The sequence below is a fragment of the Ancylobacter moscoviensis genome (assembly GCF_007559435.1).
GTDB lineage: Bacteria > Pseudomonadota > Alphaproteobacteria > Rhizobiales > Xanthobacteraceae > Ancylobacter > Ancylobacter moscoviensis.
On record NZ_VMBP01000002.1, the window covers coordinates 784,789 to 838,966 of the forward strand.

The following is a 54,178-nucleotide window of genomic DNA, read 5'->3' on the forward strand; positions in this document are numbered from 1 at the left end:
CAAGATCATCGCAGTCGGACCGATCGAAACCATGCTGGCGTCGAAGCATCCCTGGGTTTCCGCCTATTTCCACGGCAAGCGGGCGCGCGCCGCCGGCTTCGGGCAAGAGGAGGCGCGCTGAGGCCGACATGGAGACACGCGCCAACTACATCATTATCGGCCTGTTCACGCTTCTGGTCGTCGCGGCGGGATTCCTGTTCGTCTGGTGGTTCACCGGATCGAACAGCCGCGGGCCGCGCGTTTCCTACGACGTCGTGTTCAGCGGGGTCGTCAGCGGGCTGCAGACCGGCTCGGCGGTGACCTTCAACGGCATTCCGGTCGGCGAGGTGACGGGGCTGCGCATCGATCCGCAGGACCCGCGCAAGGTGATCGCCACCATCGCCGTACAGCCCAGCACGCCGGTCAAGTCGGATACTCGCGCCAATCTCGATTCGCAGCTGCTCACCGGCCTCGCCTCGGTCGGGCTGGTCGGCGGGTCGACGCAGGCCCAGCCGCTGCCGACGCCGCCCGAGGGCGGACTGCCGACCATCGACGCCAACACCTCGGCGGTGCAGGACCTCATGCGCTCGGCCCGCGAGGTGCTGGGCCGGATCGACGACATCGCCACGCGGGTGGACGACCTGATCAAGGCCAACGACTCCAAGATCGCCTCGGTGATCGACAATGTCGACAAGTTCAGCAAGGCGCTGGGCGACAATGCCGGCAGCGTCGACAGCTTCCTCAAGCAGGTGGGCGGCGCGGCCGAGCAGATCAGCCGGCTATCGGACAATCTCGACAAGGTCGTCACCTCCTTCGATCCGAAGAAGGTGGGCAACACGGTGGACGACATCAGTCGCTTCACCGCCCAGCTCGACAAGATGGCGGCGAAGTTCGACACGATCCTCGACAACGTGAACGCGATGACCACGAGCGAGGAAGGCAAGGGCATGTTCAGCGAGATCACCAGCGCCGCCGCCGAGGTGCGCAAGCTGGCCGCGAATCTCGACACGCGCACCGCCGAGCTTTCCGTCAACCTCAACAAGTTCACGGGGCCGGGCCTGCGCCAGTACGAGGCGCTGGCGGTGGACGGACGGCGCACCCTGTCCGAGATCGAGCGGGTTTTCCGCAACTTCGAACGCAACCCGCGCCAGTTCATCTTTGGCGGGACAAACGTCCCCAGCTACAGTGGGCGCTAGTCGATGGGGCTCTGGGGAACTCACGGGGGCAGGGGAGCAAACGTGACCTTTGACGAGACCGGTCGCAGCAAGCCGGAACACAGGCTTGCCGCGTGCGCCAGCGTGCTGGCTGTTGCCCTGACGCTGGGTGGATGCGGCGCGCTGCTCGCCGGCGGCGACAAATCGGTGCCGACCTTCGACCTGACGGCTCCCGGAGACTTCAGCGCGCCACGCCGCGGTACGGGACTGCTGGTGATCGGCCCGCCGAGCGCGCTGCAGGTGCTGGATACCGAGCGGATCGTCGTCGAGCCGGCGCCGGGCCAGATCACCTATCTCGACCGTGCCCAGTGGAGCGACCGCCTGCCGGCGCTGTTCCAGGCGCGGCTGATCGAGTCCTTCGAGAACGGCAATCGCGGCCGCTCGGTCGGGCGTGCGGGCGACGGGCTCAGCGCCGACTACACGCTCCTGTCGGACCTCCGTGCCTTCGGGCTGCGCACCTCGGACGGGAGTGCCGAGGCCGTGGTCGAGGTGTCGGTGAAGATCGTCGCCAGCAGCACGGGCCGGATCGCTGCGGCCGAGGTGTTCAGGGCCACGGCGCCGGCCGCCTCCACGAGCGGGCCCGATGCGACGCGGGCCATCGACGCGGCCTCGGACGAGGTGTTCGTCGAGATCGTGCGCTGGGCATCGAGTCGTTTCTGAGGGTTACGGCCGATTCTTGAAGTGGAGGACGAGCCCGGCTTCGGCCGGGCTTTTTGTTATCGGTACGGGTGCCCAGATCCTCTCGATCTGTGTGTGTGCGGATCTTTCGACGGAAACAAAAAAGGCGCGGCTCGCGCCGCGCCTTTCTGCATTCGAAGGCAATTCGACTTCGATCAGAAGTCCATTCCGCCCATGCCGCCGCCCGCTGAAGTCGGCTGATGCCGACTTCAGGTTTCTGGCGTTTCGCCGGGCGGCTTCGGTGGGCGTCCTCAGAAGTCCATGCCGCCCATGCCGCCGCCCGGCATGGCCGGGGCGGGAGCGGCCTTCTTCGGCAGCTCGGCGATCATCGCCTCGGTGGTGATGAGCAGCGAGGCGACCGAGGCCGCGTTCTGCAGAGAGGAGCGCAGGACCTTGGCCGGATCGATGACGCCCGCCTTGAACATGTCCACATACTCGCCCGACTGCGCGTTGAAGCCGTAGGCGTAGGTGTCCTTCTCAAGGATCTTGCCGACGATCAGGGAGCCGTCCTCGCCAGCATTGCTGGCGATCTGACGGGCGGGGGCCTGAATGGCGCGGCGCACGATGTCGACGCCGGTCTTCTGGTCGGGATTGGCGGTCTTGATACCGTCCAGCGCCTTGGTGGCACGCAGCAGGGCGACACCGCCGCCCGGCAGGATGCCTTCCTCGACGGCCGCGCGGGTGGCGTGCAGCGCGTCGTCCACGCGGTCCTTCTTCTCCTTGACCTCGACCTCGGTGGCACCGCCGACGCGGATCACCGCGACGCCGCCCGCGAGCTTGGCCAGACGCTCCTGGAGCTTCTCACGGTCGTAGTCCGAGGTGGTCTCCTCGATCTGCGCCTTGATCTGCGCGACGCGGCCCTCGATGTCCTTCTTGGCACCGGCGCCGTCGACGATGGTGGTGTTCTCCTTCTCGATCACCACCTTCTTGGCGCGGCCGAGCATGGCGAGGGTCACCGTGTCGAGCTTGATGCCGAGATCGTCGGAGATCGCGGTGCCGCCGGTCAGGATGGCGATGTCCTGCAGCATGGCCTTGCGGCGGTCGCCGAAGCCCGGCGCCTTCACGGCCGCGACCTTCAGGCCGCCGCGCAGCTTGTTGACGACGAGCGTGGCCAGGGCCTCGCCCTCGACGTCCTCGGCGATGATCAGCAGCGGCTTGGAGGTCTGCACGACGGACTCGAGGACCGGCAGCAGTTCCTGAAGGCCGGAGAGCTTCTTCTCGTGGATGAGGATGTAGGGATCCTCGAACTCCACGCGCATCTTCTCGGCGTTGGTGATGAAGTACGGCGAGAGGTAGCCGCGGTCGAACTGCATGCCCTCGACCACGTCGAGCTCGGTGTCGGCGGTCTTGGCTTCCTCGACGGTGATGACGCCCTCGTTGCCGACCTTCTGCATCGCCTCGGCGAGGAACTTGCCGACATCGGCGTCGCCATTGGCGGAGATGGTGCCGACCTGGGCGATCTCGGCGTTGGAGGTGACCTTGCGGGCGTTCTTCTTCAGGTCCGCGACGATCGCCTCGACGGCGAGGTCGACGCCGCGCTTGAGGTCCATCGGGTTCATGCCGGCGGCGACCGACTTGGCGCCTTCCTTCACGATGGCCTGGGCCAGCACGGTGGCGGTGGTGGTGCCGTCGCCGGCGAGGTCATTGGTCTTCGAGGCCACTTCGCGCACCATCTGGGCGCCCATGTTCTCGAACTTGTCCTCGAGCTCGATCTCCTTGGCGACGGTGACGCCGTCCTTGGTGATGCGCGGGGCGCCGAAGCTCTTCTCGATGACGACGTTGCGGCCCTTCGGGCCGAGCGTGACCTTCACCGCGTTGGCGAGAATGTCGACGCCGCGCAGCATCTTCTCGCGCGCGTCGCCAGCGAACTTAACTTCCTTGGCAGACATGTTTCTTTCTCCGGTGAAGCGTTGCGAGCAGCGTCAGGGCTGCCTCACGCGGCCTTCTTGGCCGCGGTGGTGCCTTCCAGCACGCCGAGAATGTCGGCTTCCTTCATGATGAGGTAATCGACGCCGTCGATCTTGACCTCGGTGCCCGACCACTTGCCGAACAGCACGCGGTCGCCGGCCTTGAGGTCGGGCGGCACGAGCTTGCCGGCCTCGTCGCGGCCGCCGGGGCCGACGGCGACGACCTCGCCCTGCGAGGGCTTTTCCTTGGCGGTGTCGGGAATGATGATGCCGCCCGCGGTCTTCTCTTCCGCATCGATGCGCTTGACCACGACCCGGTCATGCAGGGGACGGAACTTCATCGGTTCTCTCCAAATCCTGAACGATCGCTTGATCCGGTAAGGCGCGGCTGGCGAGGACATGCGCCCCACGTTCCCGGCGGCTTACCGTGGGGACATCTAGGCGGCGGGAAAATGCCGCGCAAGGTGCGCCCGGGAAAAAATTAGCAGTCATCAGCGGTGAGTGCCAACGGTTAATCCGCCGCTTTGTCAGCACTCCGTCGTCTATGCTGCCAAGGCATTGATATCGAAGGTTAATTTAGAAATTAACCTTGCCGAAGGACGGGGCCGGCCGCACGAATCGGATTCGTTCGCGAAAGGAGGTTCCGCATGGCAGGACATGGGGCATCGCCGCATGGCGTGGCGTCGCAGGGAGCGGTATCGGAGGATTTCCGCAGGCAGCTCGCAGGCTACGGGCTGACCACCGCGCAGATCCTCTACCGCATGCCGGATCATCCGGCGATCCTGCAAACCTATCTCTGGCAGCACTACGATCTGTGCCCGCATTTTCCCGAGCTGAACCGTTTCCTGGAGTTCTGGAAGCGGGAGCTGGAGGGGCCGCTGCACTCGGTGACCATCGCCCATGCACGGCTCGTCAAGCCGGCGGAATTGCGCAGCGTGGACGGCGTGTTCCGCCTGAACTGAGCCGATATCACCAACGGGCCTTTTGACCGGGCTGCCCTCTTCTTGTCGCTTCCGACGTGCTATGAGGGCGGCGAAATGGGTGCCGCCCCCGGCGTCCGTACCGGAAGCAGGCACCTGGTCAGGCCCTTGGATCATCGCTCACCGCGCACGTCGGAGCTGCTCTCCGCGATCGTCACCGCCCATTCGGCGGAACGCATCGGCGTGGGCGAGATCGTGCACGCCCTGCGCAACCGCGCCTTCGGCCTGTCGATCCTGCTGCTCGGCCTGCCCAACTGCCTGCCGATGCCGCCGGGCCTGCCGGTTATCTGCGGCGTGCTGCTGTGCCTCGTCGGCGTGCAGATGGTGATGGGGCGCGATGAGCTCTGGCTGCCGCGCTGGCTGGCGAACCGGACGATCTCGCGCGCGCTGCTGGAGAAGATCGTCAACGGCTCGCTGAAATGGATCCGCCGCTTCGAGGGCTATTCGCGCCCGCGGCTGCCCTATTTCTCCTCGCCGTCGGCGCGCTTCGTGCTGGGCGGCATGGTGGTGCTGCTCGGCCTGCTGCTGCTGCTGCCGATCCCGATCTTCGGCAATCTGCCGCCGGGCATCGCCGTCGTCATCCTCGGCCTCGGGCTGGTGGAGCGCGACGGCGTGTTCATCGCCGCCGGCGTCGTCGCCACGCTGATCAGCCTCGGCGTCATGGGCCTGTTGAGCTGGCTGCTGTTCCAGGGCGCGCTGGCTGTCATCTGACGTCCCGCCCGCCGGTTGGCGTCTCACCCCCGCCCGACGAAGGGAGCGCTGGTCGCCATGATGGTCATGGTCAGCACGTTGGCGTCGAGCGGCAAGCTCGCCATGTAGGCGACGGCGCGGCCGGCGTGGACGGGATCGAAGGTCGGCTCGACCATGATCTGGCCGTTGGCCTGGAGGATGCCGGTCTTCATTTTCACCGCCATGTCGGTGTCGGCATTGCCGATATCGATCTGCCCGCAGGCGATGTTATGGGCCCGGCCTTCCAGCGCGACCTGCTTGGTGAGGCCGGTGACGGCGTGCTTGGTTGCCGTGTAGGGGCCGGTCAGCGGGCGCGGGGCGTGGGCGGAGATCGAGCCGTTGTTGATGATGCGGCCGCCCTTGGGGTCCTGCGCCTTCATCAGCCGGATGGCGTGCTGCGTGCACAGGAACACGCCGGTGAGGTTCACATTCACCACGCGCTGCCAGTCTTCCAGCGGAATGTCCTCGATCGGCGTCGCAGCGGACCAGCCGCCGGCATTGTTGAACAGGACGTCCAGCCGGCCGAAGCGCGCGGCGACGGTGTCGAACAGGGCGGAGACGGAGGCGGGGGCGCTGATGTCCGCGGTGACGACGTGCCCCTTGCCGTCGAGGCTCGCCGCCACGGCGTCGAGCGGCTCGGCCCGGCGCCCGGTGAGCACGACGGTGAAGCCGGCCTCGCCAAGGGCGAGCGCGGCGGCCTTGCCGATGCCGGTGCCGGCGCCGGTGACGAGGGCGATGCGATTGGCGTTCATGTGTTTCCTCCCGAGGCGGGCGAAGATGGACGAGGTGCCGGCGGCGGACAAGCCGCATATCCCGCATCGCTCTTCGTCGACGGCGGGAACCTCGAAGAGATGTCCGCGTTAAAGCTGCATAGGACAAGTCATTCTGACGGGAGGTGAACGATCATGCCCGCCATTCTGATGTGGCTCATCGGTATTCCGATTCCGATCATCATTCTTTTGTACCTCATTACCTGACGAATGAGGGACGCCCAAGCAGAAGGGCCGGTCGCAGCGATGCGTCCGGCCCTTTCTTCTGGCGATCAGCGCTGACGCCCGTAGGGCGGGCGCGGAATGGCGGTGTGCGCGGCGCGCAGGGCCGCCGACCAGCGCTCGCGCAGGTCGTGGAAATAGGGCTCACCCGGCTCGATGCGGTAGTTCAGCTCGGAATGGCCGGCATCCCGCCGCGCCACGAGAATGTCGATCGGCATGCCGACGCCGAGATTGGAGCGCATGGTCGAATCCATCGAGATCAGGCCCGACTTCAGCGCGTCGTAGAGGTCCATGTCAAAGCCGATCGAGCGGTCCAGCACCGGCTTGCCGTATTTGTGCTCGCCGATCTGCAGGAAGGGCGTGTCGCTCGTGCACTCGATGAAGTTGCCGGCCGAGTAGATCATGAACAGCCGCATCCGGCCGCCATTCACCTGCCCGCCGAACAGGAAGGAGACGTCGAAGCGGACGTCGGCGTCCTTCAGCGCGTCTCCATAAAGCTCGTAGACGTGACGCACCGCGCGGCCGACGAGCTGCGTTGCCCGGAACATCGACGAGCAGGTGGAGAGCGTCTCCTTCTGCCCGGTTTCCGGATTGTCGAGACCTTCCTGCAGCGTGCTGATCACGGCCTGGGAGATGGAGAGGTTGCCGGCGGTGGAGAGCGCCAGCACATGCCGGCCGGGCTCCTCGAACACGTGGAGCTTGCGGAAGGTCGACACGTTGTCGAGCCCCGCATTGGTCCGGGTGTCGGCGATCATGACGAGGCCGTCACGCACCAGGATACCGCAACAATAGGTCATGAAAGGCGCTTTCCCCTACGCCGCCGGTGCCCCTGGCTGGCGGCCGCTCCCGCGCCCTTATAACGGGGCGCTTTCCTGCCCGGCAACCCGGCTCCGGCCGATCCGGCGGCTCGCCCGATCGGCTAGGGCCGGGTAAAAAATGTTCCTAGCCCTGAATCTGCCGGCTCGACTGGTCGACCTTGAGGGCGACGGTGAGGTTCTCGTCGCCGCCGCCATAGCGGTTGCCTCGTACCGGCGCGGCGCCGAGATAATCGAGGCCGACCGCGACCCTCACATAGGAATCGGTCGGGCACTGGCGGTTGGCGGCATCGAACCCGACCCAGCCGAGCCCTTCCACATAGGCTTCCGCCCAGGCATGGCCCGCCTGATGCCCGGCGCGCTGTTCCGGTTCCGCGCCGTCGCCGACCAGATAGCCGCTGACATAGCGGGCGGGCATGCCGAGATGGCGCGCGCAGGCGGAGAAGATGTGCGCGAAATCCTGGCAGACACCGCGCTTGAGCTGAAAGGCCTCCGCCGCCGCGGTCGAGGCGTGGGTCGGGTCGGGATCGAAGGTCATGGAATCCGCGATCGCGTCCATCAGCCGGTGGAGCCGGGCGATGCGATCGCCCTCGCCGGTGCCGGCAGTCTCGGCGAAGGCGACGAGGTCGGCATCCATGGCGGTGAGGTCGGTGCCGCGCAGGAACAGGGACGGCGGGAAGCGCTCGCTGATGCCGCGTATGACGCCGGCGGTATCCTGCGTCTCGATCTCGCCTTCGACCAGCACCCGCAATTCGCCGATGGGCCCTTCAAGGGCGAAGGTGTGGGTGAGGTTGCCGAAAGCGTCCTCGTGCGACCGCAGCCGGCAGCCTTCCGACACGTCGATGCGCCATAAGACGACATACTGGCCGTCATGGTTGCGGGGCGTCAGGCGCAGGGTCTGGATCGCGCCGTTGGCCGGCGGATCGTAGCTGTAGGTGGTGGCGTGGTTCACATGAATACGCATGACGCGAAACCGGGTCAGAGCAGGTATTGCTCGGTGACGGTGGAGCCGAGGCGGTTGTTCTCGAAGACGAAGGAATCGATGAATTCGTGCAGTCCGGTCTGGAAGATGTCCTCCATCCGGCTGTTGCCGAGCTTGGTGAGCGTCGAGCGGGCGAGGCGCTGCGCGCTGCCCTGCCGGCCGTAATAGGCGGCGATGTCGTCGAGATAGCGCGTGATGTTCTGGTAGCAGCTCGTCAGCGAGCGCGGCATCTGCGCGTTGAGGATGAGCAGATCCGCCACCAGCCACGGCTTCACGCTCTCGCGGTAGACCCAGTGGAAGCTGGTGAGCGCCGAGACCGAGCGCAGGATCGAGGCCCACTGGAAGTAGTCGAGCGGGCCGCCGATGTGCTCGGAATCCGGCAGCAGCACATGGTACTTCACGTCGAGGATGCGCGCGGTGTTGTCCGCGCGCTCGACATACATGCCCACGCGCGAGAACCAGAAGGCGTCGTTGCGCAGCATGGTGCGGTAGGCGGCGCCGTCGAAGCGCAGCGAGGTCTCCTTCACGAAGGAAAGGAAGCGGGCGAGTTCCTCGCGGGTCATGTCCTTGGTGGAGTAGCGCTTCAGCTCCAGCCAGGCGGAATTGATGGTCTCCCACATCTCCATGGTGAGCGCGGTGCGCACCGAGCGGGCATTGGTGCGGGCGATCTCGAAGCAGTTGCGGATGGAGGAGGGGTTTTCCGGCGCGAAGGCGAGGAAATTGACCACGTTCTGCTCGTTGGTCTCCTCGCCATGGACCTGCTTGAACAGGTCGGCACAGCCGGCGGTGAGCAGGGCCGAACGCCACTCATTGGTCGAGCCGCCATAGGCCGCCGGCAGCTGGGCGAGGCGCTGGGTGACGTCCAGAATACGCGCGAGGCAGTCCGCCCGCTCCATGTAGCGGGACAGCCAGTAGAGATTGTCGGCAGTGCGAGAAAGCATGGGAACCGCGTTCTATTTGGCGTGGCGCCAGGCAAGCGTGGTGACGCCCGCCGCGATCAGGAGGGAGCCGCCGACCCGGTTGAAGGTGGCGACGAGGCGCGGGCTGCGCACCGCGCCGCGCAGGCGGCCGGCGAGCAGCGCGTAGCCGAAGGCGTTGGCGGCGGCGAGCGCAAGGAAGGTGGTCTCGAAGACCGCCATCTGCGTGAGGAAGTCGCCGGCGGGATCGAGGAACTGCGGCAGGAAGGCCACGAAGAAGGTGATGCTCTTCGGGTTCAGCGCGGTGACAATCCAGGCGTGCAGCATCATCCGCCATGTCGGGCCGGCCGCGCGGGCCTCGCCGAAGGAGGGGGCGCCGCCCGCCCGCCAGAGCTTGATGCCGAGCCAGATGAGATAGGCCGCGCCGATCCATTTGAGGACGGTGAACAGCGTCGCCGAGGTCGCCAGCAGGGCGCCGAGGCCGAGCATGGAGAGCGTCATCGCGGTGAAGTCGCCGAGCGCCACGCCCAGCGCGACCGGGAACGCTACCCGGCGCCCCTGGCCGAGCGCGTAGGAGACGACGAGCAGGATGGTCGGCCCGGGTATCACCAGCAGGACCGCCGAGGCGGCGACGAAGGCCAGCCATGTCTCTATCGGCATCGGTGCTCCCTCCCGTTCTCGGGACTTCCCTGAATCGCGGCCTCAGCTCTCCTCCAGCACCCAGGTGTCCTTGGTTCCGCCGCCCTGGCTGGAATTGACCACCAGCGAGCCGGCCTCGAGCGCCACCCGGGTGAGGCCGCCGGGCACGATGCGCACCCGGTCGGAACCGGTGAGCACGAAGGGGCGCAGGTCCACGTGGCGCGGCGCGATGCCCTCCTCGACGAAGGTGGGGCAGGTCGACAGCGCGAGCGTGGGCTGGGCGATGAAGTTGGTCGGATCCTGCTTCAGCTTGGCACGGAACAGCTCGATCTGCGCCTTGTCGGCGCGCGGGCCGATGAGCATGCCGTAGCCGCCGGAGCCGTGGACCTCCTTCACGACGAGCTCGTTCAGGTGATCGAGCACATATTTCAGGTGGTCGGCCTCGCGGCAGCGCCAGGTCGGCACGTTCTTCAGCAGCGGCTCCTCGCCGAGATAGAAGCGGATGATGTCCGGCATGTAGCTGTAGACCGCCTTGTCGTCGGCGACGCCGGTGCCGACCGCGTTGGTCAGCGTGACGTTGCCGGCATTGTAGGCGCTCATCAGCCCGGGCACGCCGAGGGCGCTGTCGGGCCGGAAGGTGAGGGGGTCGAGGAAATCGTCGTCGAGGCGGCGATAGATGACGTCGACGCGGCGCGGCCCCTCGGTGGTGCGCATGTAGACGACGTCGCTGCGCACGAAGAGGTCCCGGCCCTCGACCAGCTCGACGCCCAGCTTGTCGGCGAGGAAGGAGTGCTCGTAATAGGCGGAGTTGTAGATGCCGGGCGTGAGCACGACGACCACGGGGTCGCTGCTGGCGCTGAGCGGGGCCACCGATTTGAGCGTGGCCAGCAATTCGTCGGTGTAGTTCTCCACCGGCGCGACGCGGTTGTCGGCGAACAGCTCCGGGAAGAGCCGCATCATGATCTCGCGGTTCTCCAGCATGTAAGAGACGCCGGAGGGCGTGCGGGCGTTGTCTTCCAGGACGTAGAAGGTTTCCGAATCCACCCGCACCACGTCGATGCCGGCGATGTGGACATAGAGGTCGTGCGGCACCTTCTGGCCGTTCATCTCCGGGCGGAAGGCCGGGTTCTGGTAGACGAGGTCCTCCGGCACCACGCCGGCCTTGAGGATCTCCCGCCGCGAATAGATGTCCTTCAGGTAGAGGTTCAGCGCCTTCACGCGCTGCTCCAGCCCGCGCGACATGCGGCGCCATTCGGTGCCGGTGAGGATGCGCGGGATGATGTCGAAGGGGATCAGGCGTTCCTGGGCATCGCTGTCGCCATAGACCGCGAACGTGATGCCGATGCGCCGGAAGATGAACTCGGCTTCCTTGCGTCGGAAATCCAGCACGTCGGGCGGAACATTGCTCAACCAGCGTGCGAGGGCGGTGTAGGCGGAGCGGATCGAGCCGTCCGCATTGGTCATCTCGTCGAAGGCGACGCTCATAGGTGCAAATCTACTCCCCAACTCGCTCAAGTTAGCTACAAAGCTCGTGCCAGCGGAAGGGGCGGAAGACTCCGCATTGCGATAATCGAACCATTGCGTGTGGCTTCTGCCCAATTGGCAGGCGACTGCCCTCGCTTGCGGCGTGGTATGCGTTGATTTGCGGCGGACGAGGCCTCGGACCGCCCACGGGACGGAGGAGAATCGGATGACGGCCTCGGTGGAGCCGGTGACGGCGGCGATCCTGGTGATTGGCGACGAGATACTTTCGGGCCGCACCAAGGACCGGAACATCGGCTACATCGCCGAATATCTCACCACTCTCGGCATCGACGTGCGCGAGGTGCGGGTGGTGCCGGACGTCGAGGAAGAGATCGTCGCGGCGGTGAACGCGCTCCGTGCGCGCTACACCTATCTCTTCACCACCGGCGGAATCGGGCCGACCCATGACGACATCACCGCCGATTCGGTGGCCAAGGCGTTCGGGGTGAGCATCGATGTGGATCCCCGCGCGCGCGCCATGCTCCTCGAATACATAAAGGCGGAGGACCTGAACGAAGCGCGGCTACGGATGGCGCGCATCCCGGACGGGGCCGAACTCGTGCCCAACCCCGTTTCCAAGGCGCCGGGCTTCTGGATCGGCAACGTCATCGTCATGGCCGGCGTGCCGACCATCATGCAGGCGATGCTGGATCAGGTGGCGCCCAAGCTGCGCACCGGCGTGCGCATGCTGTCCGAGACGATCCTCGCCAATGCCAGGGAAGGGGATGTCGGCGGCCCGCTACGGATCATCGCCGAGGCGCATCCGGAAGTGACCATCGGCAGCTATCCCTTCATGGGAGAGGACGGGCGGCCCAACACCAATCTGGTGGTGCGCTCACGCGATCCGCGAAAGCTCGCCGCCGCGCTGGTCGAGGTACAAGCGATGGTGGACACCGTGCGTCGCTGGTGATTTCACAGCGCAGCCTCGCGATAAATCATAAAATCTATTGACTTTATGTATTAATAGGCAAGAGTTCTGTCCAGACATCGGTTTGGACGGAGACTTCCCATGCGCCTTCGCGCTCTTCTTGCCGCCATGGCGCTCGCCCTGACGCCGGCAGGCACCCTGTTCCACGCTTCGTCCGCGTCGGCGGAAACCGGCGAACTGCGCATCGCCCAGCAGTTTGGCATCGCCTATCTGCCGCTGATCGTCGCCAAGGAGCAGAAGCTTATCGAGAAGCATGCGGCGGCGGACGGGCTGCCGGATCTGAAGGTCGAATGGCTGCGCCTCTCGGGTGCGGCGGCGATGAACGATGCGCTGATCTCCGGCGGGCTGGACTTCGCCACGGCCGGCGTCGCGCCGGCCATCCTCACCTGGGACAAGACGCGCGGTAAGACCGATATCGTGCTGATCTCCTCGCTCGGCTCCATGCCGAACGTGCTGACCACCAACAATCCCAAGGTGAAGACGCTCAAGGACTTCGCCGCCACCGACCGCATCGCGCTGCCCTCGGTGAAGGTCGGTTTCCAGCCGATCGTGCTGCAGATCGCGGCGGAGAAGGAGTTCGGCCAGTACGACAAGCTCGACGACCTGACGGTGAGCCTGCCGCATCCCGACGCGACCACCTCGATCCTCGCCGGCACCGGCGGCATCACCGCGCATTTCACCTCGCCGCCCTTCGTCCAGCAGCAGCTGGAAAGCGGCAAGGTCCATGCGGTGCTGAACAGTTACGACGTGCTGGGCGGCCCGCACACCTTCAACGTGGTCTACGGCACCAAGAAATTCGCCACCGAGAACCCGAAAACCGTGAACGCCTTCGTCGCCGCGCTCGACGAGGCCAATGCATGGATCAAGGCCAATCCGGCCGAGGCGGCAAAGCTCTATATCGCGGCGGAGAGTTCCAAGCTCGATCCGGCCTTCGTCGAGCGGATCATCCGTGACCCGCAGATCAACTTCACCACCGTGCCGGAGCGGGTCGACGTGTTCTCCGACTTCGAATACCGCATCGGCCTCATCAAGCAGAAGCCCGGCTGGAAGGAGCTGTTCCAGCCCGGCCTGCACGCCCGGAACGGGAGCTGAGCCGGTGGCGATGCCGGCCGAGAGCCGCGTGCCACCGCCCACGGCCGGCAAGCCGGCACGCCGCAGCGCGCCTACGGCGCTCGCCGTCGACCATGTGACGCTGCGCTACGCGACATCCGCCGGCATCGTGACGGCGGTGGAGGATGTTTCCTTCACCATCGGCACCGGCGAGAGGCTGGCGCTGCTCGGGCCTTCGGGCTGCGGAAAATCGACCCTCCTGCGCGCCGTCGGCGGCTTCCTGAAACCCGCATCGGGCGAAATCCGCCTCGGCGGCCTTCCAGTGAAGGGGCCGGGGCCGGACCGCATGGTGGTGTTCCAGGAGTTCGACCAGCTCCTTCCCTGGCGCACGGTGGCCGGCAACATCGCCTTTGCCCTGCGCCGGGCTCGCGGCCTGTCGCGGGCCGAGGCACATGCGGTGGCGCTGGACTGGGCCGGCCGGGTGGGACTCGCCAAATTCGCCGATGCCTATCCGCACACGCTCTCGGGCGGCATGAAGCAGCGGGTCGCCATCGCCCGCGCCTTCGCGGTGCAGCCGGCGATCCTGCTGATGGACGAGCCCTTTGCCGCGCTGGATGCGCTTTCCCGCCGGCGCATGCAGGACGAACTGCTCGGCCTGTGCGAGGAGACGGGGGCGACCTGCCTGTTCGTCACCCACGCCATAGACGAGGCGCTGCACGTGGGCACCCGCGTTCTCGTGCTGAGCCCGCATCCCGGCCGCATCGCCGCCGAATACGAGGTATCCGAGGCGACGCGGCGCGGGACGGCGCCGTTCGGCCTGCTGGAAGCGGAGATCCAGGCGCGGCTCTTCGCCGGATCGCGCGGAGCCGACGAGGGCGGGAGTGACCACGAGGACGATCATGTCTGACGGAACGCTGCATCTTCCGGCCGCGGCCTCGCTTCGCCGTCCGCTGGTGCTGGGCCCCGGCGCGCGCCGGGCGGTGATCCTCGCGCTGCTGGCGGCCGGCTGGGAACTCTATGCGCGCTGGCTCGGCAATTCGCTGCTGCTGCCGACCTTCCTCGAAACGCTGGGCGCGCTGTGGAGCGAGACGCTGAACGGCGAGCTGCCCCAGCGCGTCTGGGCGTCGCTGGAGGTGCTGCTGACCGGCTATGCCATCGGCATCGTGCTGGCGGCGGTGATCACCGCCCTCGCGGTGCTCACCCGCTGGGGGGAGAGCCTGCTCTCGCTGCTCACCTCGATGTTCAACCCGCTGCCGGCCATCGCGCTGCTGCCCATCGCGCTGCTGTGGTTCGGCATCGGATCGTCGAGCCTCGTCTTCGTCATCGTCCACGCCGTGCTGTGGCCGCTGGCGCTCGCCTGCCACGCGGGCTTCCGCGCCGTGCCGCCGACATTGCGCATGGCGGGGCGCAATATCGGCCTCTCCGGTCCTTCCTACGTTTTTGCGCTGCTGGTGCCGGCGGCGCTGCCCTCGATCCTTTCCGGGCTCCGGCTCGGCTGGGCCTTCGCCTGGCGCACGCTGATCGCGGCGGAGATGGTGTTCGGCGCCAGCGCGCGCTCCGGCGGGCTCGGCTGGTTCATCTTCACCAACCGGGCGCAGCTGGAGACGGCGAACGTCTTCGCCGGCCTGCTGACGGTGATCCTGATCGGCCTGGCGGTGGAGACGCTGGTCTTCGCGACGCTGAACCGCGTCACCGTGCGGCGCTGGGGGCAGGAGAGCTGACCATGCGGCGGGCGCCGCCGCCCGTCTAAGGAATAGGGCTTATGGCGTAAGGCGGGGATTTTCGCCGGCCGGCACTGGAGAAGGCGGCGCGCTACGGCTAATGATCTCGGAAAATGGCTCATTGCGAGCCCTCCGGGATCTGTTCCATGTCCGACGATCGCCAGAAGAAGGCCTTTCCGGTCTCCTGGGACCAGTTTCACCGCGATGCCCGCGCCCTGACCTGGCGGCTCGCCGGGGCGGGTCCGTTCTCCGGCATCGTCTGCATCACCCGCGGCGGCCTGGTGCCGGCGGCGATCGTGGCCCGCGAGCTGGGGCTGCGAATGATCGAGACGGTCTGCATCGCCAGCTATCACGACTATACGAAGCAGGGCGAAATGCAGGTGCTCAAGCCCATCTCCGAGGTCGTCATGGCGACGGCCGGCGAGGGCGGGCAGGGGCTCTTGGTGATCGACGATCTGGTGGATACCGGCAAGACGGCCCGGCTGGTGCGCGAGATGCTGCCGCAGGCGCATTTCGCCACCCTCTACGCCAAGCCGCTGGGCCGCCCGCTGGTGGACACTTTCATCACCGAGGTGAGCCAGGATACCTGGATCTATTTCCCGTGGGACATGGGGCTGAGCTTCCAGCCGCCGATCCGCGACGGGGTGGCGTGAGGAAAATCATCCATGACCGGCGAGTTTGACAGGACGGACGAGGAGTCCGACGAGGCGTTCGATGCCGCCTATGAGACGCATCGCACCGCGCTCTACGACATGCTGATCGACTACGCCGAGAAGCACGATCTGAGCGACGGCTTCATCTCGATGCTCGCCTCCGATATCGGCCTGTCGCTGCGCATGGTCGCCTATGCCTCGGAGACCGAGAAGCCGTCGGTCGGCGGCCTGCGGCTCGATCTCGACCGCTTCTCCCGGGAGCTGGGCGAGAGCGTGCGCGACGCCAAGAAATACGCCGCCGAGTTCATCGCCGAGGCGAAGGCCGCGCGCGAGGAGGAGCAGGCGGAGGATGACGGGGCCGAAAGCCGCCCATCATGACCTCTGGTATCCTGATGCGGCTCGCCTTTATGGTGCCGCTGCGGTATGCCGGGGTGCGGCAAAATGTGCCGTTTCGGGAATTCCAACGATGACCCCCGCCATCATTTCCGGCATCCTGCGGTCTCCGGCCACGGCCTTCCTCGCGCGTCTCCTGCTCGTCTTCATGTTCCTCGGCAGCGCCATCAGCAAGATCACCGATTTTGCCGGCGCGCAGGCCGAGATGGCGTATTTCGGGCTCAACCCGCCGTGGCTGTTCGCGGTGGCGACCATCGCCACGCAGCTTGCCGGCGGCGTGCTGATCCTGCTGAACCGGGCGACGTGGCTGGGCGCGGCGGCGCTCGGCGTCTTCACGGCGCTGACCATTCCGATCGCGCACCATTTCTGGACCATGGAAGGCCAGATGGCGCAGATCGAGTTCTATTTCGTCGTCGAGCACCTCGCGGTGATCGGCGGCATGTTGCTGGTCGCCATTCTGGCCGAGCGCACGCGCACGGCCTGACGGCGTGACGTTCGACGTGGCGTTGAGACGGGAGCCCTCATGAATACCGCGGTGCGCAAGATCGATCCCAACAGCGATGCGGCGATCGCCGCGTCGGTGACGCCGCGGCCCATCGAGGAAATCGGCAACAAGCTGGGAGTCCCGGCGGCCTCGCTCTACCGCTACGGTCACGACAAGGCGAAGATCGCCCTCGATTTCGCCCGTCGCGCCGAGGCCAAGGCGGACGGCAGGCTGATCCTCGTCACCGCGATCAACCCGACCCCGGCGGGCGAGGGCAAGACCACGACCACCATTGGCCTGGGCGACGCGCTGGCGCGTGCCGGCAAGCGGGTGGCCATCGCCCTGCGCGAGCCGAGCCTCGGGCCGGTGTTCGGCTCCAAGGGCGGGGCGACGGGCGGCGGACGCTCGCAGATCGTGCCGATGCAGGACATCAACCTTCACTTCACCGGCGACTTCCACGCCATCAGCGCCGCGCACAACCTGCTCGCCGCCGCGATCGACAATCACATCTACTGGGGCAACGCGCTCGACATCGACGCCCGGCGCATCAACTGGCGCCGCGTGGTCGACCTCAACGACCGCGCGCTGCGTAGCGTGGTGGTCGGCCTTGGCGGACCGGGCAACGGTTTCCCGCGCGAGGACGGCTTCGACATCACGGTGGCAAGCGAGGTCATGGCGATCTTCTGCCTCGCGCGGTCGCTGGAGGATTTGGAAGACCGGCTTGGCCGCATGGTGGTGGCGCAGAACCGCGCCCGCCAGCCGATCACCGCCGGCCAGCTCAAGGTGACGGGCGCGATGGCGGCGCTGCTGCGCGATGCCTTCCAGCCCAACCTCGTGCAGACGCTGGAGGCGACGCCGGCCGTCGTGCATGGCGGCCCCTTCGCCAACATCGCCCATGGCTGCAACTCGGTGATGGCGACGCGCACCGCGCTGGGCCTTGCCGACTATGTGGTGACCGAGGCGGGTTTCGGCGCCGATCTCGGTGCCGAGAAGTTCCTCGACATCAAGTGCCGGCAGGCGGGGCTCTCGCCTTCCGCCGTGGTGATCGTCGCGACCGTCCGCGCGCTGAAGATGCATGGCGGCGTCGGGCAGAAGGAGCTGGGCCCGGAGAACGTGGCGGCGGTGAAGGCCGGTTCGGCCAATCTCGTGCGGCACATCGAGAACATGAAGGCCTTCGGTTTGCCGGCGGTGGTGGCGATCAACCGTTTCACCGGCGACACGTCGGCGGAGATCGAGGCGATCAAGCAGGCCTGCGCGGCGGTGGGGGCCAGCGTGCATCTGTGCTCGCACTGGGCGGAAGGCTCGGCGGGGGCCGTCGACCTCGCCGCCGAGGTGGTGCAACTGGCGTTGCAACCCTCCGCCTTCAAGCCGATCTACGAGAGCAACCTCTCGCTGGTGCAGAAGATCGAGACCATCGCCCGCCGCATCTATCGCGCCGGAGCCATCTCGATCGATCCGGTCGCGCTGCGCCGTCTCGGCGAGTTCGAGGGGCAGGGCTATGGCGACCTGCCGATCTGCATGGCGAAGACGCAGTACAGCTTCTCCGCCGACCCCGCGCAACGCGGCGCGCCGGAGGGTTTCACCTTGCCGGTCCGCGAGGTGAGACTGTCGGCCGGGGCGGGTTTCGTCGTGGCGCTGTGCGGCGATGTGATGACGATGCCGGGCTTGCCCTCGCAGCCGGCGGCCGAGCATATCTTCGTCGATGAAACCGGCTTCATCGGCGGGGTGTTCTAGGACATCCGGGCCCCGATGGTCCGGCCGGGGCGGACGTGGCGAAACTGGTAGACGCACGAGACTTAAAATCTTGCGCCCTTAAAGGCTTACGGGTTCGAGTCCCGTCGTCCGCACCATTCCTTTCCTGTAGGCCACGAGCCGCCGTCAGGCGGCGACCGGTACGCTCTTGAGCGCTTCGGTCGCGTCCGGCATCTCGGCGAGGCGGGAGACGGGGAGCACCTTCGGCTCCTTCAGCGCCGCCAGGGCGGCGAGATCGAAGCGGGTGAAGTTCAGGCTGCGGTAATCGCGCAGGAAGAAGACCTTGCGGTCGAGGTCCGACAGGCTCGTCCAGCACGTGAATTCGGTCGCGTAGGCCGCGCCGCCGGGCTGGTCGAGGCCCTTCACCTCGAGATGCCCGCCGCCGGCCTCCGGATAATCGATGCTGACGCCGCACGGCCGGTCGAAATTGTTCATGACATGGGCGAGGGTGCGTACCGCGAGATCGGGCGTATCGGCCTTCTCGGTGTACTGCGCGTAATAGGCGGCGCGGACGAAGCGGCCGACGGAGGTGTTCGACGCCGGCAGGCCGGCGGTGGCGATGCCGGAGTCGGGCTGCACCGCCTTGTAACCGCCGAAGCTGGCGCTTGCTTTGTCGACGTTGCTGAGGAAGGTGTAGTTGTCGAGATTGGTCAGGTGCCAGCCGAAAGCCGGGCCGTTCGTCATCACGCCGACCGGGTTGTCGTAGACCGTCATCTGTCCGCCGTCGAATTCGATGACGAGCGCGGCGCCCGAGGCATCGTGCACGACGTAATGGAAGGGCGACTCCACCCCGCCGAGGATGGCGAGCGGCGCCAGCAGGATCGGCTGGGCAGCCAGCGCCGCCTTTACTTCGGCCACGGTGGCGAACTGCCCGAGGCTCCACGTGCCGAGGTCGGAGGCCGAGAGCACGGCCTGCGTCATCGCCACCGACTTCTGCTTGCCGGCCGCCGTGGGGTAGGAGAGGAGGCTGAAGGTCAGTCCCTGATCGTTGATGCCCTCGAGCACCTTCAGGTCGGAGATGGTGGGCGGCGCCTGCGGCGTCGGAATGCGGATCGGCATGGTGACGGCCAGCATCCCGTAGCGCGCGGCGTAGGTCAGCGGCGCATGGCCGGCGATCTCGGAGGTGGTGGAGAAACCCGCCGGCAGATAGGTCATCTGGTAGGGAAGATCGATCGTCAGCTCGAGCGTCCGGCCGAAATAGACCTTGCCCGCCTTGTCGCGATAGCTGAGCGATGTGCACATCCCGTCATTCCTCCACGACACTGAAAGAAGCAAGCCGGGGGGCACGGCAGGCGATGCCGAATCCCGCAGCGGGTACCTTTTGTTAGGTCGCACACCTGCCGCAGGTCGAAAAGGTCGGATCGTGGCAATGGGCGCTGAAGCGCCGGAGGACCGGAGAGGCGGGAGCCTCCCCGGCCTTTCGATCAGCCGATGGTCATCAGGCTGGCATTGCCGCCGGCGGCGGCGGTGTTCGTGCTGGTGGAGCGCTCCAGCATCAGCAGGTCGAGAGGGTACTGCTCGCCGCGCGCGACGGCATCGGGCGCGAGGCCGTGGACCAGGACGATCGGCCCCTTGCGCGTGGCGATGCTCTCGTTGAGCTGGCGCAGCGCGTCGCCATCGCCCTCGAACAGCACGGCGTCGAACGCTGCGGGGCCGTAGTCCTCCACCATGCTTACCCGATCCTCCATCCCCTTGGGCAGGGGCGGGAGGAACGAGCCTTCCAGCAGCACGCGGTTGCCGGTGGCGAGCGCCGAGGTGATCTGGACGGCGAGGCCGCGCTCGGTGGCGGCGAGGCAGAGCACGGTGCCGCGTGGGGCGAGCGCATAGATATTGCGCTCGCCGACCGGACCCGGCAGTTCGGCCCTGTGGCCGAAGGGCGAGGCGTCGAGCACGGCGCCGCAGAGGGCGCGGGTGTCCGGATCGGACTGGAAGTCCACCCAGAGCCGCGCCGTATCCGGCACCTGCGTCTCCGGCAGGCCGGCGGCGGGGCGGACCGCCAGCAGGCGATGGAGATAAAGCGGCCCGCCGGCCTTCGGCCCGGTGCCGGAGAGGCCGTGACCGCCGAAGGGCTGCACGCCGACCACCGCGCCGATGACGTTGCGGTTGATGTAGACGTTGCCCACCTCGATGCGCCCGCCGACATGGGCGATGGTCTCGTCGATGCGGGTGTGCAGGCCGAAGGTGAGGCCGTAGCCGGTGGCGTTGACGGCGTCGATCAGCGTGTCGAGGTCGTCGCGCCGGTAGCGCACCACATGCAGCACCGGGCCGAAGACCTCGCGCTTGAGCTCGGCGATGTCGTCGATCTCGATCAGCGTCGGCGGCACGAAGGTGCCGTGGCGCGCCTCGTCGCCAAGGGCGAGCTGCTCGACGCGGCGCCCGGCCTCGCGCAGACGCTCGACATGCGCCTCGATGTTCGCCTTCGCCTCGGCGGTGATGACGGGGCCGATATCCGTGGAGAGTTGCACCGGGTTGCCCACGGACAGCTCCTTCAGCGCACCGTGCAGCATTTCCAGCATGCGGTCGGCGACATCCTCCTGCAGGCAGAGGATGCGCAGCGCCGAGCAGCGCTGGCCGGCGGAGTCGAAAGCCGAGGACAAAACATCGGCCACGACCTGTTCGGCTAGGGCGGAGGAATCGACGATCATCGCATTCTGGCCGCCGGTCTCGGCGATGAGCGGGATGACGCTGCCGTCCGGGTTCAGGCGGCCGGCGAGCTGGCGCTGGATGAGGCGTGCCACCTCGGTGGAACCGGTGAACATGACGCCGCGCGTGCGGGTGTCACCCACGAGCGCCGCACCGACCGCGCCGGCGCCGGGAACGAGCTGCACCGCGCCCGGCGGGACGCCGGCCTCGCGCAGGATCTCGACCGCCGCGAAGGCGATGAGCGGCGTCTCCTCGGCCGGCTTGGCCAGCACCGCATTGCCGGCGGCAAGCGCCGCCGCGACCTGGCCGGTGAAGATGGCCAGCGGGAAGTTCCACGGGCTGATGCAGACCACCGGGCCGAGCGGGCGGTGAGTGTCGTTGGAGAAGCCGTCGCGCACCTGCGCGCCGTAATAGCGCAGGAAGTCGACCGCCTCGCGCACTTCGCCGATGGCATTGGGGAAGGACTTGCCGGCCTCGCGCACGATGATGCCGATCAGCGTCGGCAGCCGGGCCTCCATCAGCTCGGCGGTGCGGAACAGGCAGGCGGCGCGCTCGGCCGGCGGGGTGGACTGCCAGATCGGCGCCGCGCCCTGCGCGATCTCCATGGCGCGGGCGACGATCTCGGGGGTGGCTTCCTCGACCACGCCGACCTGATCGCGATGGTCGGCCGGGTTGAGGACCGGGCGGGCGATGCCGGCGACGGGGCCGTCGCCAAGCAGCGGCATCGCCTTGAGCGGGGCGGCGCTGCCGGCGAGGAGGGCGGCGGCGAGCGAGGCGAGGCGCTGCTCGTTGGAGAGGTCCAGCCCCGCCGAATTGCGCCGCTGCGCGCCGAAGAGGTCGGCCGGGGCGGCGATGCGCGGATGCGGCGCGCCGAGCGGCTCGATGCGCCGGGCGGCCTCGACCGGGCTCTCGATCAGCTCGTCGACGGGGACGTTCTCGTCGGCGATGCGGTTGACGAAGGAGGAGTTGGCGCCGTTCTCCAGCAGGCGCCGCACGAGATAGGCGAGCAGCGTCTCGTGGGTGCCGACGGGCGCGTAGATGCGGCAGGGACGGCCGAGCTTCTCGCGGCCGACCACTTCCTCATAGAGCGGCTCGCCCATGCCGTGCAGGCACTGGAACTCGTACTGCCCGGCGTAATAGTTGGCGCCGGCCATCTCCATGACGGTGGCGAGCGTCTGGGCGTTGTGGGTGGCGAATTGCGGGAACACCGCATCCGGCGCCGACAGCAGCTTGCGCGCGCAGGCGAGATAGGAAATGTCGGTGTGGATCTTGCGGGTGTAGACCGGGAAGCCTTCCAGCCCGTCGAGCTGGGCGCGCTTGATCTCGCTGTCCCAATAGGCGCCCTTCACCAGACGCACCATCAGCCGGTGGTTCGAGCGGCGCGCGAGGTCGATGAGGTAATCGATCACATAAGGGCAGCGCTTCTGATAGGCCTGAACGACGAAACCGATGCCGTTCCAGCCGCTTAGGCCCTCGTCGAAACAAAGCGATTCCAGGAGGTCGAGCGAGATCTCAAGCCGGTCGGCTTCCTCGGCGTCGATGTTGAGGCCGATGTCGTATTGCCGCGCGAGCTTCGCCAGCGCGACAACGCGCGGCAGCAACTCATTGACGACGCGGGAATATTGCGCGCGGCTGTAGCGCGGATGCAGGGCCGAGAGCTTGATCGAGATGCCCGGCCCTTCATAGATGCCGCGCCCGGCCGACGCCTTGCCGATGGCATGGATGGCCTGCTCATAATCGGCGAAATAGCGCTGGGCGTCGGCCTCGGTGGTGGCGGCCTCGCCGAGCATGTCGAAGGAATAGCGGAAGCCCTTCGCCTCCAGCCGGCGGGAATTGGCCAGCGCCTCGGAGATGGTCTGGCCGGTGACGAACTGCTCGCCCATCATCCGCATGGCGACGTCCACGCCCTTGCGGATCAAGGGCTCGCCGCCGCGCCCGATGAGGCGGGTAAGGGCGCCGGAGAGGCCGGCCTCGCTGGAGGTGGAGGTCAGCTTGCCGGTGAGCACGAGGCCCCAGGTGGCGGCGTTGACGAAGAGCGAGGGGCTCTGGCCGACATGGGCGTGCCAGTCGCCATGGCCGATCTTGTCGCGGATCAGCGCGTCGCGGGTGGCGCGGTCGGGGATGCGCAGCAGCGCCTCGGCGAGGCACATCAGCGCCACGCCTTCCTGCGAGGACAGCGAATATTCGTGGATGAGCCCTTCGACCGGGCCCTTCTGGCCTTTGGCGCGCAGCGCTTCGACCAGCGTGCGGGCGCGCTCGCGGGCGGCCTCCGCCCTGGGTTCGGGCAGGGTGGCCGGGCCGAGCAGCAGCGGCACGCAATCGGTTTCCGGCATGCGGTAGGCGCCGGTGATGCGGGCGCGCAGCACGCCCTGGGGCTGGACGCCGCGGGCGAAGGGCAGGAAGGGGCTCTCGGTGTCGGGGAGCGGCGGGGTCTCGGTTGCACCGATGGCGGCGACCGGTGGCAAGCCCTGCTCGGCACGCTCCACGGCGGTGGCGATGGCGTGCTTGACCAGCGCATGAGGGGTGCAACCTTCCCGCTCGGCGGCGGCTTTCAGCCGGGCGCGGAACTCGTCGTCGATCTTCACACCCATGGTGGTCTGAGACATGTCGCGTTCCCCTGAAACTGCCGGCGGAAGGTTGATTCTGACGTCAGAGGTGTAACCTCACGGGAGAAAAGGTGCAACCGCTTAGGGAGGTATTATGGTATCGTTTTTGGAGTAGCGTTTTGCGTAGCATTAAGTAGCGTTGAGTAGCATTTGCGCGGTCGCATCCGGGCGAGATGCGGTGGTGCTACGTGGGGTGGTGCTACGTGGCACGTGCCGGGCGTCCCGGAGCGGCAGCGGCGGTCACAAAAAGGATACTCCTTGGCAGGGGGCGGGGGCATGCCTACGTGACGGCGATGACCCGTCTCGCGCGAACACCCCTTTCCGTCCTCGACCTGTCCTTCGTCGCCGCCGACGGCACGGGACCGGAGGCGCTGCGCAGCACCATCGAGCTGGCGCGCCATGTCGATGCGCTCGGCTACACCCGGTTCTGGGTGGCCGAGCATCACAATCTGCCGTCCGTCGCCTCCGGCGCGCCGGACGTGATGTCCGGGCAGATCCTCGCCGCGACGGAGCGCATCCGCGTCGGCTCGGGCGGGGTGATGCTGCCCAACCATGCGCCGCTGATGGTGGCGGAGCGCTTCAAGGTGCTGGAGGGGCTCTACCCCGACCGCGTGGACCTCGGCCTCGGCCGGGCGCCCGGCACCGACCAGCTCACCGCCCATGCGCTGCGCCGCCGGCAGGATATCGCGCCCAGCGACGACTTCCTCGACCGGCTGCGCGAACTGATGCTGTGGGACAGCGGCGACTGGCCGGCGGACCACCCGTTCCGCAACATCAAGGTCATGCCGGTGGACGTGCGGCTGCCGCCGATCTGGCTGCTGGGCTCCTCCGGCTACAGCGCCCGGCTCTCGGCGCAGATCGGCGTCGGCTTCGCCTTCGCGCATCATTTCGCCGACCATGACGTGCTCGACGCCATGCTGACCTATCGCTCGGCCTTCCAGCCCTCGGAACGGCTCGCCCAGCCGTACGCCATCCTGGCGCTGGCGGTGGTGTGCGCGCCGACCGACGAGGAGGCCGAATGGCTCGCCGGCAGCGTCGACCTCGCGCATCTGCGGCGCGCGCGGGGGCGCCACGATCCGATCCCCTCGCCGGAAGAGGCGGCCGCCTATCCCTACACCGAGGCCGACCGCGCCTTCATCCGCCGCAACCGCGACCGGGTGCTGGTCGGCGGGCCTGCGAAGGTGGCGGAGGGGCTGGAGCGCTTCCTCGACACGACGCTGGCGGACGAACTGATGATCACCACCGCCATTCCCGACCTCGCGGCGAAGAAGCGCTCCTATGAGCTGCTGAAGGCGCTGCAGGCGGCGCCGGTGGAGGCGTAGACCCCAACGCCGTCATGGCCGGGCGTGGCCCGGCCGTCCACGACGGCTTCCCTTCCGTCTGCCCAAAGACGTGGATGCCCGGCACAAGGCCGGGCATGACGTCGTGTGCGGGCATACGGCGTGTGGGGATTGCGTCCGCTACGCCGCCCCCCGCGACGGCCGTGTCACCAGCCAGATGCCGAGCGCGATGGGGGCGATGCCGAGGAAATCCAGCGGCGGCACGCTCTCGCCCAGCAGCAGCCAGCCGAAGAACAGGCCGAGCGGCGGCATGAGGAAGTGCAGGCTGGACGCCGCCGTCGCGCTGGAGCGGGTCAGCAGATAGTACCAGAGCCCGTAGCCGCCGATCGACACGCCGACCACCAGAAAGGCGAAGCCGACGAGCAGATTGGCGGTGACATGGATGTCGGCCGGGCTCTCCGTGGCGAGGGCCAAGGGGACGAGCACGATGCCGCCCGCCAGACACTGGATGGCGTTGCCGCTCCAGATGCCGCCGCGCGGCGCGAAATATTTGAAGCCCAGCGTGCCCGCCGCCAGCGCGGTGACGCCGCCGGCGATGAGCAGCGTGCCGGTGACGCTCTCATGCGCGCCGGCAAGGCGCGAGCGCAGCACGATGACCACGCCGAGCAGGCCGAGCGCGATGCCCGCCCATTTGCGCGGGTTCATCCGCTCGCCGAGCAGCGGGCCGGCGCCCAGCGCGACCAGCAGCGGCAGGCAGCTCGTCAGCACCGCCGTATAGGCGGAGGACGTGAAGGTGAGCGCCGTCCAGTTGAGGCCGAGATAGACGGCGTTGTTGAGGATGCCGATGAGGGCGAGAACGACGAGGTCGCGCCGGCCGACCGGCGGCAGGCCCCGGCGCCGTTCGCCGCCGTCCCACAGAGGGGCGAGGGCCAGCATGAGGGTGCCGGCCAGCAGGAGCCGGACGGCGAGCAGGATCAGCGGCGGGCAGTCGGCCAGCGCCAGCTTGGCGCCGGCGAAGGCGGACGACCACAGCACGCAGAACAGCGCCACCAGCAGCGGCAGGGGGACATGACGGGGCACAAGGCGGCGCGCCGCGGCGGCGGGCGCCGCCGCGCTCGATGCGGGTGGCATCGCTCATCTCCAATCGTTGATTGCGCGCACCCTAACGGAGGCCCGATGGATCGGAAAACGAGATGTTTTCATAGGGAGTATGAGGAAAATCGATCCTGGGGACGGGCTTACGGGCGCCAGTCATAGATCCAGCGATAGCGTTCCAGCACCGCGTCGCCGGAGCGCGCGCGCATGATGAGATCGCGGGCGAGGCGGGCGGGGCCGGCGAGGTGGTAGATGCGGTCCATGCCGCGCGCGGCGCGCTGCACGCGGGCGGTGCGCGGCTGGCGCAGGGCCTCGTAGCGGCGCAGAGCGGCGGGGATGTCGCCGGCATTTCCGAGGCAGTCGGCCAGCACCACGGCGTCCTCGATGGCCTGCGCGGCGCCCTGCGCGAGGAAGGGCGGCATGGCGTGGGCGGCGTCGCCGAGCAGCGTCACCGGGCCGGCGCCCCAGACGGGCAGGGGATCGAGATCGAACAGCGCCCAGCGCAGCCAGCGTTCCGGCGCGGCGAGCAGGGCGCGGGCGTCGGCGCTCCAGTCGGGATAATGGGACAGGAGTTCGCCGGGGGCGCCCTCAAGGCTCCAGCCATGGGCCTCGCGCGCGTCCGGCGTGACGGCGACAAGGTTGACCGCGCGGCCCGCCTGCACGGGATAGGAGACGAGATGCGCGCCGGGCCCGAGCCAGAGCCGCGTGGCCGGCACGGCGAGCTGCGCGGGCAGGGCCTGCGCCGGCACGGTGGCGCGCCAGGCGGCGCGGTGGCGGAAGGAGGGCTTCGCTTCCGGGTGCAGCGCGAGCCGCACCATGGAGCGCAAGCCGTCGGCGCCGATGAGGGCCGCGGCATGGAGGGGGGCGTCGTCGGCGAGATGGACGGTGACGCCATCGCCTTCGGCCTCGAAGCTCTCGACCGCGTGGCCGAGGCGGAGGGTGATGGCGGGGGTCTCGCGCGCGGCGGCGAGCAGGGCGGCCTGCAGATCGGCGCGATGGATGACGAGGAAGGGGCCGCCGAAGCGCGCCTCGGCTTGCGCGCCCATCGGCGCGCCGGTGAGGCGCGTGCCGCGCCGGCCGTCCATCACCTCGAAGGACTGCGGGAAGACGGCGTGCTCGGCGACGCGCTCGTAGACGCCGAGCGATTGCAGGCAGCGCGTGGCGTTGGCGGCGAGCTGGACGCCCGCGCCCGCCTCTTCCAGCGCCTGCGCGCGCTCAAGCAGCGTGACCTCGAAGCCCGCGCGGGCGAGCGCCAGCGCGGCGGTGAGCCCGCCTATGCCGGCACCGGCGATCGCGATGTGGCGTGCGGCCACGGCATGCCCGCCGGGTCAGGCGGCGACCGGCGTCTCGTACAGGGCGCCCGGCGGGTTCGATTCGGTGCCGTGCAGGTGCGAGTCGTATTTGTAGAGGGTGGAGCAGTACGGGCAGATGATCTCGCTGTCCGAGCCCATGTCGAGGAAGACATGCGGGTGGTCGTAGGGCGGCAGGGCGCCGACGCACATGAATTCCCGGGCGCCGATGGAGATGCTCGGCACGCCCGCCGAATTGTGGAAGTGGGGAACGACGTGGCCCGCCATGATGTCCGCCTGCGCTCGCGTTGCAATCGGCCGGAACATAGCGGCAGGCGCCGCCGGGTCCAAGGGGCGACGCGCGCATCGGGCCGGGGCGGCGGGTCGCACCCGTAAAGAGACGTATGACGCAACGGGATGTCGCCCATCGCTTCGCCATATTGGTGAAGCATGGAAGAATGGATACCGGCTGCGTGCTTCGAGGCCGGCTTTCGGCCGGCACCTCAGCATGACGAGCTCGGTTTTCGTCATCCTGAGGTGCGAGCCCACGGGTCTTGCCTCTGGCAAGCCCGAGGACAGGCTTCGCGAGCCTCGAAGGACGCACGACCGTTCCGCTTCCAAGGTCTTCAGCCTCCATGCGCCGCTTCCTCGCCGCCGCCGGTTTCCTCCTCGCCTTCGCCGGCGCCGCCCATTGGGTCGTGCCGATGGGCCGGGAGGCGCTTGCCCTCGTCACCGCCCGCGACGACGCGGCCGGGATCGCCGACCTGCAGCTCGCGGGCGTGCTGACGCCGGAGCGGGTGGCGCAGGAGGTCGACGCCGCCCTTGCCGAGGGCGACGGGGAGATGGCGGCGAGCTTCGTCGAGCTGGCGCAGGCGCGCGGCATCCCCGTCTCCACCGAGCGGCGGGCGCGGGCGGCGCTGGCGAACGCGCCGGGAGCGACCTTCGTGCGCGGCGCCGGGCGCTTCGGGCAGGGGTTTCTCACGGGGGAGGCGGATGACCTGGCCGGCCTCGCGGGCGCCACCGCGGGCGACCTGACCGTGTGGGGCGACGTGCGCGATCTCGGCCGCGAAGCCTGGCACTGGGCGAGCGGCGAGCCGGTGGACCGCCTGATGGTCAACCTCGCGGGCGCCGGCATCGTGGCCACCGGCGCGACCTATGCCGCCTTCGGCACGCCGCTGACGCTGCGGGCCGGTCTTTCCGTGCTGAAGGGCGCGCGGCGCGCCGGCGCGATGGGCGGGCGCCTTGCCGGCCATCTGGCGACGACGCTGAAGGGCGGCAGCAAGGCGGCCGCGGCGCGGCTGGTGTCCGATCTCGGCACGGCGGGCACGCGGGCCGGCACGCGCGCGACCTTCGCCGGGCTGCGGCATGTGGACGACGCGGCGGGTGCGGCGCGCCTGCGCCGGCTCGCCGAGGTGAAGGGCGGGCAGACGCTGGCGGTGGTGAAGACGCTGGGGCGCGGCGCGCTGTTCGTCACCGAGGCCATGGCCAAGCTCGCCTTCTGGGTGATGGCGGCGGTGCTGAATCTCTTCGGTCTCGTTTCCTCCTTCAACGCGATGGTGGTGGCGACGTTGCGTCCGTTGTGGAAGAAGAAGCGTCGCCGGTCCTTGTTCCTGCCGGCGTGACGCCGGAGGAGGCGAGGAATGCGCGGCGCGGCCCTGACCCTGTCGATCCTGATGCTGGCTCTCGCGGCGCCGGCCGGCGCGGCGGAGAACCGCTGCGGCTGGTATGTGAACCCGACGCCGGGCAACTGGTACCTCACCGACCGCGACGGCAACTGGTGGATGCGCTCGCAGGGCGGGATGGAGGCCGAGGGTTTCGAGGACCACGCGCCGGCCTTCGACACCAAGGAATATGTGAAGCTTCAGCCCAACGGCTACGGCTATGGCTGCGCCTGCCTGAGCGTCGACACCGACAAGGCCGAGCAGAACATCACCCGCATCTATTCCGGCAAGATCCTGCCGCTGGCGCGCTGCCGGGGCGACAAGGCGCTGAAGAAGCCGGACTAGCGGCGGGCTCGATACGCGCTGCTCTTGATCGCGCGGCTTTCGCCACCTTGAGCGTTTCACGGTTTAGCGGAAGCATTGAAACGCTCCAGATCTTCGAGTTGGCGCATTTTCTTCACGCGAACCGTTGCCCACTTCGCTCGAAAATGCTCTAGCCTCACCCTATCGACCGAGTGGCAACTAGGGTTCCGGGCGCTTCGCCGCCGCTGGACCGAGCGTTGCAGAGACCGCGGGCGTTCCGCGGCTGCACCCAAGGGGCAAAAACCCAGGGGAGGAGACGTCGAGATCAACCGGCGCACAGGGCGCTTCAGGGGATCTCAATGACGCTTGCCTCGCTGCTTCTCGTCGTCCTTGCCTCCTTCATCCACGCGACCTGGAACCTGCTCGCCAAGCGGGCCGCTCCGGTCGGTCCGGTTTTCGTGTTCGCCTACAACCTCGTGGCCTGCGCCGCCTATGCGCCGTGGGTGCTGTATCTTCTCGCCCAGGGCTCGATCGCATGGACGGCGGAAGGCGCCGGGTTCGTCCTTCTCAGCGGCCTGATCCATCTGGCCTACAGCCTCTGCCTCCAGCGGGGCTATCAGGTGGCGGACCTTTCCGTCGTCTACCCGGTCGCGCGCGGCACGGGCCCGATGCTGTCGACGATCGGCGCCATCCTCATCCTTGGCGAGGCGCCGACAGGCCGGGGGCTGGCGGGGCTCCTGCTGGTGGTCGCCGGGATCGGCCTCATCGCGACGCGCGGGGAGCTGTCGGCCTTCCGGCGTCCGGGAGGGCAGGCGGGGGTCCACTGGGGCACGGCGACGGGCGGTCTCATCGCCTCCTATACGGTGGTCGACGCCTATGCGGTGAAGGCGCTGGGCGTCGCGCCCGTCGTCCTCGACTGGTTTTCCAACCTGCTGCGCCTCTTCCTGCTGCTGCCCCTCGTCGTGATGAACCCGCGCCGGGCGCTCGCGCGCATGCGGGGCTTCTGGTGGCTCGCGGTGGCGGTCGGGCTGCTCTCGCCCCTGTCCTACATTCTCGTGCTCGCCGCCTTGATGGAGGGGGCTCCGCTCACCCTCGTGGCGCCGATGCGGGAGATGTCGATGATGGTGGGCGCGCTGATGGGGATGCTGATCCTGCGCGAAGCCGTCGGCCCGTGGCGATTGGCGGGGTGCGGCGTGCTGATCGCGGGCGTCATCCTCCTGTCCACCACATGAAAGCCAGCGCGCGCTGGCTTGGCAGCGCGGGGCGGGCCGATTAGCGTGCGGCCGCCATAACGGAGCGCGCCATGCCGACCTTCTCGCACGATGGAATCGAGTTCGCCTATCTCGACGAGGGGGAGGGCGAGCCCATCGTGCTGGTGCACGGCTTCGGCTCCACCAAGGAGATCAACTGGGTCGGCCCCGGTTGGGTGTCGACGCTGACCCGCGCCGGCCGGCGAGCGATCGCCTTCGACAATCGCGGCCACGGCGCCTCGTCCAAGCTCTACCAGCCCGAACTCTACGACCCCTGGCTGATGGCGCGGGACGTGATCGCGCTGATGGACCATCTCGGCCTCCAGCGCGCCGACGTGATGGGCTACTCGATGGGCGGGCGCATCGGCGCCTGCGCGGCGCTGACGGCGCCGGAACGGGTGCGCTCGCTGATCCTCGGCGGCATCGGCATCCATCTGGTGGAAGGGGCGGGGCTGCCGATCACCATCGCCGACGCGCTGCGCGCGCCGAGCCTCGAGGATGTGAGCGACCCGACGGGGCGCATGTTCCGCGCCTTCGCCGACCAGACCAAGAGCGACCGCGAGGCGCTGGCCTCCTGCATCGTCGGCTCCCGGCGGACGCTGAGCCGGGAGGAGGTGAGCCGGATCGCGGTGCCGACGCTGATCGCCGTGGGCACGCGCGACCCCATCGCCGGGGCGGCGCGCCCGCTCGCGGCGCTGATCCCCGGCGCGCAGGCGGTGGACATTCCCGACCGCGACCACATGCTGGCGGTGGGCGACAAGGCGTTCAAACAGGCGGCGCTGGCCTTCCTCGAGGAAAGGCCGTGAACGGGCGGTTTCGTCGGCGCGGATGCAAGGTTGCCTGACGTCTTTCGCTTCCGCAGTGCGGGAGGGAAGCGGCGCGGGAAGCCGGAGACGGGCACCGTTCGCGAAGGAGCGGGGCCGGCTTCGCGCTTCCGACCCGCCGCCCGGTGGTAATGGCGGGGACTCGCCTTCTATGCAGAAGTGCAACGGAGGCGGCGTAGGATCACCCGTTTCGCTGTGTTAGGCTGACCTCAACTCGGGTATCCGGCCGGCGCCGACAGGCGGACGGCGAGGGAAGAAAATGGCACAGAATGCACTGCATCGCGTCGAGGCGCCCACCCGCGCGCTCGACAAGGTCGATCCGGTCTGGTCGCGCATCCGCCGCGAGGCCGAGGAGATCACGACGCGCGAGCCGGCGCTCGCCAGCTTCATCTTTTCGACCGTGCTCTACCACGCGACGCTGGAAGGCGCCGTGGCGCACCGCATCGCCCAGCGGCTCGACCATGCCGACGTGCCGGCGGAGCTGATCCGCCACGCCTATGACGAGGCGCTGGCCGACGATGCCGAACTCGGCGTCGCCATCCGCGCCGACATTCTCGCCGTGTGCGACCGCGACCCCGCCACCGAGCGGGCCATCGAGCCGGTGCTCTACTACAAGGGCTTCCACGCCATCCAGACGCACCGCCTGGCGCACTGGCTGTGGCGGAAGGGCCGCAAGGACTTCGCGCTCTACCTGCAGAGCCGCTCGTCGGCGGTGAACCAGGTGGACATCAACCCGGCGGCCCCGTTCGGGCGGGGCATCTTCTTCGACCACGCCACCGGCATCGTGGTCGGCGAGACGGCGGTGATCGAGGACAACGTCTCGGTGCTGCAGGGCGTGACCCTCGGCGGCACCGGCAAGGAGCATGGTGACCGCCACCCGAAGATCCGCAGCGGCGTGCTGCTCGGGGCGGGGGCCAAGGTGCTCGGCAACATCGAGGTGGGCCGCTGCGCCCGCGTGGCCGCCGGCTCGGTCGTGCTGAAGCCGGTGCCGCCCGGCACCACGGTCGCCGGCGTGCCGGCCAAGGTGGTGGGCCAGGCGGGCTGCGCCGAACCCTCGCGCAGCATGGACCAGATGTTCGACGACCTGCCGTTCCTCGGCGAAGCCATCTGAACAGACCGTGCGTCGCGCGCCGTGGCGGTTGCGCCGGCGCGCCGGGCGTGGCAAGCCTGCCGCCCAACTCGATCCATTGCGGGAGCACGGACTTTGGAAAAGAAGGATCTCGAGCGCGTCCAGACCTATATGCGGCGCCTGTTCAGCAACACGCAGCTGCGGGTCGTCGCGCGGCCGAAGAAGAAGGATTCGGCCGAGGTCTATCTCGGCGACGAGTTCATCGGCGTCATCTTCGAGGACAAGGAAGACGGCGACCTCTCCTACAATTTCCAGATGGCCATCCTCGACACCGACCTCGAGGACTGAGCCGGGATGACCGTCTACGCGCTCGACGGCGTGGCGCCGGACCTGCCGGCGCTCGGCCGCTACTGGATCGCCCCCAGCGCGGAGGTGATCGGCAACGTGCAGCTCGGCGACGAGGCGAGCGTGTGGTTCGGTTCGGTCATCCGCGGCGACAATGAGCGCATCGCCATCGGCGCGCGGGTGAACATCCAGGAAAACTGCGTGCTGCACACCGATCCCGGCTTCCCGATGACCATCGGGGAGGACTGCACGATCGGCCACAAGGCGATGCTGCACGGCTGCACGATCGGCGCCAACAGCCTGATCGGCATGGGCGCCACGGTGCTCAACGGCGCGAAGATCGGCCGCAACTGCCTGGTCGGCGCCGGCGCGCTGGTGACCGAGGGCAAGGAATTCCCCGACAATTCGCTGATCGTCGGGGTGCCGGCCAAGGCCATCCGCACGCTCGACGAGGCGATGGAGCAGCGCATCCACGGCACCGCCGCGCATTATGTGCGCAACTGGCGGCGCTTCTCGGCGGGGCTCAGCCGGATCGACTGAGGGCTTTGCCCTTGTCGGCCGGAGAGCCGACCCTGTCATTCCTTCTCCCCGACGGGGAGAGGGAGATCGAGCACCCTTCGAGGCTCGCTGCGCTCGCGCCTCACGATGAGGGCGTGCTCAGGGGGGCAGCCGTTGAAGGCGTGGATCCCCGGGACGCGCCCGGGGATGACGCTCTGACGGGGGAGCGCGGCCCGAAATCTCAGTAGCGGCCGACGGTGAGCGGGGCGAGCACGTCGCCGAGCGAGACCCAGCGGTTGTTGTCGTCCTGCGCCTGGCGCTTGACGAAGCGGTAGCCGGTCTCGTGCCAGAGCACGATGGCGGCTTCCTGATTGTCGAGCACGAGGTCGCCGCGGTCGGTGACCACGGTGAGGACGGCGTGGCCGTCGCCCTTGCGGTCGCGCACCACGGTGACGAGCAGCGTGTCGGCCGGCCAGCCGAGCTCGATCAGCGTGCGGCGCTTGAGCAGCGCGTAATCCTCGCAGTCGCCGTAGCCGTCGTCCGGGTAGGCCCAGCGCTCGACCTCGCCATAGTGATCGAGATCGGTCATCGGCTGGATGCGCTCGTTGATCTCGTCATTGATCTTGCGCAGCTGGGCGAAGTTGGCCTCGGTGAGCGCCACCTTTCCGCCACGCCCGGTGGTGCCGGCGCAGTCGGCCGGGTTCTGCGCGCAGAACTGCGCATAGCCGAGCGGCACGGCGGTATTGGCACCGACGGCCATGTTTGCGGCGAAGCTCGACAGCATCGCCACCTGTTCTTTCGCTTCAACTTTCGCAACACTTGCGAAAGTCATCGCGAAAACCACCGCTCCTGCCGCGAGGAGGGCCCGTTCGAGCCTCTTTTTCATCGCGTACCTCATCCTGTCCATGGATGAGATCATACAGACGAGGTTTTTATGCTCGTCTAAGCGATGCCGAAGATTCGTAACTACGGCGGACAGGGAATGTTAATATGTCTTTTTATTGGCATTAACCACATCAATAGGCAAACTGTTCATCACACCAATTAAGCTGCCGGCAAGCCGAAGATGGCAGCGCCCGCGCGCTCTTCCATTGCCTGACGCCGCGATTTGCCGCCGTGCTCTGCCTTGCCGCCGCGCGCGCGGAAGCCTATGTGATCCCCCGTGCTTGAACCGCCCCGCCTTGCCGAACACAGACGCGAGCCGATCCTGAACGTCCCGCCGGTGATCACCGTGCTGGCGGTGGTGATGCTCGCCATCCAGGTGGTGCGGGACTGGGTGTCGCCGGAGATCGGGGTCGAGATCCTCGCCCTGTTCGCCTTCATCCCGGCGCGGTTCGACCCCTCGGTGCTGGCCGAGGGCGTGCTGCCCGGCGGCGTGGCGGCGGACATCTGGACCTTCGTCACCTATGCCTTCCTGCACGGCGGCTGGACCCATGTGGGCCTGAACCTGCTGTGGATGCTGGCCTTCGGCACGCCGGTGGCCCGCCGCTTCGGCACGGTGCGCTTCCTGTTGTTCTTCGCCGCCACGGCGGCGGCGGGGGCGGGGCTGCACCTCCTGACCCATGAGGGCGAGCTGGTGCCGATGATCGGCGCTTCCGCCGCGGTTTCCGGCTGCATGGCAGCGGCGCTGCGCTTCATGTTCGCGCATGAGGGGCATGCGGTCTGGCGGCCCGACATCGTCGGCAACACGGTGCATTATCCCGCGCCGCCGCTGATCGAGGCGATGCGCGACCGGCGGGTGATCGGCTTCGTCGCCGTGTGGTTCATCATCAACCTCGCCTTCGGCGTCGGCGCACCGGCGGGGATCGTCGACGGCAGCGTCGCGTGGGAAGCCCATATCGGCGGATTCATCGTCGGCCTGCTGCTGTTCCCGCTGTTCGATCCGGTCGGCCGCACGCCCGACGACCAGCTCTTCCCCCGCCTCGACCGCTGATCTTCCCGCGCACGGATTTTCCCGAACGCCGGCCGCCTAAAATAGGTCCGCTTCGGAGCCTATTGCTTGCCGCTGCGTTACAGCCGATCATTGATCCACAAGGCTCGCCCGCTCATGACGGGAAGAAGCCGAAGGAGCGGGGCGGCGCATGGCCCGCCTGACCCCGCCGCTGCTGGGAAGGAGGCATGCCATGACGGTGCGTACGATTTTGGAAGAGAAGGGCTACGACGTTCAGACGATCGGCCCGGATGTGAAGGTGCGCGACGCGACGCACATGCTGGCGGAGAAGCGGATCGGCGCCATCGTGGTGACGGATGCCGAGCGCCGTGTGGTCGGCATCCTGTCGGAGCGCGACGTGGTGCGCGTGGTCGGCGTCGACGGGCCGGGCCGGCTCGACGACCCGGTTTCCGCGGTGATGACGACGAAGGTCGTCACCTGCGACGGCAACGAGACCGTTCACCAGATCATGGAACAGATGACCGCCGGGCGCTTCCGCCACCTGCCGGTGGTGCAGGGCGGCAAGCTGGTCGGCATCGTCTCGATCGGCGACGTGGTGAAGCATCGCCTCGCGGAGATGGAGCGCGAGAGCCATCAGTTGCGCGAGTACATCATGACGGCGTGAGGGACGGGCGGAGGCGGGCATCCTTCGAGGCTCGCCTTCGGCTCGCACCTCGGGATGACGTCGCTCTTGGGCGTTCAGCAACGCACCTCATGCTGAGGTGCGCGGGCAACGCCCGAGCCTCGAAGCCCCGCAATCGCGCCGCCCCTCACCGACCTGCTTCGCAGGCCACCTCCCCCCACGGGAGAGGGACGGAAAGAGCTACTTCGGGCCGCGCCCTCGGAAGCGAGGTTCAGGCCGCGCACGCCTCAGAAGCGGGGCGTGTCGGTCTTCTTCGGCGTGCCGTAGACCTTCGCCGGATCGAACAGCTTGCCGGCGTCGTTGACGCTGAGCTTCAGTTCGGCGGGCGGGGCGGCGCCGAGGGGCACCGAGCGGAAGAAGCAGGAGCGGTGGCCGGTGTGGCAGGCGGCGCCGGGGATGCCCGGGCCGAGCTCCGGCATGCGCACGCGCAGCACCACGGCGTCCTGGTCGCAGTCGACGCTGAGCTCGACCAGCTTCTGGACGTGGCCGCTCTCCTCGCCCTTCTTCCAGAGCCGCCCGCGCGAGCGGCTGAAATAATGCGCCTCGCCGGTCTCGATGGTGAGGGCCAGCGCCTCGGCATTCATGTGCGCGACCATCAGCACGGCGCCGTCGTCGGCGTCGACCGTGACGGCGGTGATGAGGCCGTCGGCGTCGAACTTCGGGGACAGGCGGTCGCCTTCCTCGATCTCGGCCTTGCTGCCTCGCGGGGCGAAGAGGGGATCGGTCACGGCAATCGGGTGTGCAAAGTCACCGGGCGCCGCGTCACGGACGCATGCCGCGCAGCAGGCTCATGAAGCGAACCTGCTCCTGCGGGTCGTCGCGGAACACGCCGGTGAACTGGGTGGTGACGGTGGAGGCGCCCTGCTTGCGCACGCCGCGCATGGCCATGCACATGTGCTCGGCCTCCAGCAGCACGGCGACGCCGCGCGGCTTCAGGATCTCGTCCATGGCGGTGACGATCTGCGAGGTCAGGTGCTCCTGCGTCTGCAGGCGGCGGGCGAACAGATCGACGATGCGGGCGATCTTCGACAGGCCGACCACGCGCTCGACGGGGAAATAGGCGACATGCGCCTTGCCGACGAACGGCACCATGTGGTGCTCGCAGTGCGAATAGAACTCGATGTCGCGCACCAGCACCATGTCGTCGAAATTGCCGATTTCGCCGAAGGTGCGGTCGAGGATGCTTTCCGGGTCGGCGCGGTAGCCGCTGTACAGCTCCTCATAGGCGCGCACGACGCGCTTGGGGGTGTCGAGCAGGCCCTCGCGGCTCGGATCGTCGCCGGCCCAGGCGATGAGCGTGCGCACGGCGGCCTCGGCGTCCTCACGCGAGGGGCGGCGGGCGGCGGACGCCTCGATCTCGTTCTGGGCACTACGCATCAGCGACTTAAGCACGGCATCCATGACGAACTCCGTTCGACGGCGCATTTTTTACCGGGCGCCGAAGTGTCACCGGTCCAACTCGCCATACGTGCCGTCACCCGTCACGGTTCAGGGACGCATTTCGACCATAGCCGCCCTGCGCAAGCGCCGGAAGAGACATCCGGTTGCTTTCACAAGCCGACGACCGCTCCTATATAGGCGAGAGCGGGCTGGCTGCAATGCAGGCACAGGGCGCCTTTGCACGTTGGAACGGGCCCGGACGGACGGACTGAGCATGCTGAACGAGGTCTACAACCGCCGCATACTTGAACTGGCCGCCGACATACCACGCCTCGGACGGCTTGCCTCGCCCGATGCGTCGGCAACGGCGCATTCCAAACTTTGCGGTTCCACCGTCACCATCGACCTCGTCCTGCGCGACGGCGTGGTGGCCGACTTCGCCCATGAGGTGCGGGCCTGCGCGCTCGGGCAGGCGTCCTCCTCGGTGATGGGCAGCCTCGTCGTCGGCTCGACGGCGCAGGAACTGCGCGAGGTGCGCGAGGCGATGCGCCGGATGCTCAAGGAGAACGGCCCGCCGCCGGACGGCCGCTGGGCCGAGCTCGCCGTGCTGGAGCCGGTGCGCGACTACAAGGCGCGCCACGCCTCCACGCTGCTGACCTTCGACGCGGTGGTCGACGCGGTGGACCAGATCGAGGCCCGCGCCGGACAGGCCGCGGAGTAGGTGCACGCTCACCGCTCGGTGAAGAAGGTGAACAGCACCTCACCCTTCTCGCCGGTGAGGCAGAGGAAGCGGTTCGCGGAATCGGAGCGGTCGCGTTGGATATAGGCCTCGCCCATGATCACGCCCTTCACCGGGGTGTCGCCGAGCTTGGCGTCGGCCTGCGCGATGGTGAGGCCGTCTATGTCGATATGGATGTCGTCGACCGAGGGCGAGCGCTGCTTGAGCTTCTTCAGCGCCTCCGCCTTGCAGGCGGCGACGCGCTGCATGTCGGGATCGACATCCGGCGACTGGGCGGCGGATTCGTCGGGCTGCGTGCCGTCGTTCGGGCCGGGCGGGGTGTGGCTGCCGGAAGGCAGGGCTTCGGGAGCCGGTTTGCCGGGGTTCGCGGCGGGCGCCGGAGCCGGGGCCGGTTGCTGGGCGGCGAGGGGCAGGGGCGCGCCGAGGAGGCCCGCCGCGACCAGCATCGCCATCGACATTCCGCTCGCGCGCCACGTCGACATTTCGCTTGCGCGCCACATGGCGACCTCCCCGTGATTGCGCCGGAGACACATCCGGCCGGCCGGTCGGAAAACGCCCGGGCGTCGCGCCGGTTCCCGGTTAGGGGTGGGCGGGCATGAGCGGGAAGGGTCCATCGGGCAGCGTCGCGGCCTTCGCCGCGCGCCTGCCTCGGCTGGCGCTCAAGGCGCCTATCCTGCTCTACCGCTACAGCTTTTCCGCCTTCATGGGCCGCCAATGCCGCTATCTCCCGACCTGCTCGGAATTCGCCGAGGAGGCCATCGAGACGCACGGCGCCTGGGCCGGCGGCTGGATGGCGGCGGGGCGCGTGTGCCGCTGCCACCCCTGGGGAGGATCGGGCTACGAGGCGGTGCCGGTCGAATTGCCCAAGGACGGCGCGTGGTATATGCCGTGGCGCTACGCCCGCACCCCCGGAAGGGAGGATGCGGCTGAAAAAAGTTAGTCAGTAGTGACTTAGCTTTGGCTAGCTAAAATCAAACAAGCCTACCTGCGTGGTTCGCAGGAGTGGGCAGGAGAAAAGCCTATGTCCGAGATCAATCTCACCTTCCCCGATGGCGCCGTCCGAGCCTATGCCTCCGGCACCACGGGCACCGAGGTCGCCGCCTCCATCGCCAAGTCGCTGGCCAAGAAGTCGCTGGCGATGAAGCTCGACGGCACGCTGAGCGACCTTTCCGATCCCATCACCCACGACGCCCGGTTCGAGCTCGTCACCCGCGAGAGCCCGGAGGCGCTGGAACTCATCCGCCACGACGCCGCGCATGTGCTGGCGGAGGCGGTGCAGACGCTGTGGCCGGGCACCCAGGTGACCATCGGCCCGGTGATCGAGAACGGCTTCTATTACGACTTCTTCCGCAACGAGCCGTTCAACCAGGACGATTTCGTCGCCATCGAGAAGAAGATGCGCGAGATCATCGCCCGCGACGCGCCCTTCACCAAGGAGGTGTGGGAGCGCGACGAGGCCAAGCGCGTCTTCGCCGAGAAGGGCGAGGCGTTCAAGGTCGAGCTGGTCGATGCGATTCCCGCCGATCAGAAGATCAAGATCTACAAGCAGGGCGAGTGGTTCGACCTCTGCCGCGGCCCGCACATGCCGAGCGTCGGCAAGGTGGGCGACGCCTTCAAGCTGATGAAGGTGGCCGGCGCCTATTGGCGCGGCGATGCCAACAACCCGATGCTGACCCGCATCTACGGCACCGCCTGGCGCACCAGGGAGGAGCTCGACGCCTATATCCACCAGCTGGAGGAGGCGGAGAAGCGCGACCACCGCCGGCTCGGCCGGGAGATGGACCTCTTCCACTTCCAGGAGGAAGGGCCGGGCGTCGTGTTCTGGCATCCGAAGGGCTGGAACCTGTTCCAGAACCTCGTCGCCTATATGCGCCGGCGGCTTGCGGCGGATTACAGCGAGGTCAACGCCCCGCAGGTGCTCGACAAGTCGCTGTGGGAGACCTCCGGCCACTGGGGCTGGTACAAGGACAACATGTTCAAGGTGCAGCCGGCCGGCGACACCGAGGACAATGACCGGGTCTACGCGCTGAAGCCGATGAACTGCCCCGGCCATGTGCAGATCTTCAAGCACGGGCTGAAGAGCTACCGCGACCTGCCCATGCGCCTCGCCGAATTCGGCGCCGTGCACCGCTACGAGCCCTCCGGCGCGCTGCACGGGCTGATGCGCGTGCGCGGCTTCACCCAGGACGACGCCCACATCTTCTGCACCGAGGAGCAGATGGCGGCGGAGTGCCTGAAGATCAACGAGCTGATCCTCTCCACCTACGCCGATTTCGGCTTCGAGGAGATCGTGGTGAAGCTCTCCACGCGGCCCGACAAGCGCGTCGGCTCGGACGCGGTGTGGGACCACGCGGAAGAGGTGATGACCCGCGTGCTGGAGACGATCGAGCAGCAGTCGGGCGGGCGCATCAAGACCGGCATCCTGCCGGGCGAGGGCGCCTTCTACGGGCCGAAGTTCGAGTACACGCTGCGCGACGCCATCGGCCGCGAATGGCAGTGCGGCACGACGCAGGTCGACTTCAACCTGCCGGAGCGCTTCGGCGCCTTCTATGTCGACGCCGACGGCCAGAAGAAGACGCCGGTGATGATCCACCGCGCCATCTGCGGCTCGATGGAGCGCTTCACCGGCATCCTCATCGAGCACTTCGCCGGCCATTTCCCGCTGTGGCTGGCGCCGGTGCAGGCGGTGGTGGCGACCATCACCTCCGAGGGCGACGAATACGCCGAGGAGATCGTCGCGGCGGCCCGGAAGATGGGGCTGCGCGTCGAGCTGGACCTGCGCAACGAGAAGATCAACTACAAGGTGCGCGAGCACTCGCTGGCCAAGGTGCCGGCGCTGCTGGTGGTCGGCCGCAAGGAGGCCGCTGAGCGCACCGTCTCGATCCGCCGGCTCGGCTCGCAGAACCAGACCGCGCTGACGCTTGACGAGGCGCTGGCCTCGCTGGTGGCCGAGGCAAGCCCGCCGGACTTGCAGCGGGACTGAGCCGGCAGCGGGACTGGGTGCGGATGTTCACGGCGACAGCCTAGGCGGCGCCATGGCCGGGCTTGGCCCGGCCATGCACGTCTCCGGGCTTCGTACCCGATGCAAGACATCGATCCCCGGGACAAGCCCGGGGATGACGGCCCAGCGAGAGGGGACGTTGTGAGCCGTCTCCGATCGTAGCCGAGGCCGGCAGCGCTGTTTCGGCGCTCAGCCCTTCGGCTTGTCCGGCGTCTCGGCCGGGCGGGCCGGGGCGTCGGGGGGGATCGGCTGCGGCGGGTAGGGGGCGGTCTCGCGGCGCAGGCTGGGATTGTTGTCGGCGCCGGGCACGTTCAGCCGGCGCTGCTGCGGCGTCCAGTAGGACGGACCCTGCATCAGGTTCTGGCTGTTGGGCCGGACGGAATTGGTGCGTGGGGGCATGTAGCGCTCCGGCTGCATCGGGGTCTGCGCGAGGGCGGCGGAACCCGCCACGCCCAGCATCAGCGCCAGCGTGGCCGCTGTGACGGTCTTCATCGGTAATTCGCGCCTCCCTTTCTTCTATTTAGGATGCCGGGACGCGCATTGCCATGCCCCTGCGAGAGCCGGCGATGCATGCAATATTTGTCATGAAATAATCGTCGGCAACTTCCGGCCGCCGTTGCTAAGCGGATGCTTTGCGTGGATATTCCGCGCGTGCCGGCGCAGGTGTCGGCCGGCGGAGCGCGGTGGAAGCGGGATCATGACGGACCAGAACGCAGCGATTCTGGTGGTCGACGATGTCGCGGAGAACCGGGACCTGCTGATGCGCCGGCTGAAGCGGCTCGGCTTCTCCCGCATCGACGAGGCGGCCAACGGGCACGAGGCGCTCGCCGCCATCGCCCAGACGCCCTACGACCTCGTGCTGCTCGACATCATGATGCCGGAACTCGACGGCTTCGGCGTGCTCGACCAGCTGCGCGCCGATGGGCGGATCAACGACCTGCCGGTCATCGTGGTCTCGGCGCTGAACGAGATCAACCCGGTGGTGCGCTGCATCGAGCTGGGCGCCGACGATTTCATCTTCAAGCCGTTCAATCCGACGCTGCTGCGCGCCCGCGTGCTCGCCACGCTGGAGAAGAAGGCGCTGCGCGACCGCACGCGCGACGAGCTGATGCGCAAGCATATCGAGCTCGCCGAGGCGCGCACGCTGCAGCTCTCGCTGGTGCCGCCGGCCTTCGCGGGCACGGTGGCCGGGCGCGGGCTGAGCATCGACGCGCTGCTGGAGCCGGCCAAGGAGGTCGGCGGCGATCTGGTCGACTATTTCCCGATTGGCGACACGCACATGGTGCTGGTGATCGGCGACGTCTCCGACAAGGGGGCGGCGGCGGCGCTGATGATGGCGCGCACCCACGCCATGTTCCGCGCGCTCGCCGCGCGGCCGGACGCGGCCGAGCTGTTCGACGACCCGGCGCGGGCGGCGGGGCTGGTGAACGACGCGCTGGTGCGCGGCAACACGTCCTGCATGTTCGTGACGCTGCTGCTGGCGACGCTGGACGTGACCAGCGGCGACCTTGCCTTCGTGCGCGCCGGCCATGTGCCGCCCTACCGGCGCGCGGCGGACGGCGCCGTTTCGCGGCTCGGCGGGCCGGGCGGGCCGGCGCTGGGCGTCGCGGAGGACTTTCCCTATCGCGCCGCCTCGGCCACGCTGGCGGCGGGCGAGCGGCTATTGGTGGTCACGGACGGCTTGACCGAGGCGCACGACCATGACGGCGTGCTGTTCAGCGAGGAGCGGGTGGGCGACTTCCTCGCCGGTCTCTCGGATGGCGAGGCGCGGCCGCTGCACCGCCTGGCCGCCGAGGTGCGGGCCTTCGAGGCGGGGCTGCCGGCGTTCGACGACATGGCGGCGCTGCTGCTGACGCTGGAGCCGCCGGGGGTGGGCTAGAGCATTTTTCGAGCGAAGCGGACACCGGTTCGCGTGAGGGAAATGCGGCAATTCAAAAAACTGGAGCCTTTCATCGCCTCCGTGAAACGATGAAAGGCTCCAGAGATGAAAGAGGGCGGAATGGCCAAGGACGGGGCGGCGGACATGACGGACGACAGCCGGGAGGCGACCCTGCTGCGCGCGACGCTGGAGAACATGTCCCAGGGCGTCGCCATGTACGACGCGCAGCACCGGCTGGTGACGTGGAACCAGCTTTTCCGCGAATATCTCGACATGCCGGACGAGTTCCTCGGCACCGAGCACACCTTCTCCGACTACATCCGCTATCTCGGCGAGCGCGGCGAGTTCGGCGATATCGACATCGAGACGGCGCTCGCCCAGCGCCTCGCGCAGCTGACGACCGCGCATTCCTTCGAGCGCACCCGCCCGGACGGGACGATCCTCGAGGTGCGGCGCGATCCGGTGCCGGGCGGCGGCTTCATCGCCATCTACACCGACATCACCGAGCGCAAGCTGGCCGAGATGAAGCTGCGCGAGGACGAGGAGCAGCTTCGCGCCATCGACGCGGCGGCGCCGATCGGCCTGCTCATCATGGATGCCGGGCAGCATGTGGCCCGCCATTCCAACGGCTGCTTCGGCCGGATGATCGGCCGCGAGGCGGCGGAGCTGGTGGGCCAGCCGATCCCGACCCTGTTCGCCGACCCCGACAAGGGGCGGGAGCTGGTGGACATCCTGCTGACGCCGTCGAGCGAGCGGCAGGAGTTCTACCTGCCGCGCACCGACGGCAGCACGATCTGCACGATGGTCTCGCATGAGGGGCTGGATTTCCGCGGCGCCCCGGCGGTGATCGCCACCTTCGTCGACATCAGCGACCGCGTGCGCATGGAGCAGCAGCTGCGCGAGGCGAAGGAGGCGGCGGAATCGGCCAGCCAGGTGAAGTCGGCCTTCCTCGCCAATATGAGCCACGAGCTGCGCACGCCGCTCAACGCCATCATCGGCTACAGCGAGATCCTTTCCGAGGACGCCGCCGACAATGGCGACGAGGCGATGGTCGCCGACCTCGACAAGATCCAGGCGGCCGGCAAGCACCTGCTGGGGTTGATCAACGACATCCTCGACCTGTCGAAGATCGAGGCCGGGCGGATGGACGTCTATCTGGAGCAGGTGTTCCTGAGCCGGATGGTGGACGAGGTGAAGACCATCGTCGCCCCGATGATGCAGAAGAACGCCAACCAGCTCGTCATCGACTGCCCGATCGACATCGGCACGCTGCGCACCGACCTGACCAAGCTGAAGCAGAGCCTGATCAACCTGCTGAGCAACGCGGCGAAGTTCACCAAGGAAGGCACGGTGACGCTGCGCCTGTCGCGCGACACGCTGCCGGACGGGGCGGGGGCGATACGTTTCGACGTCGCGGACAGCGGCATCGGCATGTCCGAGGAACAGCTGGGCCGGCTGTTCCAGGCGTTCACCCAGGCGGATTCCTCCACCACGCGCAATTTCGGCGGCACCGGCCTCGGGCTCACCATCACCAAGCATTTCGTCGCCATGCTGGGCGGCACCATCGAGGTGCGGAGCGAGCCGGGCAAGGGCTCGACCTTCACCATCGAGCTGCCGGTCGAGACGCGTCCGGTCGCCTCCGCGGAGCTGGAGGAGGTCGAGATCGCCGATCCCGGCGCGCCGGCGCAGCCGGGCGCGATCACCGTGCTGGTGGTCGACGACGACCCGGCCGTGCACGAGGTGCTGGCCGCGACGCTCGGCAAGGAAGGCTATGTGCTGCGGCACGTGCGCGACGGCATCGAGGCGCTCAACATGATGCGCAAGGATCCGCCGGACATCGTGACGCTCGACGTGATGATGCCGAAGATCGACGGCTGGTCGGTGCTCGGCATCATGAAGTCGGAGCCGGAGCTGGAGCATATCCCGGTCATCATGCTGACCATCGTCGACGACCGGAACCTCGGCTATTCGCTCGGCGCGGCGGAATACATGACCAAGCCGATCGACCGGCAGCGGCTCATCGCGCTGATCCACAAATTCGCCCCCGGCGAGGAGAAGGGCGTGGTGCTGGTGGTGGACGACGACCCGCTGGTGCGCACGCTGGTGCGCACCACCATCGAGGATGCCGGGCTCGCGGTGGCGGAGGCCGGCGGCGGGCAGGAGGCGCTCGACTGGCTGGGCGCCCACGAGATGCCGTCGCTGGTGCTGCTCGACCTGATGATGCCCGGCATGGACGGCTTCGCCTTCCTGGAGAAGGTGAGGGCGGCGCCGGAATTCGCCGAGCTGCCCATCGTGGTGCTGACCGCCAAGGAACTGACGGAGGACGAGCGCGACTTCCTCGCCCGCAACACGCTGCTGATCCTCAACAAGAGCGCGCAGCCCATCGGCACGCTGGGGGCGGCGCTGGCGCACATCGCCGGCAAGGGGGCGGCCCCGAAGGGCGCTCCCGGCGCCCGGTCCCACTGAGAGAGACGGCGATGGCGAAGATCCTGCTGGTCGAAGACAACGAGATGAACCGCGACATGCTCACCCGGCGGCTGTCGCGCAACGGCTTCGAGGTCGTGGTGGCGGTGAACGGGCAGGAGGGCGTCGACCTCGCTCTGTCGCAGCGCCCGTCGCTGATCCTGATGGACATGAGCCTGCCGGTGCTCGACGGCTGGGAGGCGACGCGGCGGGTGAAGGCCGATCCCTCGACCGCCGGCATCCCGGTGATCGCGCTGACCGCCCATGCCATGGCGCAGGACCGCGAGGACGCCATGGCGGCGGGCTGCGACGACTTCGACACCAAGCCGGTGGAGCTGCCGCGCCTGCTCGAGAAAATCCGGGCGCTGCTCGGAACCGGGGAGTGAGTTCGCCTTGGCGGGCGGATGTCACCCTTCTGTCATCCAACAGTCGCAGAACGGTATGCCGCTTGCTTCGGCCCGCAGGGGCTTAGCCGGCCAACCGTCCTTCCATCCGAACGAGCCCGCCGCTTCCGGCGCGGGCAAAGAGTAGTCGAGCGTTATGGCGACGATCGCCCTGTTGCTGAGCGGACTGGGGCTCTTCTTCATCGGTGTCCGCGGGCTTTCCGCCAACCTCGTGCCGCTGGTCGGGCGCCGGGCGCGCGCCGCCTTCGCGCGGGCGCTGCGTGGGCCGGTGAGCACCGCCATCAACGGCACGCTGGCCGGCATGGTGACGCAGAGCTCGACGGCGGTCTCGTGGATCATCGTCTCCTTCGTGCGCGGCGGCGTGCTGACCGACGGCCCGGCGCTGATGGCGCCGACCTGGGCGAATGTCGGCACCGCGCTGCTGCCGCTGATCGTCGCCATCGACACCTCGACGGCGGCCGGCATCGTCATCGGCGTGGTCGGCTTCGTCACCTATTTCCGGCTCGTGCGCGGCGACCGCATGCGCAACGCGCTGGAAGCCGCGCTGGGCGCGGCGCTGCTGCTGTTCGGCATGCATCTCGTCTCCATCGCCGTGGGGCCGATGCGCGAGGCGCTGATGCACCACCCCTGGTGGGACGCGGCGGTCGCCAATCCCTGGCTGCTGGCGCTGATCGGCGCCGGCTTCTCGATGCTCGCGCAGTCCTCCTCGGTGGCGGCCGCGCTGGCCGTGGCGGCGGTGGGGACGGGGCTGCTCGACTTCGGGGCGGCGCTGCCGCTCATCGCCGGCGCCAACGCGGCGGGCACGATCAACAACGCGGTGCTCATTCCCGGCGAGACCAGCACCGGCCGCGTGGTCTTCAGCCTGCAGGTGGTGCAGAAGCTCGGCGGCTCGGTGCTGCTGGCGGCGCTCGCCGTCTTCGCCGCCTATCGGCCGGACTACGTGGAGCAGGTGCTCGGCTCGGCGCAGGACGTGGGTGCGGAGCTGGCGCTGATCTTCCTGGCGGCGCAGGTCGGGGGCTCCATCATCGCCGCGCTGCTGGAGGGCGCGACGCGCCGGACAGTGGCGCGCCTGCTGCCGATGAACGTCGCCGAGACGCTCTCCCAGCCGGCCTTCCTGATGCGTGAATCGCTCGACGATCCGGCGGCGGCGCTCGACCTGACCACGCGCGAGCTGGCGCGGCTGAGCGGACGGCTGCCGCTGCTGCTCGACCGTGTCCGCGAAGGCGGCGACCCGAAGACGCCGCCGGCGGCGGTGCTGCGCGGGGCGGGGGCGACCCTCTCCGCGACGGTGAAAGCCTATCTCGCCTCGCTGCTCGATGCGCAGCCGGCGCGCGACGAGGTGGCCGTGGCGCTGCTGCTCGACGACGGCGCGACGAATGTCGCGGCGCTGCACGAGGCGGTGGCGGAGTTCACCGAGGCCGCCGCGACCGCGCGGGGCCTGCCGACGGCGCAACGGCTGACCGAGGCGCTGCATTTGCTGCTCGGCGCCGTCGCCGAGCACGCGGAAAGCCTCGGCGCCGACGAGCCCGACATGGTGCTGAGCCTGCTCGGCCACCGCGACCACCTGATGGAAGAGCTGCGCCAGCGCCTGTCCTCGCAGCAGGACATCGCGCCCGAGGTGCAGAACGCGCTGTTCCACATGACCGTGCTGTTCGAGCGCATCGTCTGGCTGGCGCGCCGGCTGGTTAACGACTTCAGCCAGGTGCACCGGGCGCAGAACGCGGACTAGCGTGTTCACGTGAGCCGGAGCCCGGTTCGTTCGAAGAGCCCCTAGGCTGTCGGCCACACCGTGAAATCGTCGAAGCCCTCGGAGGCCGGCAGGCTTTCCTCGCCGACCGCCACCTCGGTGACGGACGCCGCCGGCGGGCCGCGGCGGCAGGCGGCGATGAAGTCCGCGAGCTCGGAGGGAGCGGCGAAGACCAGCGCCTCGACGCTTCCGTCGGCGCGGTTGCGCACCCAGCCGCCGAGGCTCCGCCGCTCCGCCTCGCGCGCCAGCCACACACGGTAGCCGACGCCCTGAACACGTCCACGGATGGCGAGGCGGGTGGCGCGGAGCTGTGTCATGACGATGCCTCGTTGCGGCGCAATATGCCGGGCGAATGCGCGGAACCGGGACCGGCCGGCCGAAATTGTGCATCCCGCCGACGCTTCATTAAGAACAGCTTGATTAGAAGCAATATCAAGTCCTTGGTTCGGAAATCCCGAGCCCGTCCTCACCCCAGCGCCGGAGAGCGGCATGCGCGAAGAGACCGATCTCGCCGTCCCGCCGCGCGGGCCGGAACATGACGCGGACCCGACCGAGACGCCCGGCTTCGTCGAGGCGGTACTTGGCGCCATCGAGACGCGCGACGTCGACGCGCTCAAGGCGATCGTCTCCGACCTGCACGAGACCGACGTCGCCCATCTGCTGGAGGCGCTGCCGGCGGCGGACCGGCCCCAGCTCATCGAGCTGCTGGGCAGCGACTTCGACTTCACCGCGCTCACCGAGCTCGACGAGACGGTGCGCGTGCAGATCCTCGAGGAGCTGCCGACGCAGACGGTCGTCGAGGGCGTGCGAGACCTCGATTCCGACGACGCGGTCTACATCCTCGAAGACCTCGACGACGCCGACAAGCAGGAGATCCTCGCCAGCCTGCCGATCCCGGAGCGGGCCGCGCTGCAGCGCAGCCTCGACTATCCCGAGGAGAGCGCCGGCCGGCGCATGCAGACCGAGTTCATCGCCCTGCCGCCGTTCTGGACGGTGGGGCAGGCGCTCGACTACATCGGGGAGACGGAGGGGCTGCCGGAGATCTTCTTCGAGGTCTTCGTCGTCGATCCCAGCTATCGGCTCAGCGGCTCGGTGCCGCTCGACCGGCTGCTGCGCACCAAGCGGGGCGTGAAGCTGGGCGATGTGGTGATGCCCGACCGGCACGTGGTCCGCGCCACCGACGACCAGGAGGACGTGGCGCGCATCTTCGAGCGCTACAATCTCATTTCCGCGCCGGTGGTGGACGAGGGCGAGCGGCTGGTCGGCGTGCTGACCATCGACGACATCGTCGACGTCATCCAGGAGGAGGCGGACGAGGACCTGAAGGCGCTGGGCGGCGTGGCCGGCGACGAGGAGCTGTCGGACAGCTTCTGGTACATCGCCAAGAGCCGCTTCTCCTGGCTGCTGTTCAACCTGATCGCCGCGAACCTCGCCTCCTTCGTCATCGCGATGTTCGAGGGCGAACTGCAGCGCATGGTGGCGCTGGCGGTGCTGATGCCGATCGTCGCCAGCCAGGGCGGCAACGCCGCCACCCAGACCATGACGGTCGCGGTGCGGGCGCTGGCGACGCGCGAGCTGCGCCCCAGCAACGCCCGGCGCGTCATCGCCCGCGAGCTGCTGGTCGGCCTGTTCAACGGCGTGGTCTTCGCGGTGATCATGGCTGCCGTGGTGTTCGCGCGCTTCGGCATCGCCGATCTCGGCTTCGTGATTGCGCTTGCGATGATCATCAATCTTCTGGCGGCGGCGCTGGGCGGCATCATGATTCCGTTGATACTTGATCGACTTAAGGTCGATCCCGCCGTATCGTCGGGACCGTTCGTCACGACGATCACCGATGTGGTCGGGTTTTTCGCCTTCCTGAGCATTGCGTCACTCTGGTTCTGAACGTGGTGGTCGGCATTGTATGCATTGAATGACTTCCCGCGTGGAACAACAGCAAGAAGAACGTCTTGTTTGACGGCGGTCAGTCGGAGGAGCGGATGGAGACGCCCGAAAGGGGTCGTCTGACCCTTCCGTCGAGGGATGAACCGGCGCCTCAGGCAATGCCCGTTGCCGTGGCGCCGCGTCGTCGTCTGCGCGCCGGCGACGGCATGATCCTCGCCGTCGCGCTGGTGATCCTTGCCGCCGTCATCGTGATGGGGGCCTTCTCGCTGGTGGCGGCGGAGCGGATCGACGCCACCTCCCGCGAGCGCTGGAACAGCCTGGTGCTCGATGCCCTGCAGCGGCGGGCGGCGTTTCTGGAACGCGACCTGTCGAGCTTCGCCCACTGGGACGAGTCGGTGCTGCGCACCGCCTATTTTCTCGACGTCGACTGGGTGCACGAGAATTTCGGCAAGTGGCTCTACCACACCCAGCGCCACGACCGTTCCTACATCGTCCTCGAAACCGGACCGGCCTATGCGTCCATCGACGGCACGGCGGTCGACGTGGCGGGCGCGCCGTTCGACACGGCGGCGATCATGCCGCTGGTGGAGGGCGTGAAGGCGGCGTTCCTCGACCAGACGCAGGCGCTGAAAGCGACGGCGCCGCTGGCGGGCGAGTCGCGCGGGCGCGACAATCCTCCGGTGTTCCGGGCCGGCTATCTCAGGGTCGAGGGGCGGCCGGCGCTGATCGGCGCGATCAGCATCACCCCGGATTTCGGGCGCGTGGTGTCGCCGACGCGGGTGCCGCCGGTGGCGGTGACGGTGCTGTTCCTCGATGCCAGCTTCCTCGGCGATCTCGTGGGCGAGCTGCACATGGCCTCGCCCAGCATATCGGACGAGCCGCCGCCGCCCGACCGGCAGGGGGTGCGGGTTCCCTTTCACGACCCGCAGACCAAGCCGGCCTGGCTGAGCTGGAAGCCCGAGAATCCGGGCCGGGCGCTGCTTTCCACGCTGCTGCCGGCGCTGATCGGCACGGCGCTGCTGCTGCTCGCCGTGGCGGCGATCGTGCTGTGGTACGCCCGCCGGGCGACGCAGGAGCTGGCGGAGAGCGAGAAGCTCGCCTCGCGCCTCGCCTATACCGACCCGCTGTGCGGCCTCGCCAACCGGACCATGCTGATGCGGGCCCTCGGCGAGCGGCTGCGACAGGTCGATCCCGGCAACCGGCTGGCGGTCCTCTTCCTCGACCTCGACGGGTTCAAGGACATCAACGACACGCTCGGCCACCATGTGGGCGACCTGCTGCTGACGGAGATCGGCAACCGCCTGGCGCGGCTGCCGCTCAAGGACGCGCTGGCCTCGCGCTTCGGCGGCGACGAGTTCGTCATCCTCGTGCCGGTGAAGAGCGACGAGGATATCGCGGCGGCCGGCGCCGTGGTTCTGGAGGTCGTGCGGCAGCCGGCGGAGATCGCCGGCCAAACTTTGACGGTCAGCGGCTCGATCGGCTGTACCGTGGCGCCGGACCACGGCGTCGATGCCATCGAGCTGATCCGCCTCGCCGATATCGCCGTCTACCGCGCGAAGGCCGAGGGGCGGGCCAATGTGCAGATATTCGCGCCGCGCATGGAGCGCGAGGTGATGCGCCGCCGCGACGTCGAGCTCGACCTGCAGCGCGCGCTCGCCGAGGGCGAGCTGACCATCTACTACCAGCCGCAGTTCGCCGTGGATGGCGAGGTGGTGATCGGCTTCGAGGCGCTGGTGCGCTGGGTGCAGCCCTCGCGCGGGGTGATCGCGCCGGGCGAGTTCATCTCCATCGCCGAGCAGACCGGGCTCATCACCGAGCTCGACATGTGGGTGCTGCGCAATGCTTGCGCGCAGGCGCGCGACTGGGGCGAACTGAAGCTGGCGGTGAACCTCTCGCCGGTCGATTTCCGCTCCGGCGACCTCGACATGCAGGTGAAGCGGATCCTCGACGAGACGGGCTTCCCGGCCGAGCGGCTGGAGATCGAGATCACCGAGAACCTGCTGTTCGGCAACCAGCCGGAAGCCTTCGCCTCGCTGGCGGCGCTGCGCCGGATGGGCATCCGCATCGCGCTGGACGATTTCGGCAGCGGCTATTCCTCGCTCGGCTACATCCGCCGCTTCCGCGTCGACACCATCAAGATCGACCGCAGCTTCACGCAGAACATCGGCCAGAGCGACGATGCGGCGGCGATCATCGACTGCGTGGTGCGCCTCGCGCGGGCGCTGGCGATCACCGTCACCGCCGAGGGCGTGGAGACGCGCGAACAGCTGCGCTACCTGCAATCGGTCGGCTGCCACCATGTGCAGGGCTACCTGCTCGCCGGCCCGGTGCCGCTCGCCAGCATCGACCGCTACCTCGAACGGGCGACCTTTCCCTCGCCCCCGCCAAAGCGCTCGCGCGTGACGATCTGACGGACCCGCATGTTCTTCATCCTTTCCAAGATCCTCTGGGCGGTCGCGGTGCCGTCCACCTTCCTGACGCTGCTGGCGGTGGCCGGGCTGCTGCTGCGGCCGTGGTTCCGACGGCTCGGCGGCGCGCTGACCGCCATCGGCGTGATCGGGCTCCTGCTCGCCGGGCTCGGCCCGTTCGGGCGCATGCTGATGGTGCCGCTGGAGAACCGTTTCCCCGTCTATGCCGGGGATGGCGAGCGGGTGGACGGCATCATCGTGCTGGGCGGGGCGGAACTGCCGGTGATCACCGCCGCGCGCGGCACGGCGTCCTTCCAGGAATCGGCCGAGCGCATCCTCGCCATGGGCGAGCTGGCGCGGCGCTACCCTCAGGCGCGGGTCGTCTTCGCCGGCGGCAGCAGCAGCCTGAGCGAGCAGCCCATGCAGGAGGCGGAGGTCGTGCGCATGGCGCTGCCGCAGATCGGGCTGGAGGAGGGGCGGGTCGAATTCGAGCGGCTGTCGCGCAACACGGCGGAGAATGCCCGCCTCGCGCGGGAGCTGATCGAGCCCAAGCCCGGCGAGCGGTGGCTGCTCGTCACCTCCGCCTTCCACATGCCGCGCGCCATGGGCAATTTCCGCGCGGTCGGCTTTCCGGTGGTGGCCTATCCCGTGGACTTCCGCACCACCGGCGATCCCGGCTTCTTCCGGCCGTTCGGCTCGGTGGCGGAAGGGCTCGGCTTCTTCGACCTCGCCACGCGCGAATGGATCGGGCTCGCGGCCTATTACCTGACCGGGCGCATTTCCAGCCCGTTTCCCGGGCCGAACTAGCCCTGCGGCGGCAGGCCGAGCCGGTAGACGCCGCGGAAATCGGCCGGATCGACCGGCTTGCCCTTGCGATAGATGACGAGGCGTTCCGCCTCGGCGAGCCGGATGGCGCAGCGGCGGACCAGCGGCAGCAGGCTCTGCCAGTCCGGGCCCTGGGCGAGGCTGCGGGCGACCTCCTCGGGCGTGATGGTGCGCAGCGCGTCGGGGCGGCCGGCCACGGCGAGGATGGCGGCCTCGACCGCATCCTCGGAGGGAAGCCGGGCGGCGGCGGCCGATCTATCGTTCATTGTCGAGGACCCAGTGCGAATCCGGCCCGAACTGCCGGTTGACCATGACGAGGAAGATGGCGACCGTCGCCATCATCAGCGCCCAGCCGTTGATGTACCAGCCGAGATAGGCGATGGCGAAGAAGAAGGAGCGCTGGCCGCGGTTGAAATGCCGGCCGGCGAGGGTGGCCATGCGGGCGAGCTTGACGATGTGCGCCTGCGCGGCGGGCGTCGTCGCCTCGGAGGGTGGCGGCGTCGAGCCGAGCAGGATGGTCGTATAGTTGAACAGCCGGTAGGCCCAGGCGAACTTGAAGAAGGCGTTGGCGAAGATCAGCGTCAGGCCGAGCGTCTTCAGTTCCCAGCTCGACCGGTTCGGCGTGACGAAGGGCAAATCGAGGAAGATCGCCATCACCGCGTCGGTGGATTGCAGGATGGCCAGCGAGGCGCCGATGGCGAGCAGCGAGGTCGAGGCGAAGAAGGCCGTGCCGTTTTGCAGTGCGGCAACGATCTGGGCGTCGACGATGCGGTTCTCGCGCGCCAGCATCCGGTGCGTCCATTCGAGGCGGAACACGTCCATCCGGCGGTTCAGCGTGCGCGCCTCGGCCCAGCCGCCTTCCATCAGATAATGGTAGGCGATCCATGCGACGGTGAAGACGGCGAAAGCCGCGCCATCGAGATAAGTGAAGCCGAGCATGTGCTTACGTGAATTTTCTCACGTTCCGCGTCCGCTTTGCGGCGCGAATCCGTCGCGAATCGCCGCCGCTATGGTGAGGGCGCGGCGGGCGGCTTTCAATAGGCGGCGGGAATCGTTGCCGACGCTGCGTCATGCGGGCGTCGCGGGGCTGGCTTGCGGCGGACGAGGTGGATTATGGCGTTTTCGCGATTGCGAACTCGGTAACATTTCATTAAGTATCGTTACAGCTTGTCGCCGGCCGCGAGTCGCGGAGACGGGCGACGAGGAGAACATCTCGTTCCGAGGAATATCATGAATTCCATACCCGAGCGCTCCTGTTGGGGAGTTGCCCGTTGGGCCGTTGCCGCCTTTCTGGCGGGCGTGGCCATGGTCTATCTCTTCGGCGGTTTCCAGGCCGCTCAGGTGGCGACCAAGGCGGTCGCCGGCTGAGGCCCGGTCCGGAGAGGGTTCCGGGGGACCGTTCCCCCGAACGACCTCCCGGACACCGCTCCACGGTTCAGAGAACGGCTCGGCCGCAAGGTCGGGCCGTTTTCTTTTTCGGGCTACCCGTTCGCACTCCAACGCCCCGCGCCTGTCGATCACCGGGATTGATCGCGGCCATCACCCGCATGCGTTTGCCTGAGCCGGCGAGATCGCCGAACCTGCGGCCGGTCGAGGCACGGGGAGAGGCATCGTGGCGCTGAAGCTCATCATCGGGAACAAGAACTACTCGTCTTGGTCGCTGCGGCCCTGGCTG

Annotated in this window: 56 protein-coding genes and 1 tRNA gene (2 of these 57 running past the window's edge); 36 read left to right on the plus strand and 21 right to left on the minus strand. The window is 68.3% G+C overall.

What is annotated here, in order from left to right; all coding sequences use genetic code 11:
• The 3 genes in view from FO470_RS09790 to FO470_RS09800 are tightly spaced (at most 42 nt apart) and all read left to right on the plus strand, a layout consistent with a single transcriptional unit that may run on beyond the window.
• Positions 1-121, plus strand: the end of a protein-coding gene (locus FO470_RS09790) for an ABC transporter ATP-binding protein (RefSeq protein WP_144342848.1). The gene continues 662 nt to the left of window position 1, outside the view; 121 of the gene's 783 nt are visible here — the last part of the coding sequence; its start codon lies off the left edge, out of view; its stop codon occupies positions 119-121.
• A gap of 7 nt (positions 122-128) precedes the next feature.
• Positions 129-1,175: an MlaD family protein gene (locus FO470_RS09795; protein ID WP_144342728.1), complete on the plus strand. Its 1,047-nt coding sequence runs from the start codon at positions 129-131 to the stop codon at positions 1,173-1,175.
• 42 nt (positions 1,176-1,217) lie between these two features.
• On the plus strand, positions 1,218-1,853 hold the full coding sequence (locus FO470_RS09800) for an ABC-type transport auxiliary lipoprotein family protein (RefSeq protein ID WP_246659537.1): 636 nt from the start codon (positions 1,218-1,220) through the stop codon (positions 1,851-1,853).
• A 269-nt stretch (positions 1,854-2,122) separates the two neighbouring features.
• On the opposite strand, the gene groL is transcribed toward FO470_RS09800, so the two are convergent.
• Together groL and groES are read right to left on the minus strand one after the other, a co-directional pair.
• Positions 2,123-3,760, minus strand: coding sequence for a chaperonin GroEL (gene groL, locus FO470_RS09805; RefSeq protein ID WP_144342730.1), 1,638 nt, complete (start codon positions 3,758-3,760; stop codon positions 2,123-2,125).
• A 44-nt stretch (positions 3,761-3,804) separates the two neighbouring features.
• On the minus strand, positions 3,805-4,119 hold the full coding sequence (gene groES / locus FO470_RS09810) for a co-chaperone GroES (protein ID WP_144342731.1): 315 nt from the start codon (positions 4,117-4,119) through the stop codon (positions 3,805-3,807).
• A gap of 306 nt (positions 4,120-4,425) precedes the next feature.
• On the opposite strand from groES, the gene FO470_RS09815 reads away from it, so the two are divergent.
• Together FO470_RS09815 and FO470_RS09820 are read left to right on the plus strand one after the other, a co-directional pair.
• Positions 4,426-4,740 carry an usg protein gene (locus FO470_RS09815; protein WP_144342732.1) on the plus strand — a complete coding sequence of 105 codons (315 nt, stop codon included), beginning with the start codon at positions 4,426-4,428 and terminating at the stop codon, positions 4,738-4,740.
• A gap of 126 nt (positions 4,741-4,866) precedes the next feature.
• Positions 4,867-5,469, plus strand: coding sequence for an exopolysaccharide biosynthesis protein (locus tag FO470_RS09820; protein WP_186291894.1), 603 nt, complete (start codon positions 4,867-4,869; stop codon positions 5,467-5,469).
• A 23-nt stretch (positions 5,470-5,492) separates the two neighbouring features.
• On the opposite strand, the gene FO470_RS09825 is transcribed toward FO470_RS09820, so the two are convergent.
• The 6 genes from FO470_RS09825 to FO470_RS09850 form a co-directional block, all read right to left on the minus strand.
• Positions 5,493-6,239, minus strand: coding sequence for an SDR family oxidoreductase (locus FO470_RS09825; RefSeq protein WP_144342733.1), 747 nt, complete (start codon positions 6,237-6,239; stop codon positions 5,493-5,495).
• A gap of 290 nt (positions 6,240-6,529) precedes the next feature.
• On the minus strand, positions 6,530-7,276 hold the full coding sequence (locus tag FO470_RS09830; RefSeq protein ID WP_144342734.1) for a proteasome-type protease: 747 nt from the start codon (positions 7,274-7,276) through the stop codon (positions 6,530-6,532).
• A gap of 145 nt (positions 7,277-7,421) precedes the next feature.
• Positions 7,422-8,258, minus strand: coding sequence for a transglutaminase family protein (locus FO470_RS09835; protein ID WP_144342735.1), 837 nt, complete (start codon positions 8,256-8,258; stop codon positions 7,422-7,424).
• A gap of 14 nt (positions 8,259-8,272) precedes the next feature.
• The gene (locus FO470_RS09840) at positions 8,273-9,217 is read right to left on the minus strand and encodes an alpha-E domain-containing protein (RefSeq protein WP_144342736.1); all 945 of its coding nucleotides are present in this window, start codon (positions 9,215-9,217) and stop codon (positions 8,273-8,275) included.
• Positions 9,218-9,229: 12 nt separating this feature from the next.
• Complete coding sequence (locus tag FO470_RS09845; RefSeq protein ID WP_144342737.1) at positions 9,230-9,853, minus strand: LysE family translocator; 624 nt, start codon at positions 9,851-9,853, stop codon at positions 9,230-9,232.
• Positions 9,854-9,895: 42 nt separating this feature from the next.
• Positions 9,896-11,317: a circularly permuted type 2 ATP-grasp protein gene (locus tag FO470_RS09850; protein WP_144342738.1), complete on the minus strand. Its 1,422-nt coding sequence runs from the start codon at positions 11,315-11,317 to the stop codon at positions 9,896-9,898.
• Between the two features lie 205 nt (positions 11,318-11,522).
• Between FO470_RS09850 and FO470_RS09855 the strand changes: the two genes are divergently transcribed.
• The 9 genes from FO470_RS09855 to FO470_RS09895 all read left to right on the plus strand — a co-directional run bounded on the left by FO470_RS09855 (position 11,523) and on the right by FO470_RS09895 (position 18,435).
• Positions 11,523-12,266, plus strand: coding sequence for a competence/damage-inducible protein A (locus FO470_RS09855; protein ID WP_144342739.1), 744 nt, complete (start codon positions 11,523-11,525; stop codon positions 12,264-12,266).
• A 99-nt stretch (positions 12,267-12,365) separates the two neighbouring features.
• Positions 12,366-13,376 (plus strand): ABC transporter substrate-binding protein, encoded by a 1,011-nt coding sequence (locus FO470_RS09860; protein ID WP_144342740.1) that lies wholly within the window; start codon positions 12,366-12,368, stop codon positions 13,374-13,376.
• 10 nt (positions 13,377-13,386) lie between these two features.
• Entirely contained in the window at positions 13,387-14,241 is an 855-nt protein-coding gene (locus FO470_RS09865) for an ABC transporter ATP-binding protein (RefSeq protein WP_144342850.1), read from the plus strand.
• Positions 14,234-15,055, plus strand: a complete 822-nt coding sequence (locus FO470_RS09870; RefSeq protein WP_144342741.1) for an ABC transporter permease — start codon at positions 14,234-14,236, stop codon at positions 15,053-15,055. Before FO470_RS09865 ends, FO470_RS09870 begins: the two co-directional genes overlap by 8 nt.
• Before the next feature lie 146 nt (positions 15,056-15,201).
• Positions 15,202-15,708 carry a xanthine phosphoribosyltransferase gene (gene gpt, locus FO470_RS09875; RefSeq protein ID WP_144342742.1) on the plus strand — a complete coding sequence of 169 codons (507 nt, stop codon included), beginning with the start codon at positions 15,202-15,204 and terminating at the stop codon, positions 15,706-15,708.
• A gap of 12 nt (positions 15,709-15,720) precedes the next feature.
• Positions 15,721-16,086, plus strand: coding sequence for a hypothetical protein (locus tag FO470_RS09880; RefSeq protein ID WP_144342743.1), 366 nt, complete (start codon positions 15,721-15,723; stop codon positions 16,084-16,086).
• 88 nt (positions 16,087-16,174) lie between these two features.
• Positions 16,175-16,585 (plus strand): DoxX family protein, encoded by a 411-nt coding sequence (locus tag FO470_RS09885; RefSeq protein ID WP_144342744.1) that lies wholly within the window; start codon positions 16,175-16,177, stop codon positions 16,583-16,585.
• Positions 16,586-16,624: 39 nt separating this feature from the next.
• A complete protein-coding gene (locus tag FO470_RS09890; RefSeq protein ID WP_144342745.1) occupies positions 16,625-18,319 on the plus strand; it encodes a formate--tetrahydrofolate ligase in 1,695 nt (564 codons plus the stop codon).
• Positions 18,320-18,348: 29 nt separating this feature from the next.
• Positions 18,349-18,435, plus strand: a tRNA-Leu gene (locus FO470_RS09895).
• Between the two features lie 28 nt (positions 18,436-18,463).
• Here FO470_RS09895 and FO470_RS09900 read toward each other — a convergent pair.
• Together FO470_RS09900 and putA are read right to left on the minus strand one after the other, a co-directional pair.
• The gene (locus tag FO470_RS09900) at positions 18,464-19,579 is read right to left on the minus strand and encodes a linear amide C-N hydrolase (RefSeq protein ID WP_144342746.1); all 1,116 of its coding nucleotides are present in this window, start codon (positions 19,577-19,579) and stop codon (positions 18,464-18,466) included.
• A 182-nt stretch (positions 19,580-19,761) separates the two neighbouring features.
• Positions 19,762-23,586, minus strand: a complete 3,825-nt coding sequence (putA, locus tag FO470_RS09905) for a trifunctional transcriptional regulator/proline dehydrogenase/L-glutamate gamma-semialdehyde dehydrogenase (RefSeq protein WP_144342747.1) — start codon at positions 23,584-23,586, stop codon at positions 19,762-19,764.
• A gap of 293 nt (positions 23,587-23,879) precedes the next feature.
• Between putA and FO470_RS09910 the strand changes: the two genes are divergently transcribed.
• Positions 23,880-24,908, plus strand: coding sequence for an LLM class flavin-dependent oxidoreductase (locus FO470_RS09910; protein WP_144342748.1), 1,029 nt, complete (start codon positions 23,880-23,882; stop codon positions 24,906-24,908).
• A 138-nt stretch (positions 24,909-25,046) separates the two neighbouring features.
• On the opposite strand, the gene FO470_RS09915 is transcribed toward FO470_RS09910, so the two are convergent.
• The 3 genes from FO470_RS09915 to FO470_RS09925 form a co-directional block, all read right to left on the minus strand.
• Positions 25,047-25,997: a DMT family transporter gene (locus FO470_RS09915; protein WP_144342749.1), complete on the minus strand. Its 951-nt coding sequence runs from the start codon at positions 25,995-25,997 to the stop codon at positions 25,047-25,049.
• 107 nt (positions 25,998-26,104) lie between these two features.
• A complete protein-coding gene (locus tag FO470_RS09920) occupies positions 26,105-27,274 on the minus strand; it encodes an FAD-dependent monooxygenase (protein WP_144342750.1) in 1,170 nt (389 codons plus the stop codon).
• 15 nt (positions 27,275-27,289) lie between these two features.
• The gene (locus FO470_RS09925) at positions 27,290-27,538 is read right to left on the minus strand and encodes a zinc-finger domain-containing protein (protein WP_144342751.1); all 249 of its coding nucleotides are present in this window, start codon (positions 27,536-27,538) and stop codon (positions 27,290-27,292) included.
• Between the two features lie 347 nt (positions 27,539-27,885).
• Here FO470_RS09925 and FO470_RS09930 point away from each other — a divergent pair, with 347 nt between their 5' ends.
• The 7 genes from FO470_RS09930 (at position 27,886) to FO470_RS09960 (ending at position 33,242) form a co-directional block, all read left to right on the plus strand.
• Positions 27,886-28,872: a hypothetical protein gene (locus FO470_RS09930; RefSeq protein ID WP_144342752.1), complete on the plus strand. Its 987-nt coding sequence runs from the start codon at positions 27,886-27,888 to the stop codon at positions 28,870-28,872.
• Positions 28,873-28,890: 18 nt separating this feature from the next.
• Entirely contained in the window at positions 28,891-29,256 is a 366-nt protein-coding gene (locus FO470_RS09935; RefSeq protein WP_144342753.1) for a DUF4087 domain-containing protein, read from the plus strand.
• Between the two features lie 317 nt (positions 29,257-29,573).
• Complete coding sequence (locus tag FO470_RS09940; protein ID WP_144342754.1) at positions 29,574-30,446, plus strand: DMT family transporter; 873 nt, start codon at positions 29,574-29,576, stop codon at positions 30,444-30,446.
• A gap of 71 nt (positions 30,447-30,517) precedes the next feature.
• The gene (locus FO470_RS09945) at positions 30,518-31,270 is read left to right on the plus strand and encodes an alpha/beta fold hydrolase (protein ID WP_144342755.1); all 753 of its coding nucleotides are present in this window, start codon (positions 30,518-30,520) and stop codon (positions 31,268-31,270) included.
• A 277-nt stretch (positions 31,271-31,547) separates the two neighbouring features.
• Complete coding sequence (gene cysE, locus FO470_RS09950) at positions 31,548-32,399, plus strand: serine O-acetyltransferase (protein WP_144342756.1); 852 nt, start codon at positions 31,548-31,550, stop codon at positions 32,397-32,399.
• Between the two features lie 93 nt (positions 32,400-32,492).
• Positions 32,493-32,705, plus strand: a complete 213-nt coding sequence (locus FO470_RS09955; protein WP_144342757.1) for a DUF3126 family protein — start codon at positions 32,493-32,495, stop codon at positions 32,703-32,705.
• Between the two features lie 6 nt (positions 32,706-32,711).
• Entirely contained in the window at positions 32,712-33,242 is a 531-nt protein-coding gene (locus FO470_RS09960; RefSeq protein ID WP_144342758.1) for a gamma carbonic anhydrase family protein, read from the plus strand.
• A gap of 199 nt (positions 33,243-33,441) precedes the next feature.
• Here the strand turns inward: FO470_RS09960 and FO470_RS09965 are convergent, their stop codons facing one another.
• On the minus strand, positions 33,442-34,086 hold the full coding sequence (locus FO470_RS09965; RefSeq protein ID WP_144342759.1) for a transglutaminase-like cysteine peptidase: 645 nt from the start codon (positions 34,084-34,086) through the stop codon (positions 33,442-33,444).
• Between the two features lie 276 nt (positions 34,087-34,362).
• Between FO470_RS09965 and FO470_RS09970 the strand changes: the two genes are divergently transcribed.
• Together FO470_RS09970 and FO470_RS09975 are read left to right on the plus strand one after the other, a co-directional pair.
• On the plus strand, positions 34,363-35,133 hold the full coding sequence (locus tag FO470_RS09970) for a rhomboid family intramembrane serine protease (protein ID WP_144342760.1): 771 nt from the start codon (positions 34,363-34,365) through the stop codon (positions 35,131-35,133).
• Positions 35,134-35,323: 190 nt separating this feature from the next.
• Entirely contained in the window at positions 35,324-35,755 is a 432-nt protein-coding gene (locus FO470_RS09975) for a CBS domain-containing protein (protein WP_144342761.1), read from the plus strand.
• 245 nt (positions 35,756-36,000) lie between these two features.
• On the opposite strand, the gene hisI is transcribed toward FO470_RS09975, so the two are convergent.
• Both hisI and folE read right to left on the minus strand, forming a co-directional pair.
• Positions 36,001-36,501 (minus strand): phosphoribosyl-AMP cyclohydrolase, encoded by a 501-nt coding sequence (gene hisI, locus FO470_RS09980; protein WP_144342762.1) that lies wholly within the window; start codon positions 36,499-36,501, stop codon positions 36,001-36,003.
• Between the two features lie 34 nt (positions 36,502-36,535).
• The gene (gene folE, locus FO470_RS09985; protein WP_144342763.1) at positions 36,536-37,174 is read right to left on the minus strand and encodes a GTP cyclohydrolase I FolE; all 639 of its coding nucleotides are present in this window, start codon (positions 37,172-37,174) and stop codon (positions 36,536-36,538) included.
• 253 nt (positions 37,175-37,427) lie between these two features.
• On the opposite strand from folE, the gene FO470_RS09990 reads away from it, so the two are divergent.
• Positions 37,428-37,874 (plus strand): iron-sulfur cluster assembly scaffold protein, encoded by a 447-nt coding sequence (locus tag FO470_RS09990; RefSeq protein WP_144342764.1) that lies wholly within the window; start codon positions 37,428-37,430, stop codon positions 37,872-37,874.
• Positions 37,875-37,882: 8 nt separating this feature from the next.
• On the opposite strand, the gene FO470_RS09995 is transcribed toward FO470_RS09990, so the two are convergent.
• The gene (locus FO470_RS09995; protein WP_246659539.1) at positions 37,883-38,344 is read right to left on the minus strand and encodes a hypothetical protein; all 462 of its coding nucleotides are present in this window, start codon (positions 38,342-38,344) and stop codon (positions 37,883-37,885) included.
• A 143-nt stretch (positions 38,345-38,487) separates the two neighbouring features.
• On the opposite strand from FO470_RS09995, the gene yidD reads away from it, so the two are divergent.
• On the plus strand, positions 38,488-38,832 hold the full coding sequence (yidD, locus tag FO470_RS10000; protein ID WP_144342765.1) for a membrane protein insertion efficiency factor YidD: 345 nt from the start codon (positions 38,488-38,490) through the stop codon (positions 38,830-38,832).
• A gap of 81 nt (positions 38,833-38,913) precedes the next feature.
• Positions 38,914-40,875, plus strand: coding sequence for a threonine--tRNA ligase (thrS, locus tag FO470_RS10005; protein ID WP_144342766.1), 1,962 nt, complete (start codon positions 38,914-38,916; stop codon positions 40,873-40,875).
• Positions 40,876-41,082: 207 nt separating this feature from the next.
• Here the strand turns inward: thrS and FO470_RS10010 are convergent, their stop codons facing one another.
• Complete coding sequence (locus FO470_RS10010) at positions 41,083-41,385, minus strand: hypothetical protein (protein ID WP_144342767.1); 303 nt, start codon at positions 41,383-41,385, stop codon at positions 41,083-41,085.
• A gap of 205 nt (positions 41,386-41,590) precedes the next feature.
• Between FO470_RS10010 and FO470_RS10015 the strand changes: the two genes are divergently transcribed.
• The 4 genes from FO470_RS10015 to FO470_RS10030 all read left to right on the plus strand — a co-directional run bounded on the left by FO470_RS10015 (position 41,591) and on the right by FO470_RS10030 (position 47,368).
• Positions 41,591-42,772: a PP2C family protein-serine/threonine phosphatase gene (locus tag FO470_RS10015; protein WP_144342768.1), complete on the plus strand. Its 1,182-nt coding sequence runs from the start codon at positions 41,591-41,593 to the stop codon at positions 42,770-42,772.
• A 120-nt stretch (positions 42,773-42,892) separates the two neighbouring features.
• Complete coding sequence (locus tag FO470_RS10020; protein WP_246659540.1) at positions 42,893-45,238, plus strand: response regulator; 2,346 nt, start codon at positions 42,893-42,895, stop codon at positions 45,236-45,238.
• 11 nt (positions 45,239-45,249) lie between these two features.
• Complete coding sequence (locus tag FO470_RS10025) at positions 45,250-45,621, plus strand: response regulator (RefSeq protein WP_144342769.1); 372 nt, start codon at positions 45,250-45,252, stop codon at positions 45,619-45,621.
• Between the two features lie 154 nt (positions 45,622-45,775).
• The gene (locus FO470_RS10030; RefSeq protein WP_144342770.1) at positions 45,776-47,368 is read left to right on the plus strand and encodes a Na/Pi cotransporter family protein; all 1,593 of its coding nucleotides are present in this window, start codon (positions 45,776-45,778) and stop codon (positions 47,366-47,368) included.
• 41 nt (positions 47,369-47,409) lie between these two features.
• Here FO470_RS10030 and FO470_RS10035 read toward each other — a convergent pair whose 3' ends face one another.
• On the minus strand, positions 47,410-47,703 hold the full coding sequence (locus tag FO470_RS10035; protein WP_144342771.1) for an acylphosphatase: 294 nt from the start codon (positions 47,701-47,703) through the stop codon (positions 47,410-47,412).
• A 172-nt stretch (positions 47,704-47,875) separates the two neighbouring features.
• Between FO470_RS10035 and mgtE the strand changes: the two genes are divergently transcribed.
• The 3 genes from mgtE (at position 47,876) to FO470_RS10050 (ending at position 52,485) form a co-directional block, all read left to right on the plus strand.
• The gene (gene mgtE / locus FO470_RS10040; RefSeq protein WP_144342772.1) at positions 47,876-49,270 is read left to right on the plus strand and encodes a magnesium transporter; all 1,395 of its coding nucleotides are present in this window, start codon (positions 47,876-47,878) and stop codon (positions 49,268-49,270) included.
• A 158-nt stretch (positions 49,271-49,428) separates the two neighbouring features.
• A complete protein-coding gene (locus FO470_RS10045; protein WP_186291895.1) occupies positions 49,429-51,681 on the plus strand; it encodes a putative bifunctional diguanylate cyclase/phosphodiesterase in 2,253 nt (750 codons plus the stop codon).
• Positions 51,682-51,690: 9 nt separating this feature from the next.
• A complete protein-coding gene (locus tag FO470_RS10050) occupies positions 51,691-52,485 on the plus strand; it encodes a YdcF family protein (RefSeq protein ID WP_144342774.1) in 795 nt (264 codons plus the stop codon).
• On the opposite strand, the gene FO470_RS10055 is transcribed toward FO470_RS10050, so the two are convergent.
• Positions 52,482-52,769, minus strand: a complete 288-nt coding sequence (locus FO470_RS10055) for a DUF3253 domain-containing protein (RefSeq protein ID WP_144342775.1) — start codon at positions 52,767-52,769, stop codon at positions 52,482-52,484. The two genes, FO470_RS10050 and FO470_RS10055, sit on opposite strands and share 4 nt — an antisense overlap.
• Entirely contained in the window at positions 52,759-53,442 is a 684-nt protein-coding gene (locus FO470_RS10060; protein ID WP_144342776.1) for a DUF599 domain-containing protein, read from the minus strand. The genes FO470_RS10055 and FO470_RS10060 overlap by 11 nt, the downstream gene beginning before the upstream one ends.
• Before the next feature lie 291 nt (positions 53,443-53,733).
• Here FO470_RS10060 and FO470_RS19520 point away from each other — a divergent pair, with 291 nt between their 5' ends.
• Together FO470_RS19520 and FO470_RS10065 are read left to right on the plus strand one after the other, a co-directional pair.
• A complete protein-coding gene (locus FO470_RS19520; protein ID WP_186291896.1) occupies positions 53,734-53,871 on the plus strand; it encodes a hypothetical protein in 138 nt (45 codons plus the stop codon).
• A 244-nt stretch (positions 53,872-54,115) separates the two neighbouring features.
• On the plus strand, positions 54,116-54,178 hold the 5' end (the start) of the coding sequence (locus tag FO470_RS10065) for a glutathione S-transferase family protein (RefSeq protein WP_144342777.1). The gene runs 612 nt beyond the window's last position; the window shows 63 of its 675 coding nt (coding positions 1-63); the start codon lies at positions 54,116-54,118; its stop codon lies beyond the right edge, outside the window.

Excerpts from the sequence above, each read along its gene's own strand:
- FO470_RS09850 (WP_144342738.1), bottom strand. The coding sequence starts at position 11,317 with ATGAGCGTCGCCTTCGACGAGATGACCAATGCGGACGGCTCGATCCGC.
- FO470_RS09965 (WP_144342759.1), bottom strand. The coding sequence starts at position 34,086 with ATGAAAAAGAGGCTCGAACGGGCCCTCCTCGCGGCAGGAGCGGTGGTT.
- thrS (WP_144342766.1), top strand. The coding sequence starts at position 38,914 with ATGTCCGAGATCAATCTCACCTTCCCCGATGGCGCCGTCCGAGCCTAT.
- FO470_RS09915 (WP_144342749.1), bottom strand. The coding sequence starts at position 25,997 with ATGCCACCCGCATCGAGCGCGGCGGCGCCCGCCGCCGCGGCGCGCCGC.
- FO470_RS10020 (WP_246659540.1), top strand. The coding sequence starts at position 42,893 with ATGGCCAAGGACGGGGCGGCGGACATGACGGACGACAGCCGGGAGGCG.
- gpt (WP_144342742.1), top strand. The coding sequence starts at position 15,202 with ATGTCCGACGATCGCCAGAAGAAGGCCTTTCCGGTCTCCTGGGACCAG.
- FO470_RS09835 (WP_144342735.1), bottom strand. The coding sequence starts at position 8,258 with ATGCGTATTCATGTGAACCACGCCACCACCTACAGCTACGATCCGCCG.
- cysE (WP_144342756.1), top strand. The coding sequence starts at position 31,548 with ATGGCACAGAATGCACTGCATCGCGTCGAGGCGCCCACCCGCGCGCTC.
- FO470_RS09885 (WP_144342744.1), top strand. The coding sequence starts at position 16,175 with ATGACCCCCGCCATCATTTCCGGCATCCTGCGGTCTCCGGCCACGGCC.
- FO470_RS09995 (WP_246659539.1), bottom strand. The coding sequence starts at position 38,344 with ATGGCGATGCTGGTCGCGGCGGGCCTCCTCGGCGCGCCCCTGCCCCTC.
- FO470_RS09830 (WP_144342734.1), bottom strand. The coding sequence starts at position 7,276 with ATGACCTATTGTTGCGGTATCCTGGTGCGTGACGGCCTCGTCATGATC.
- mgtE (WP_144342772.1), top strand. The coding sequence starts at position 47,876 with ATGCGCGAAGAGACCGATCTCGCCGTCCCGCCGCGCGGGCCGGAACAT.
- FO470_RS09890 (WP_144342745.1), top strand. The coding sequence starts at position 16,625 with ATGAATACCGCGGTGCGCAAGATCGATCCCAACAGCGATGCGGCGATC.
- FO470_RS09945 (WP_144342755.1), top strand. The coding sequence starts at position 30,518 with ATGCCGACCTTCTCGCACGATGGAATCGAGTTCGCCTATCTCGACGAG.
- FO470_RS09815 (WP_144342732.1), top strand. The coding sequence starts at position 4,426 with ATGGCAGGACATGGGGCATCGCCGCATGGCGTGGCGTCGCAGGGAGCG.
- FO470_RS09840 (WP_144342736.1), bottom strand. The coding sequence starts at position 9,217 with ATGCTTTCTCGCACTGCCGACAATCTCTACTGGCTGTCCCGCTACATG.
- FO470_RS09960 (WP_144342758.1), top strand. The coding sequence starts at position 32,712 with ATGACCGTCTACGCGCTCGACGGCGTGGCGCCGGACCTGCCGGCGCTC.
- FO470_RS09870 (WP_144342741.1), top strand. The coding sequence starts at position 14,234 with ATGTCTGACGGAACGCTGCATCTTCCGGCCGCGGCCTCGCTTCGCCGT.
- FO470_RS09940 (WP_144342754.1), top strand. The coding sequence starts at position 29,574 with ATGACGCTTGCCTCGCTGCTTCTCGTCGTCCTTGCCTCCTTCATCCAC.
- FO470_RS09990 (WP_144342764.1), top strand. The coding sequence starts at position 37,428 with ATGCTGAACGAGGTCTACAACCGCCGCATACTTGAACTGGCCGCCGAC.
- FO470_RS09935 (WP_144342753.1), top strand. The coding sequence starts at position 28,891 with ATGCGCGGCGCGGCCCTGACCCTGTCGATCCTGATGCTGGCTCTCGCG.
- FO470_RS10060 (WP_144342776.1), bottom strand. The coding sequence starts at position 53,442 with ATGCTCGGCTTCACTTATCTCGATGGCGCGGCTTTCGCCGTCTTCACC.
- FO470_RS09860 (WP_144342740.1), top strand. The coding sequence starts at position 12,366 with ATGCGCCTTCGCGCTCTTCTTGCCGCCATGGCGCTCGCCCTGACGCCG.
- FO470_RS10010 (WP_144342767.1), bottom strand. The coding sequence starts at position 41,385 with ATGAAGACCGTCACAGCGGCCACGCTGGCGCTGATGCTGGGCGTGGCG.
- FO470_RS09975 (WP_144342761.1), top strand. The coding sequence starts at position 35,324 with ATGACGGTGCGTACGATTTTGGAAGAGAAGGGCTACGACGTTCAGACG.
- FO470_RS10015 (WP_144342768.1), top strand. The coding sequence starts at position 41,591 with ATGACGGACCAGAACGCAGCGATTCTGGTGGTCGACGATGTCGCGGAG.
- folE (WP_144342763.1), bottom strand. The coding sequence starts at position 37,174 with ATGGATGCCGTGCTTAAGTCGCTGATGCGTAGTGCCCAGAACGAGATC.
- FO470_RS09910 (WP_144342748.1), top strand. The coding sequence starts at position 23,880 with ATGACCCGTCTCGCGCGAACACCCCTTTCCGTCCTCGACCTGTCCTTC.
- FO470_RS10030 (WP_144342770.1), top strand. The coding sequence starts at position 45,776 with ATGGCGACGATCGCCCTGTTGCTGAGCGGACTGGGGCTCTTCTTCATC.
- FO470_RS09925 (WP_144342751.1), bottom strand. The coding sequence starts at position 27,538 with ATGGCGGGCCACGTCGTTCCCCACTTCCACAATTCGGCGGGCGTGCCG.
- FO470_RS10035 (WP_144342771.1), bottom strand. The coding sequence starts at position 47,703 with ATGACACAGCTCCGCGCCACCCGCCTCGCCATCCGTGGACGTGTTCAG.
- FO470_RS19520 (WP_186291896.1), top strand. The coding sequence starts at position 53,734 with ATGAATTCCATACCCGAGCGCTCCTGTTGGGGAGTTGCCCGTTGGGCC.
- FO470_RS10045 (WP_186291895.1), top strand. The coding sequence starts at position 49,429 with ATGCCCGTTGCCGTGGCGCCGCGTCGTCGTCTGCGCGCCGGCGACGGC.
- FO470_RS10055 (WP_144342775.1), bottom strand. The coding sequence starts at position 52,769 with ATGAACGATAGATCGGCCGCCGCCGCCCGGCTTCCCTCCGAGGATGCG.
- putA (WP_144342747.1), bottom strand. The coding sequence starts at position 23,586 with ATGTCTCAGACCACCATGGGTGTGAAGATCGACGACGAGTTCCGCGCC.
- FO470_RS09855 (WP_144342739.1), top strand. The coding sequence starts at position 11,523 with ATGACGGCCTCGGTGGAGCCGGTGACGGCGGCGATCCTGGTGATTGGC.
- FO470_RS09930 (WP_144342752.1), top strand. The coding sequence starts at position 27,886 with ATGCGCCGCTTCCTCGCCGCCGCCGGTTTCCTCCTCGCCTTCGCCGGC.
- groL (WP_144342730.1), bottom strand. The coding sequence starts at position 3,760 with ATGTCTGCCAAGGAAGTTAAGTTCGCTGGCGACGCGCGCGAGAAGATG.
- FO470_RS09880 (WP_144342743.1), top strand. The coding sequence starts at position 15,721 with ATGACCGGCGAGTTTGACAGGACGGACGAGGAGTCCGACGAGGCGTTC.
- yidD (WP_144342765.1), top strand. The coding sequence starts at position 38,488 with ATGAGCGGGAAGGGTCCATCGGGCAGCGTCGCGGCCTTCGCCGCGCGC.
- FO470_RS09825 (WP_144342733.1), bottom strand. The coding sequence starts at position 6,239 with ATGAACGCCAATCGCATCGCCCTCGTCACCGGCGCCGGCACCGGCATC.
- FO470_RS09795 (WP_144342728.1), top strand. The coding sequence starts at position 129 with ATGGAGACACGCGCCAACTACATCATTATCGGCCTGTTCACGCTTCTG.
- groES (WP_144342731.1), bottom strand. The coding sequence starts at position 4,119 with ATGAAGTTCCGTCCCCTGCATGACCGGGTCGTGGTCAAGCGCATCGAT.
- FO470_RS10025 (WP_144342769.1), top strand. The coding sequence starts at position 45,250 with ATGGCGAAGATCCTGCTGGTCGAAGACAACGAGATGAACCGCGACATG.
- FO470_RS09845 (WP_144342737.1), bottom strand. The coding sequence starts at position 9,853 with ATGCCGATAGAGACATGGCTGGCCTTCGTCGCCGCCTCGGCGGTCCTG.
- FO470_RS10050 (WP_144342774.1), top strand. The coding sequence starts at position 51,691 with ATGTTCTTCATCCTTTCCAAGATCCTCTGGGCGGTCGCGGTGCCGTCC.
- FO470_RS09865 (WP_144342850.1), top strand. The coding sequence starts at position 13,387 with ATGCCGGCCGAGAGCCGCGTGCCACCGCCCACGGCCGGCAAGCCGGCA.
- FO470_RS09900 (WP_144342746.1), bottom strand. The coding sequence starts at position 19,579 with ATGTGCACATCGCTCAGCTATCGCGACAAGGCGGGCAAGGTCTATTTC.